General features: G+C 73.6%; 37 protein-coding genes and 1 pseudogene. 10 read left to right on the plus strand and 28 right to left on the minus strand.

Annotated elements, in window-relative coordinates; genetic code table 11:
• Positions 1-131 precede the first annotated feature (131 nt).
• The 5 genes from ffh to ACIBAI_RS20785 all read right to left on the minus strand — a co-directional run bounded on the left by ffh (position 132) and on the right by ACIBAI_RS20785 (position 7,890).
• Positions 132-1,682: a signal recognition particle protein gene (gene ffh / locus ACIBAI_RS20765; protein ID WP_344604257.1), complete on the minus strand. Its 1,551-nt coding sequence runs from the start codon at positions 1,680-1,682 to the stop codon at positions 132-134.
• 203 nt (positions 1,683-1,885) lie between these two features.
• Complete coding sequence (locus tag ACIBAI_RS20770; protein WP_399036227.1) at positions 1,886-4,381, minus strand: [protein-PII] uridylyltransferase; 2,496 nt, start codon at positions 4,379-4,381, stop codon at positions 1,886-1,888.
• 23 nt (positions 4,382-4,404) lie between these two features.
• The gene (locus tag ACIBAI_RS20775; RefSeq protein WP_289940149.1) at positions 4,405-4,743 is read right to left on the minus strand and encodes a P-II family nitrogen regulator; all 339 of its coding nucleotides are present in this window, start codon (positions 4,741-4,743) and stop codon (positions 4,405-4,407) included.
• A complete protein-coding gene (locus ACIBAI_RS20780) occupies positions 4,740-6,080 on the minus strand; it encodes an ammonium transporter (RefSeq protein WP_399036229.1) in 1,341 nt (446 codons plus the stop codon). Before ACIBAI_RS20780 ends, ACIBAI_RS20775 begins: the two co-directional genes overlap by 4 nt.
• A gap of 325 nt (positions 6,081-6,405) precedes the next feature.
• Entirely contained in the window at positions 6,406-7,890 is a 1,485-nt protein-coding gene (locus tag ACIBAI_RS20785; RefSeq protein ID WP_399036231.1) for a hypothetical protein, read from the minus strand.
• A 443-nt stretch (positions 7,891-8,333) separates the two neighbouring features.
• Between ACIBAI_RS20785 and ACIBAI_RS20790 the strand changes: the two genes are divergently transcribed.
• Positions 8,334-8,999: a bifunctional DNA primase/polymerase gene (locus ACIBAI_RS20790; RefSeq protein WP_399036233.1), complete on the plus strand. Its 666-nt coding sequence runs from the start codon at positions 8,334-8,336 to the stop codon at positions 8,997-8,999.
• Between the two features lie 146 nt (positions 9,000-9,145).
• Here the strand turns inward: ACIBAI_RS20790 and ftsY are convergent, their stop codons facing one another.
• The 5 genes from ftsY to ACIBAI_RS20815 form a co-directional block, all read right to left on the minus strand.
• The gene (ftsY, locus tag ACIBAI_RS20795) at positions 9,146-10,351 is read right to left on the minus strand and encodes a signal recognition particle-docking protein FtsY (RefSeq protein WP_399036235.1); all 1,206 of its coding nucleotides are present in this window, start codon (positions 10,349-10,351) and stop codon (positions 9,146-9,148) included.
• A 272-nt stretch (positions 10,352-10,623) separates the two neighbouring features.
• On the minus strand, positions 10,624-12,042 hold the full coding sequence (locus ACIBAI_RS20800; RefSeq protein ID WP_399036237.1) for a sugar porter family MFS transporter: 1,419 nt from the start codon (positions 12,040-12,042) through the stop codon (positions 10,624-10,626).
• Between the two features lie 225 nt (positions 12,043-12,267).
• Positions 12,268-15,822, minus strand: a complete 3,555-nt coding sequence (gene smc / locus ACIBAI_RS20805; RefSeq protein WP_399036239.1) for a chromosome segregation protein SMC — start codon at positions 15,820-15,822, stop codon at positions 12,268-12,270.
• A 210-nt stretch (positions 15,823-16,032) separates the two neighbouring features.
• Positions 16,033-16,236, minus strand: a complete 204-nt coding sequence (locus tag ACIBAI_RS20810) for a hypothetical protein (RefSeq protein ID WP_344604242.1) — start codon at positions 16,234-16,236, stop codon at positions 16,033-16,035.
• Between the two features lie 377 nt (positions 16,237-16,613).
• Positions 16,614-16,895, minus strand: coding sequence for an acylphosphatase (locus tag ACIBAI_RS20815; RefSeq protein WP_344604240.1), 282 nt, complete (start codon positions 16,893-16,895; stop codon positions 16,614-16,616).
• A gap of 177 nt (positions 16,896-17,072) precedes the next feature.
• On the opposite strand from ACIBAI_RS20815, the gene ACIBAI_RS20820 reads away from it, so the two are divergent.
• Positions 17,073-18,230 carry a CAP domain-containing protein gene (locus ACIBAI_RS20820; RefSeq protein WP_399036242.1) on the plus strand — a complete coding sequence of 386 codons (1,158 nt, stop codon included), beginning with the start codon at positions 17,073-17,075 and terminating at the stop codon, positions 18,228-18,230.
• A 286-nt stretch (positions 18,231-18,516) separates the two neighbouring features.
• On the opposite strand, the gene ACIBAI_RS20825 is transcribed toward ACIBAI_RS20820, so the two are convergent.
• Positions 18,517-19,110: a flavodoxin family protein gene (locus ACIBAI_RS20825; protein ID WP_344604236.1), complete on the minus strand. Its 594-nt coding sequence runs from the start codon at positions 19,108-19,110 to the stop codon at positions 18,517-18,519.
• Positions 19,111-19,290: 180 nt separating this feature from the next.
• Here ACIBAI_RS20825 and ACIBAI_RS20830 point away from each other — a divergent pair, with 180 nt between their 5' ends.
• Positions 19,291-19,692 carry a winged helix-turn-helix transcriptional regulator gene (locus tag ACIBAI_RS20830; protein WP_399036244.1) on the plus strand — a complete coding sequence of 134 codons (402 nt, stop codon included), beginning with the start codon at positions 19,291-19,293 and terminating at the stop codon, positions 19,690-19,692.
• Here the strand turns inward: ACIBAI_RS20830 and mutM are convergent.
• The 8 genes from mutM to recG all read right to left on the minus strand — a co-directional run bounded on the left by mutM (position 19,665) and on the right by recG (position 27,181).
• The gene (gene mutM / locus ACIBAI_RS20835) at positions 19,665-20,525 is read right to left on the minus strand and encodes a bifunctional DNA-formamidopyrimidine glycosylase/DNA-(apurinic or apyrimidinic site) lyase (RefSeq protein ID WP_399036246.1); all 861 of its coding nucleotides are present in this window, start codon (positions 20,523-20,525) and stop codon (positions 19,665-19,667) included. The two genes, ACIBAI_RS20830 and mutM, sit on opposite strands and share 28 nt — an antisense overlap.
• A 181-nt stretch (positions 20,526-20,706) precedes the next feature.
• Positions 20,707-21,570: a ribonuclease III gene (gene rnc, locus ACIBAI_RS20840; protein WP_344604230.1), complete on the minus strand. Its 864-nt coding sequence runs from the start codon at positions 21,568-21,570 to the stop codon at positions 20,707-20,709.
• A 7-nt stretch (positions 21,571-21,577) separates the two neighbouring features.
• Positions 21,578-21,751 (minus strand): 50S ribosomal protein L32, encoded by a 174-nt coding sequence (gene rpmF / locus ACIBAI_RS20845; protein WP_007493396.1) that lies wholly within the window; start codon positions 21,749-21,751, stop codon positions 21,578-21,580.
• A 2-nt stretch (positions 21,752-21,753) separates the two neighbouring features.
• Positions 21,754-22,398: a YceD family protein gene (locus ACIBAI_RS20850; RefSeq protein WP_344604228.1), complete on the minus strand. Its 645-nt coding sequence runs from the start codon at positions 22,396-22,398 to the stop codon at positions 21,754-21,756.
• 133 nt (positions 22,399-22,531) lie between these two features.
• Positions 22,532-23,626 (minus strand): cell division initiation protein, encoded by a 1,095-nt coding sequence (locus tag ACIBAI_RS20855; protein ID WP_399036249.1) that lies wholly within the window; start codon positions 23,624-23,626, stop codon positions 22,532-22,534.
• A gap of 121 nt (positions 23,627-23,747) precedes the next feature.
• The gene (gene coaD, locus ACIBAI_RS20860) at positions 23,748-24,227 is read right to left on the minus strand and encodes a pantetheine-phosphate adenylyltransferase (RefSeq protein WP_399036291.1); all 480 of its coding nucleotides are present in this window, start codon (positions 24,225-24,227) and stop codon (positions 23,748-23,750) included.
• 26 nt (positions 24,228-24,253) lie between these two features.
• Complete coding sequence (gene rsmD / locus ACIBAI_RS20865; protein WP_399036251.1) at positions 24,254-24,841, minus strand: 16S rRNA (guanine(966)-N(2))-methyltransferase RsmD; 588 nt, start codon at positions 24,839-24,841, stop codon at positions 24,254-24,256.
• A gap of 135 nt (positions 24,842-24,976) precedes the next feature.
• The gene (recG, locus tag ACIBAI_RS20870; protein WP_399036253.1) at positions 24,977-27,181 is read right to left on the minus strand and encodes an ATP-dependent DNA helicase RecG; all 2,205 of its coding nucleotides are present in this window, start codon (positions 27,179-27,181) and stop codon (positions 24,977-24,979) included.
• A 195-nt stretch (positions 27,182-27,376) separates the two neighbouring features.
• Here recG and ACIBAI_RS20875 point away from each other — a divergent pair, with 195 nt between their 5' ends.
• Both ACIBAI_RS20875 and ACIBAI_RS20880 read left to right on the plus strand, forming a co-directional pair.
• Positions 27,377-29,212: an HSP90 family protein gene (locus ACIBAI_RS20875; protein WP_399036293.1), complete on the plus strand. Its 1,836-nt coding sequence runs from the start codon at positions 27,377-27,379 to the stop codon at positions 29,210-29,212.
• The gene (locus tag ACIBAI_RS20880; protein ID WP_399036255.1) at positions 29,212-32,139 is read left to right on the plus strand and encodes a tetratricopeptide repeat protein; all 2,928 of its coding nucleotides are present in this window, start codon (positions 29,212-29,214) and stop codon (positions 32,137-32,139) included. The genes ACIBAI_RS20875 and ACIBAI_RS20880 overlap by 1 nt, the downstream gene beginning before the upstream one ends.
• A 41-nt stretch (positions 32,140-32,180) precedes the next feature.
• Here ACIBAI_RS20880 and ACIBAI_RS20885 read toward each other — a convergent pair whose 3' ends face one another.
• Positions 32,181-34,016: a DAK2 domain-containing protein gene (locus ACIBAI_RS20885; RefSeq protein ID WP_399036256.1), complete on the minus strand. Its 1,836-nt coding sequence runs from the start codon at positions 34,014-34,016 to the stop codon at positions 32,181-32,183.
• Positions 34,017-34,283: 267 nt separating this feature from the next.
• Between ACIBAI_RS20885 and rpmB the strand changes: the two genes are divergently transcribed.
• Positions 34,284-34,469, plus strand: coding sequence for a 50S ribosomal protein L28 (gene rpmB, locus ACIBAI_RS20890; RefSeq protein ID WP_003993230.1), 186 nt, complete (start codon positions 34,284-34,286; stop codon positions 34,467-34,469).
• Positions 34,470-34,669: 200 nt separating this feature from the next.
• On the opposite strand, the gene thiD is transcribed toward rpmB, so the two are convergent.
• Positions 34,670-35,470 (minus strand): bifunctional hydroxymethylpyrimidine kinase/phosphomethylpyrimidine kinase, encoded by an 801-nt coding sequence (gene thiD / locus ACIBAI_RS20895; RefSeq protein WP_399036258.1) that lies wholly within the window; start codon positions 35,468-35,470, stop codon positions 34,670-34,672.
• Positions 35,467-36,432: a thiamine-phosphate kinase gene (locus tag ACIBAI_RS20900; protein WP_344609268.1), complete on the minus strand. Its 966-nt coding sequence runs from the start codon at positions 36,430-36,432 to the stop codon at positions 35,467-35,469. The genes thiD and ACIBAI_RS20900 overlap by 4 nt, the downstream gene beginning before the upstream one ends.
• A 212-nt stretch (positions 36,433-36,644) precedes the next feature.
• On the opposite strand from ACIBAI_RS20900, the gene ACIBAI_RS20905 reads away from it, so the two are divergent.
• Entirely contained in the window at positions 36,645-36,878 is a 234-nt protein-coding gene (locus tag ACIBAI_RS20905; protein ID WP_399036260.1) for an Lrp/AsnC family transcriptional regulator, read from the plus strand.
• A gap of 20 nt (positions 36,879-36,898) precedes the next feature.
• Positions 36,899-37,390 carry a DUF3515 domain-containing protein gene (locus tag ACIBAI_RS20910; protein WP_399036262.1) on the plus strand — a complete coding sequence of 164 codons (492 nt, stop codon included), beginning with the start codon at positions 36,899-36,901 and terminating at the stop codon, positions 37,388-37,390.
• A 27-nt stretch (positions 37,391-37,417) separates the two neighbouring features.
• Here ACIBAI_RS20910 and ACIBAI_RS20915 read toward each other — a convergent pair whose 3' ends face one another.
• From ACIBAI_RS20915 to ACIBAI_RS20925, 3 genes are read right to left on the minus strand one after another with little or no spacing between them, the layout of a single operon-like run.
• Positions 37,418-38,575, minus strand: a complete 1,158-nt coding sequence (locus ACIBAI_RS20915; RefSeq protein ID WP_399036264.1) for a D-alanine--D-alanine ligase family protein — start codon at positions 38,573-38,575, stop codon at positions 37,418-37,420.
• Between the two features lie 59 nt (positions 38,576-38,634).
• Positions 38,635-39,645, minus strand: a complete 1,011-nt coding sequence (locus ACIBAI_RS20920) for an NAD(P)H-dependent glycerol-3-phosphate dehydrogenase (RefSeq protein ID WP_399036265.1) — start codon at positions 39,643-39,645, stop codon at positions 38,635-38,637.
• On the minus strand, positions 39,642-40,418 hold the full coding sequence (locus ACIBAI_RS20925; RefSeq protein WP_399036267.1) for a lysophospholipid acyltransferase family protein: 777 nt from the start codon (positions 40,416-40,418) through the stop codon (positions 39,642-39,644). The genes ACIBAI_RS20920 and ACIBAI_RS20925 overlap by 4 nt, the downstream gene beginning before the upstream one ends.
• A gap of 154 nt (positions 40,419-40,572) precedes the next feature.
• Between ACIBAI_RS20925 and cofC the strand changes: the two genes are divergently transcribed.
• Together cofC and ACIBAI_RS20935 are read left to right on the plus strand one after the other, a co-directional pair.
• Positions 40,573-41,211: a 2-phospho-L-lactate guanylyltransferase gene (cofC, locus tag ACIBAI_RS20930; RefSeq protein WP_399036269.1), complete on the plus strand. Its 639-nt coding sequence runs from the start codon at positions 40,573-40,575 to the stop codon at positions 41,209-41,211.
• A 9-nt stretch (positions 41,212-41,220) separates the two neighbouring features.
• On the plus strand, positions 41,221-41,424 hold the full coding sequence (locus ACIBAI_RS20935) for a hypothetical protein (protein WP_399036271.1): 204 nt from the start codon (positions 41,221-41,223) through the stop codon (positions 41,422-41,424).
• A gap of 105 nt (positions 41,425-41,529) precedes the next feature.
• Here ACIBAI_RS20935 and ACIBAI_RS20940 read toward each other — a convergent pair whose 3' ends face one another.
• The 3 genes and pseudogenes from ACIBAI_RS20940 to ACIBAI_RS20950 form a co-directional block, all read right to left on the minus strand.
• Positions 41,530-42,168: an HU family DNA-binding protein gene (locus tag ACIBAI_RS20940; protein WP_399036272.1), complete on the minus strand. Its 639-nt coding sequence runs from the start codon at positions 42,166-42,168 to the stop codon at positions 41,530-41,532.
• A 136-nt stretch (positions 42,169-42,304) separates the two neighbouring features.
• Positions 42,305-42,535, minus strand: coding sequence for a hypothetical protein (locus ACIBAI_RS20945; RefSeq protein WP_399036275.1), 231 nt, complete (start codon positions 42,533-42,535; stop codon positions 42,305-42,307).
• Between the two features lie 285 nt (positions 42,536-42,820).
• Positions 42,821-43,132: pseudogene (locus ACIBAI_RS20950) on the minus strand (3-isopropylmalate dehydratase small subunit); the annotation flags it as partial.

Genomic DNA, 43,132 nt, shown 5'->3' on the forward strand with positions numbered 1-43,132 from the left:
TGTTGCCGGGGGGGGGGGGGCTCCGGCCGGGGGGGGGGGCGGGGGGGGGCGGGGGGGCCCCCCGCCCGGGGGGCCCCCCCGCCGCCCGGCGGGCCCGCCCCCGGTGACGTGAGCGTACGGGCGGGCCGCCGTCAGCCCATGAACTTCTTGAACTCGTCGGGCAGTTCGAAGTCCTTGCCGCCCTGCTGCGGCAGCCCGAAGGCGTTGCCGCCCTGGGCCGCGGCGGCGCGCCGGGCGGCGGCCTCCTGCTCCTGCTGCTTGCGCTTCATCGGGTTGCCGGAGCGCTGCTTGCCCTTGGCCTTCTTCTGCTGCTTCTTCGCCCGGCCGGGGCCGCCGCCCATGCCCGGCATCCCGGGCATCCCCGGCATGCCGCCGCCCTGGGCCATGCGGGACATCATCTTGCGGGCCTCGAAGAACCGCTCGACCAGGTTCTTCACCGCGCTGACCTCGACGCCGGAACCACGCGCGATACGGGCGCGGCGCGAGCCGTTGATGATCGTCGGGTCCTGGCGCTCGGCCGGGGTCATCGACTTGATGATGGCGGCCGTACGGTCGACGTCCCGCTCGTCGATGTTGTTGATCTGCTCCTTGATCTGGCCCATGCCCGGCAGCATGCCGAGCAGCTTGGAGATGGAGCCCATCTTGCGGACCTGCTCCATCTGGGCCAGGAAGTCGTCGAGGGTGAACTCCTGGCCCTTCTTGGACGCCAGCTTGGAGGCCATCTTCTGGGCCTCTTCCTGGCTGAACGTCTTCTCCGCCTGCTCGATCAGGGTGAGCAGGTCACCCATGTCGAGGATGCGGGAGGCCATCCGGTCCGGGTGGAAGGCGTCGAAGTCGTCGAGCTTCTCACCGTTCGACGCGAACATGATCGGCTTGCCGGTGATCTGGCGGATCGACAGGGCCGCACCGCCGCGGGCGTCGCCGTCGAGCTTGGAGAGCACCACGCCGTCGAAGCCGACGCCGTCGCGGAAGGCCTCGGCCGTGTTGACGGCGTCCTGGCCGATCATCGCGTCGACGACGAACAGGATCTCGTCCGGGGAGACCGCGTCCCGGATGTCCGCGGCCTGCTGCATCATCTCCTGGTCGATGCCGAGGCGGCCGGCGGTGTCCACGATCACGATGTCGTGGACCTTGGACCTGGCGAAGTCGATGGAGTCCCTGGCGACCTTGACCGGGTCGCCGACGCCGTTGCCCGGCTCGGGCGCGTACACCGCGACCCCGGCCCGCTCGGCGACCACGCCGAGCTGGTTCACGGCGTTCGGCCGCTGCAGGTCGCAGGCGACCAGCAGCGGCGAGTGGCCCTGCTCCTTGAGCCACTTGCCGAGCTTGCCCGCGAGCGTGGTCTTGCCGGCGCCCTGCAGGCCCGCCAGCATGATCACGGTCGGCGGCTGCTTGGCGAAGCGCAGCCGGCGGGTCTCGCCGCCGAGGATGGTGACCAGTTCCTCGTTGACGATCTTGAGGACCTGCTGGGCCGGGTTCAGCGCCCGCGAGACCTCGGCGCCGAGGGCACGCTCCTTGACGTTCTTGATGAAGCTCCGGACGACCGGCAGCGCCACGTCCGCCTCGAGCAGCGCGATGCGGATCTCGCGCGCCGTGGCGTCGATGTCCGCTTCGCTCAGGCGCCCCTTGCCGCGCAGATTCCTGAAGGTCGCTGAAAGGCGATCGGAGAGAGTGTCGAACACGGCGGCGTCGGTCCTCGGAGTCGGGGGCAGTTCTGAGCGTCTTCCAGGGTATCCGGCCCGGCAGGCGAATGGTCCCCGCCCGCCGCATGCGGCGGGCGGGGAACCGGCCCGCCGCCGGCCGGGACCGGCGGCCCGTGCCGCGCGGCGGCTCGACCCCGCGCGGGGACCGCGTCGGGCGAACACGGCCCGGGGCGGGCCGCCGGTCATCCCCGCAGCGCCCCTTCCAGCCTCCGCGCCACCGCGTCCGCCTCCTCGCCCGGCAGGGGCGTGCCCGTGGGATCCGTCACGTAGAAGGCGTCGACGGCGTTGGCGCCCAGCGTGGACACGTGCGCGCTGCGCACCCGGACCCGCGCGTCCTCCAGCGCCCGCCCGATGCGGAACAGCAGCCCCGGCGCGTCCTGCGCGCGCACCTCGATCACCGTGGCCAGGCGGGACGCGGCCGGGTGGACGGTCACCCGCGGCGGGGGCGCGACCACGCCCCGGCGCCGGGGGTAGGCGGCGTCCCGCTCGGCGAGCCGGCCGGCGACGTCCAGGGAGCCGTCCAGGGCGCGGACCAGGTCGGCGCGGAGCCGGGCGGCCTGCGGCAGGGAGCCGTACTCGGCGGCGACCCGCCAGTCCAGCAGCAGCACGGAGCCCTCGACGCCGGCCGGGAGGTCCATCGCGCGCAGCTCGGCCGCGCGGACCGTCAGGCGGTGCACGGCCAGCACGCCGGCCACCGCGGGCAGCACGCCCGGCTGGTCCGGTACGGCGATCAGCAGCTCCACGCCGAGCGGTTCGAAGTCCCCGGCCGACTCCTCGGCCGGCGGTCCGGTCTGCGCGCGCAGGGCCAGCACGGGCCCGCCGGTGGCGACCGCCTCGAGGGCGAGCCGCTCCTGCTCGGCGGTGGGCGCGGCGGGCTCGGGCTCCTCGGGGGCGTCCCCGGCGAGGACCGCCGAGACCCGTCTCACCAGGTCGGCGACGAGGGAGCCGCGCCAGGACGACCAGGCGGCCGGCCCGGTCGCGAGGGCGTCGGCCTCGGTGAGGGCGTGCAGCAGCTCCAGGGTGCCCTGCGTGCCGACCGCCTCGGCGACGGACCGCACGGTGGCCGGGTCGTCCAGGTCGCGCCGGGTGGCGGTCTCGACGAGCAGCAGGTGGTGCCGTACGAGGGTGGCGAGGACGGCGACGTCGGCGCGGTCGAAGCCGATGCGGGCGGCGACGTCCTTGGCGATGATCTCGCCGGCCACGGAGTGGTCGCCGGGCCAGCCCTTGCCGATGTCGTGCAGCAGCGCGGCGACCAGCAGCAGGTCGGGGCGGCCGACCCGGCGGGTGAAGGCGGAGGCGCGGACGGCGGTCTCGACGAGGTGCCGGTCGACGGTCCACAGGTGCACGGCGTTGCGCTGCGGGCGGCAGCGCACCCGCTCCCAGTCGGGCAGCAGCCGGGTGATCAGGCCCTCGGCCTCCAGCGCCTCCCAGACCTCGACGGTGGGGCGGCCGGAGCCCAGCAGGGTCACCAGCTGCTCGCGGGCCTCGGCGGGCCAGGGCGTGGGCAGGGGACGCACGGCGGCCGCCATGCGCCGGACGGCGTGCAGGGAGAGCGGAAGTCCGGCCTGCGCGGCGGCGGCCGCGGCGCGCAGCGGAAGCACGGGATCACGCTCGGGGCGCGCGGCGCGGGCGAGTACCACCTCGCCGTCCTGCTCCACGACCCCTTCCGCCAGCGGGGACCTCTCGGCGGGCTGCTTCCCGCCCGGCGTCCTCCTGTCGCCCGCCACCGCCCTTCTGAGGAAGTCGCCGCGCTCCCCCGCCAGTGCGCGCAGCCGCGGCCGTACGGCGCGCGACCGTAGCACACGCCCCACTTCACGCCAGGTGACATCGCCGGCGTACGAGATGACCCGCGCGGCCTCGTACACCTGCCGCAGCAGCGTGTCGGCGTCGAGCAGCCCGAGCCCGGCCGCCACCTGGTCCTGGTCCTGCAGCGCGAGCCGGTCGGTGGCGCGCCCGGTCGCCAGGTGCAGCGCGTCGCGGACGTCGAGCAGCCGGCGCCGGGCGTCGGCGAGGCCCTCGCGCGGGGCGTCGGCGAGCCAGGAGGCGGCGACGGCGCGCAGGGCGGTGGCGTCCCGCAGCCCGCCGCGCGCCTCCTTCAGGTCCGGCTCCAGGAGGTACTGCAGCTCACCCTGGCGCTCGGCGCGTTCGGCGCACAGTTGCTGGAGTTCGGGGAGGCGCCTGGGGGCCTGGTTGCGCCAGTCGGCGAGGACTGCCGTGCGCAGCCCGGTGGTGAGGCCGAGATCGCCGGCGAGGTGCCGGGCGTCCAGCAGGCCGAGCTGGACCTTGAGGTCCTCGCCGGCCGTCCCGCGCGCCTCGGCCGGGGTGCGCACGGAGTGGTCGAGGGCCAGGCCCAGGTCCCAGACCGGGTACCAGAGGCGGTCGGCGAGTTCGGCGACCGCCTTGGCGTCGCTGCCGTCGTGCAGCAGGAGCAGGTCCAGGTCGCTGCGCGGGGACAGCTCGCCGCGGCCGTAGCCGCCGACGGCGACCAGCGAGACGCCTGCGAGTCCCCCGGCCGCCCCGGTGAACAGGCCGGCCAGCCACTCGTCGGTCAGGTCCGCGAGGGCCGCACGGCGTGACGGCCCGGACCGCGCCCCCTCGGTGAGGAGGCGCAGCCGGGCCGCCGCGTAGCCGCCGGGTCCCGGGTCCTCCGCTTCTTCCCGCACGTCCGTACGCGTCACCCGGCGACTCCCGTCTTCCCTTGTCAGAGCGCGTCCGGGCCGCGTTCGCCGGTCCGGACCCGCACGGCCGTCTCGACCGGCAGGGACCAGACCTTGCCGTCGCCGATCTTGCCGGTGCGGGCCGCCTTGACGATGACGTCGATCAGCTGCTCGGCGTCGTCGTCCTCGACCAGCACCTCGATGCGGATCTTGGGAACGAGGTCGACGGTGTACTCGGCGCCCCGGTAGACCTCGGTGTGGCCCCGCTGCCGGCCGTAGCCGCTGGCCTCGGTGACCGTGAGGCCGTGCACTCCGAAGGCCTGCAGGGCCTCCTTGATCTCGTCGAGCCGGTGCGGCTTCACGACGGCGGTGATGAGCTTCATGCGTCCACCTTCCTGCTCTCGGCGCCGGCCACGGCGGCCGGGGCGGCGGTGGTCCTGGCGGCACCGCCGCCGGCGCCGCTGAAGTCGTATGCGGTCTCGGCGTGCTCGGCCTGGTCGATACCGGTGATCTCGTCGTCCTCGGAGACCCGCATGCCGATGGTCCGGTCGAGGAGGAGGGCGAGGACCGCGGAGACGACCAGGGAGTAGGCGAGGACGCCGAAGACGCCGGCGCACTGCTTCCAGAACTGGTCCAGGCCGCCGCCGTAGAACAGGCCCGCGACGTCGGACTGGCCCTCGCCGGTGGCGAAGAAGCCGATGAGCAGGGAACCGAGGATGCCGCCGACGAGGTGGACGCCGACCACGTCGAGGGAGTCGTCGTAGCCGAACTTGTACTTCAGGCCGACGGCCATGGCGCACAGCACGCCGGCGATGACACCGACGGCGATCGCGCCGAGCGGGGAGACCGCGCCGCCGGCCGGGGTGATGGCGACCAGGCCCGCGACCGCGCCGGAGGCGGCTCCCAGCGTGGTGAACGCGCCGTGGCGGATCTTCTCGTAGGCGAGCCAGCCCAGCACGGCGGCGGCGGTGGCGACCTGGGTGTTGACGAACATCAGCGCGCCGACGCCGTCGTCGTTGCCGAGCCAGGAGCCGGCGTTGAAGCCGAACCAGCCGAACCACAGCAGACCGGCGCCGAGCATCACCAGCGGCAGGCTGTGCGGGCGCATCGGGTCCTTCTTGAAGCCGACGCGCTTGCCGATCACCAGGATGACGCCGAGGGCGGCGGCGCCGGCGTTGATGTGGACGGCCGTGCCGCCGGCGAAGTCGATCACGCCGAGCTCGAAGGCCCAGCCGCCGGCGCCCCACACCCAGTGCGCGACCGGGAAGTAGACGACCGTGGCCCACAGGGCGACGAACAGCGCCCAGGCGGTGAACTTGACGCGGTCCGCGAGGGCGCCGCTGATCAGGGCCGGCGTGAGGACGGCGAACATCAGCTGGAAGACCAGGAACACGAAGACCGGGATGGTGTAGCCGTCCCACAGCTCGGTCAGGCCGATGTCGCGCAGGCCCACCCAGTCGGAGTTCCAGCCGATGACGCTGCCGGAGTCCGTGCCGAAGGCGAGGGAGAAGCCGTACAGCACCCACAGGACGGTGACGATGCCCAGGCTGATGAAGCTCATCATCAGCATGTTCAGGGTGCTCTTGACGCGGACCATGCCTCCGTAGAAGAAGGCCAGCCCCGGGGTCATGAGCATCACCAGGGCGGAACAGATGAGCATGAAGCCCGTGTTGGCGGCAGAGAGTTCCGTCTCTGCGGCAAGCGTGATGGCTGGTGCCATCGGCGTCTCCTCGTCGTTGGTACGGCCCCGTGCGGGCGAAGCCTGAGCGGATGGAGGGGTGGGCCGGTTATGCGCCACGAGATTGGCGCAGCGCGGTTTCGGCGGAAGCCCCTCGTTGTTTCGCCGCCGTGACGAAGGCGCTTTGCGTGTTACGGGTCGATGAACCGTGAGATGTCCGCCGACCGGATCGTTATCGTGGCGCAACCTTCACGGGTGGTGGCGCCCGAGGTGACGCGGACCGGCCGCGGCGGCCCTCCCACGGCCTGGCGCGGGAGGGCCGGGCCGGGCAGTGCGGGAGGGCCGGCCGCGGCCGGGGCTCACAAGGTCAGACCGCTTCCGCGGTGTCGGGCAGCTCGGTGGCCAGCCGCGCGCCCAGGTCCCTGATCTCGGCGAGGTCGCCGAAGTCGCGGACGGCGGTGTCGACCGTCTTACGGATACGAGTGGTGACGCGTTCGGAGCGGACCTTCTGCGCGACCTGCAGGGCGCGCGTGGCGAAGGCCGCGCCCTGCTCGGGCTCGCGCCGCAGCAGGTGCACGGTGGCCATGCCGATCAGGTTCAGCGCGTACGACCGCTGGTGCTCCCCGTCCTCGGCGAAGAGTTCCACCGCCCGGCTCATCAGCGGCTCGGCCAGGGAGGCGTACGTGGGGCTGCGGCCGGCGACGTAGGCGAGGTCGCGGAAGGAGTGGGAGTTCTCGGCGTACAGCTCGGCCTCGGAGAAGAAGCGGATCCAGTCGGGGTCCGGCTCGTCCCACTCCTGGGCCTCGGCGAAGGTGTCCTCGGCCATCCGCACGGCGCGCTTGCACCTGCCGGGCTGGCCCATGTTGGCGTAGGCGCGGGCCTCCATCGCATACAGCATCGCCTGGGTGCGCGGGCTCGCGCAGTCCCGGCTGCCGTACTGCGCGAGGTGGATCAGCTCCAGGGCGTCGTCGGGCCGGCCGAGGTGGATCATCTGCCGGCTCATGCTGGAGAGGATGTACGAGCCGAGCGGCCGGTCGCCCGCCTCCTTGGCGGCGTGCAGCGCGAGGACGAAGTACTTCTGCGCGGTGGGCTGCAGCCCGACGTCGTACGACATCCAGCCGGCCAGCTCGGCGAGTTCGGCGGCCACCTTGAACAGCGTCCGGGTGGTCGCCTCGGGCTGGGGCTCCTGCAGCAGATCGGTCACCTCGTGCAGCTGGCCTACGACCGCCTTGCGGCGCAGGCCGCCGCCGCACTGGGCGTCCCACCGCCGGAACATCACGGTGGTGGTCTCCAGCAGGTCCAGTTCCGGCTTGGACAGACGGCCGCGCGCGTGTGCGGCGGGCTCGGGTTCCTGGCGCGGGGCGGGGGACGTGGGGACGAGCCAGCGCTGCATGGGTTCGATGAGGGACGGGCCCGCGGACAGGGCCAGCGAGGTCCCGAGGAAGCCGCGCCGCGCCAGCATCAGGTCGCTGCGCGAGAACTCGCTGAGCAGGGCCACGGTCTGCGGGCCCGTCCAGGGCAGGTCGACGCCGGTCGCGGACGGGGACTGCCGTGCGGTGCGCAGTCCCAGGTCCTCGACGGAGACGACGACGCCGAAGCGCTCCGAGAACAACTCGGAGAGGATGCGGGGGATCGGCTCGCGCGGCATCTCGCCGTCCAGCCAGCGGCGCACCCGCGAGGTGTCGGTGGAGACGTGGTGGGCGCCCAGCCGGCGTGCCCTGCGGTTGACCTGCCGGGCGAGTTCGCCCTTGGACCAGCCGCTGCGCACGAACCACGAGGTGAGCAGCTCGTTGGGACGTTTGTCGGCGTGCGTCGCCGAAGCGTTCGTCCCGTCGTCGCCGTTGCCGCTCACTGGAACGCCCCCATCCCTGAGACCACGTGTCGTCGAGTGCGCCGAGCCCTGCCAGGATGCCGGTGCCCGCGGCCGCGTGTCCGGCGGTTCCCGCCCTTCGGGCGGAAAACCGACTTGCCTCCGGCATACTCGCGGGTGCATGTGTCTCCGGGCTCGTGCACACAAAGTAGTCCTACGATCACCCGTCCAGCCGCGCCTCATTCGTAAACGCCACCATTCGCCACCCCTTCGAATGAACTCAAGGCGACCTCCGCGCGATTCACTTGACACCGACATCCGGGAACGGGCGCAGCGGTGCATACAGGGGCGCGTGTCATCGAACGCGCCACCCGAGTGCCTCAAGGCGCTGCCTAGAACGCGCGGCACCGGGGATGCGGAATACAGACAGTCACGTCCTACGTCCACTGCGTAACCCTCGGTGCGCCGGACCCGTTGGAGGGGGTATGGGCTTCACGATCGGCAGCAGTCGGGTGATCCGTGACATCCGGTCCGGCTCGCGCCGCCGCGGCCGCTCGTCGGAGTGCACCGCCGTGGCCGAGTTCACCGGGCTGTGGGGGTGGGACGTCGTGCCGGGGGCACGGGCCGCCGCGGGCGCCTGCTCCTGCGGGCGCCCCGACTGCCGCGCGCCGGGCGCCCATCCGCTGGGCTTCGCGCCGGAGATCCCGGCCGGGGCGACGCTGGACGAGGTGGCCGAGGCCTGGGGCGAGGTTCCGGGCGCCTCGGTGATGCTGCCGGTCGGGCGGACCTTCGACGTGATCGAGGTGGCCGAGCCGGCCGGGCGCCGTGCCCTGCCCCGGCTGGAGCGCATGGGCCTGCCCCTCGGCCCGGTCACCGTGACCCCGGAGGGACGCGCCCACTTCTTCGTCGCCCCCGGCGCCGCCGCCGAGCTGCCGCGGCTGCTCTACCGCATGGGCTGGGACGACCCGTCCGCCCTCGACCTGCGCGGCCTCGGCCCGGGCGCGCACATCACGGTCCCGCCCTCCGACCGCGCCGGTCTCGGCCCGGTCCGCTGGCTCCGCCCGCCGGCCCTCGACTCGGCGACGCGTCCTCCGGCGGCCCGGCTGCTGCTGGGCACGCTGGCGTATCTGGCCCATCGGTCGCGGGCCTGACTTCCGGGCGTCCCCGCGGGAGGGCCCCAGGCTCCGGCGGGCCCCTGCGCGCGGAGCGCCGGCTCGGCCGTGCGAACGGAAGCGCCCGTCCCCGCCACGAGGCGGAAACGGGCGCTCCTTCCACGAATCCCGGGTGCGGCGGTCGCTCACTCCCCGATGAGGGCGTCGACGAACGCCTCCGGCTCGAACGGCGCCAGGTCGTCGGGTCCTTCACCGAGACCGACCAGCTTGACCGGCACGCCCAGCTCGCGCTGCACGGCGACCACGATGCCGCCCTTGGCCGTGCCGTCCAGCTTGGTGAGGACGATGCCGGTGATGTCGACCACCTCGGCGAAGACCCGGGCCTGCACCAGGCCGTTCTGGCCGGTGGTGGCGTCGAGCACGAGCAGCACCTCGTCCAGCGGGGCCTGCTTCTCCACCACCCGCTTGACCTTGCCGAGCTCGTCCATGAGCCCGGTCTTGGTGTGCAGCCGGCCCGCGGTGTCGATGAGGACGACGTCCGCGCCGATCTCCTTGCCCTCCTTGACCGCGTCGAAGGCGACGGAGGCGGGGTCGCCGCCCTCCGGTCCGCGCACGGTGTGGGCGCCGACCCGCTCGCCCCAGGTCTGCAGCTGGTCGGCGGCGGCGGCGCGGAAGGTGTCGGCGGCGCCGAGGACGACGCTGCGGCCGTCGGCGACCAGGACGCGGGCCAGCTTGCCGGTGGTGGTGGTCTTGCCGGTGCCGTTGACGCCGACGACCATCACGATGCCGGGCTTGCCGGTCTCCGGCTCGGTCCTGACCGTGCGGTCCATCTCGGGGCCGACCAGCTTGATCAGCTCCTCGCGCAGCAGACCGCGGAGCTCTGCGGGGGTGCGGGTGCCCAGCACCTTCACCCGCTCGCGGAGCCGCTCGACCAGCTCCTGGGTGGGCTGCACGCCGACGTCGGCGGTGAGCAGCGTGTCCTCGACCTCCTCCCAGGTGTCCTCGTCGAGGTGCTCGCGCGACAGCAGGACGAGCAGGCCCTTGCCGAGGGCGTTCTGCGAACGGGACAGGCGGGCGCGCAGGCGCACGAGGCGCCCCGCGGTGGGCTCCGGGATCTCGATCCCGGGGGCCTCGACGGCCGGCGGCTCCTCGACCACGACGGGAGCCGTGCCGCCGTCCGGGAGATCCACCTCTTCTATCGTGCGCCGCGGTTCCTCCTGCGGCGTCTCGGCCTCGTCGCCGACGCGCGGCTCGGCCGGAGGGGCGGTGATGTCGGGTGCGGCGGGGGGCGGCGGGGGCAGCTGCTTCCTGCGCAGACCGCCGACGACGAGCCCGCCGAGCGCGCCGAGCACGACCACGGCGATGACTACAGCAAGGATGACGATGTCCATAACCCGTCCAGTATCGGCCATGGACCCCCGCGACACCCCGGCGAACATCTGACGCGCCGTCATCCGGCTGCCGGGTCCGGGGGCGGCCGCGGGGCCCGCACCGGTCGTCCGTCCCGGCCGGGCGCCGGCACGGGCGCGGCGCCACGAAGGCGTACCGCCCCGGCTCACACGCGGGTGGGCCTGGGCGGTACGCCTTTCGGGTGCGAGGAGAGGGGCAGCGGGGACTTGGCCCTTCTCCTCGGGTCTCTCGGGGCCGAGCCTCCCGACGAGGCTCAGCCCATCTCCTCCAGGGCCTTGCCCTTGGTCTCCTTCACGAACTTCAGGACGAACGGGATGGAGAGCGCGGCGAAGACCGTGTAGATCACGTAGGTGACGGAGAGGTTCCAGTCGGCCAGCGACGGGAAGCTCGCGGTGATGGCCCAGTTGGCGATCCACTGGGCGGCGGCGGCCACGCCCAGGGCGGCGGCGCGGATCTTGTTCGGGAACATCTCGCCGAGCATGACCCAGACGACCACACCCCAGGACAGGGCGAAGAAGAGCACGAACACGTGGGCGGCGATCAGGGCGACCCAGCCCTGGGTGGCGGGCAGCTTGCCGTCGACCAGGTCGTAGGAGAACGCCCAGGCCTCCAGCGCCAGGCCGACGACCATGCCGATCGAGCCGATGACGGCGAGCGGCTTGCGGCCGACGCGGTCCACGAAGATCATCGCGATCACGGTGCCGACGATGTTGATGATCGACGTGGTGAAGGAGTAGAAGAACGAGTTCGTCGGGTCGACGCCGACCGACTGCCACAGCGTCGAGGAGTAGTAGAACGCGACGTTGATGCCGACGAACTGCTGGAAGACCGACAGGCCGATACCGATCCAGACGATCGGCTTGAAGAAGAAGCTGCCGCCGAGCAGGTCCTTGAAGCTGGACTTCTCCTCGCGCTGCATCGCCGACTCGATCTCGGTCACGCGGGCGTCCAGGTCGACGTCCTTGCCCTCGACCTCGGCGAGGATCTCACGGGCGCGCTCGTGCTTGCCCACGGAGATCAGGAAGCGGGGGGACTCGGGGATCGCGAAGGAGAGCAGGCCGTACAGGATCGCCGGGACGACCATGACGCCGAGCATCAGCTGCCAGGCCTCCAGGCCCATCAGCTCACCGCGCTGGTCGCCGTCGGCGGCGTTCAGCAGACCCCAGTTGACCAGCTGCGACACGGCGATGCCGACGACGATCGCGGCCTGCTGGAAGGAGCCCAGGCGGCCTCGGTAGGCGGGCGGCGCGACCTCGGCGATGTAGGCCGGGCCGATCACGGAGGCCATGCCGATGGCGAAGCCGCCGACGACACGCCAGAAGGCGAGGTCGTACAGCGAGAACGGCAGCGCGGAGCCGACGGCGCTGATCGTGAAGAGGGCCGCGGCGATCTGCATGCACCGGATGCGTCCGATGCGGTCGGCTATGCGGCCGGCGGTCGCGGCACCGATGGCGCAGCCGATCAGGGCGATGGCGATGACCTGCGCCAGCGCCGCCGAGCCGATGTCGTAGCGGTCCCGGACGGCCTCGACGGCGCCGTTGATCACGGAGCTGTCGTAGCCGAAGAGGAAGCCGCCCATCGCGGCCGCCGCCGCGATGAAGATGACGTGCCCGAGATGATCGGGTTGAGCCGTCCTGGCTCCTGTCTGAGGTGCCTGCGCAGTGCTGGTCACGTGTACTCCTCGGGCCACCGGCAACGCTGCCGGGGTGGGGGTGAGCCCTTCGAGGTGCCGCTTGAAGGTACCTGAAGGTAAAAGCAACGTTGCAGAGACTATGCCTTCAAGTTTCGAAGTCAATAGGCCAAGTCATGTGAGTTTTCAGCCACGACTCTCCGGGCCTGGGTTAAAGAGTTGAAGGTTCTTAGGAGCGCAGGTGAAGGCCTGTGTAGACGACACGCATCAGCGGAGGCGCTGGGAGATGACCTTCGACACACCGTCGCCCTGCATGGACACGCCGTAGAGCGCGTCGGCGATCTCCATCGTCCGCTTCTGATGCGTGATCACGATCAGCTGGGAGGTCTCCCGCAGCTCCTGCATGATCCGGATCAGCCGTTGCAGGTTGGTGTCGTCCAGCGCCGCCTCGACCTCGTCCATGACGTAGAACGGGCTGGGCCGCGCCTTGAAGATCGACACCAGCAGCGCCACGGCGGTCAGCGACCGCTCACCGCCGGAGAGCAGGGAGAGGCGCTTGACCTTCTTGCCCGGCGGGCGCGCCTCGACGTCGACGCCCGTGGTGAGCATGTGGTCCGGGTCGGTCAGCACCAGCCGTCCCTCGCCGCCCGGGAAGAGCCGGCCGAACACGCCCTCGAACTCGCGGGCGGTGTCGCGGAACGCCTCGGTGAAGACCTGCTCGACGCGTTCGTCGACCTCCCTGACGACCTGGAGCAGGTCGGCACGGGTCTTCTTCAGGTCCTCCAGCTGCTCGCTGAGGAACTGGTGGCGCTCCTCCAGCGCGGCGAACTCCTCCAGGGCGAGCGGGTTGACCTTGCCGAGCTGCTGGTACGCACGCTCGGCCGCCTTCAGCCGCTTCTCCTGCTCGGCCCGGACGAAGGGCCGGGGCCGGTTGCGCGGGTGCTCCGGATCCTCCGGGAGCTCCTCGCCCTCGGCGGGGGGCGCGGGCGGCACGAGCCGGTGCGGGCCGTACTCCTCGACCAGCCCCGCCGGTTCGACACCCAGCTCCTCCAGCGCCTTCGTCTCCAGCTGCTCGATGCGCAGCCGCTTCTCGGCGCCGAGTACCTCGCCGCGGTGCACCGAATCCGTCAGCTTGTCGAGCTCGGCCTTGAGGTCGCGCCCTTCGGCACGGGCCCGGGCGAGCTCCTGCTCGCGCTGCGCCTTGGCGGCCTCGGCCGCGGCGCGTCCGGCGTCCGCGCGGGCGAGGGAGACCTCGACGTGCGCGAGCAGCCGGCGGGCACCGGAGGCGACGGCCTCGGCGACGGCCGCCTCGTGCCGCAGCCGGGCCCGCCGCCGCTCGGCACGCGCGCGGGCCTCACGTTCCGCGCGGGCGGCCCGGTCGAGCGAGTCGGCCCGCCCGGCGAGGCCCTTGACCCGCTCCTCGTGCGTACGGACCTGGAGGCGGGCCTCCATCTCGGTCTGGCGGGCGTTGGCGCCGTCGGCGGCGAGCCGGTCCCGTACCGACGTGTCGGGCTCCTCCTCGACCGGCATCTCCTCGGCGACGGCGAGCCGTTCGGTGAGCTCCTCGGCCTCCTGGAGGGCCTGGTCGAGGGCCTCCTGCGCCCGGGCCGCCGCGGCGGCGGAGCGCTCGGCCTCCTCGGCGGCCCCCCGCGCCCGGCCGGCGAGCCGCCCGAGCTGCTGGGCGACGGCCGACTTCTCCCGGTCGGCGGCCCGCCGCCGCTCCCCCAGCTCCTCGACGAGCGCGGCGCACTCCGTGCGCCGCTCGGCCGCGGCGGCCTGCGCCCCGGCCAGCTCCTCGCACCGCACCGCCAGCTCCGCCAGCTCGGCGGCGGCCTCGTCCACCGCGGCCTGGACCTCCAGCAGGCTCGGCGCCCCGGCGGAACCGCCCTGCGCGAAGTGCGCGCCCAGCACGTCGCCCCCGGCGGTGACGGCGGTCAGCCCGGACCGCGCGCGCACCAGGTCCTCGGCGTCCTCCAGGGTGTCCACGACGACGATCCCGCGCAGCAGCCGTCGTACGGCGGGCATGAGCTCGGCGGGGCCGCGCACCAGGTCGGCGGCGTACGGCGGCCCGTCGGCGGGTGCCTCGCGCGGTGCGTCGCCGGGGGCGCCGGCGAGCAGGAGGGCGGCGCGGCCCGCGTCCTGCTCGCGCAGCAGCCGGATGGCGTCGGCGGCCGCGGACGGGCCGGTCACCACGAGGGCGTCGGCGGCGGCGCCGAAGGCCGCGGCGAGGGGGACCTCGTATCCGGGCGCCACGGTGAGCAGTTCGGTGGCCGGGCCGAGCAGACCGGACAGGCGGTCCCGCGCGGCGAGCAGCGCGCCGGTGCCGTCCTTGCGGCGCAGGCCCATGGCCAGGGCGTCGTGGCGGGCCTGGGTGGCGGCGCGTCCGCGTTCGGCCGCGGTGGCCGCCTCGCGGGCGGCGGTGAGGGCGGCCTCGGCCTCGGCGAGCCGCCGTCCGGCCGCCTCGTGCCGCTCGGCCAGTTCCGTGTCGCCGGCGTCGAGGCCGTCGACCTCGGCCTTCAGCGCCTCGTACTCCTCCTGGGCGCGGACGGCGCGTTCCCGGGCCTCGTCACGGGCGGCGGCCAGCCGGTCGATCTCGGCCTGGGCGGCGGCGGCGCGCGAACGGGCCGCGCCGACCTGCCCCTTCAGCCGGGCCAGGCCCTCGCGGCGGTCGGCGATGGCGCGGGCGGCGTCCCTCAGACGCCGCTCCTCCTGGGCGAGCTCGCGTTCCAGTTCGGCGCGGTGGGCGACCGTGTCCTCCAGGGCGCGCCGGGCCGCCTCCAGGGCCGCTTCGAGTTCGGCCTCCTGCTCGCGGACGCGGGCGGCCTCGCGCTCCAGGTCCTCCGGGTCGCGGCCGCGCCGCTCCTCGACGGGCGCGGAGGTGGCGCTCCGCACGCGCGCGTCGGCCAGCGAGATCGTGCCGCGCACCCGCTCGGCGAGCTGGGAGAGCTCGTACCAGGTCTGCTGGGCGCGCTGCAGGCGCGGGGTGAGCCTGCGGACCTCGTCCTCCAGCAGGGCCTCGCGCCGCAGCGCCTGCTCCAGATGCTGCTCGGCGGCTTCCTTGCGGGCCTTGAGCGCGGCCTCGTCGGCGATCTCGGCCCGGAGGGCCTCGCGCAGCCGCACCAGGTCGTCGGCCAGCAGCCGCAGGCGGGCGTCGCGCAGGTCGGCCTGGATGACGGCGGCCCTGCGGGCGACGGCGGCCTGCCGGCCGAGCGGCTTGAGCCGGCGGCGCAGTTCGTCGGTGAGGTCCTGCACGCGCGCGAGGTTGGCCTGCATCGCGTCCAGCTTGCGCAGCGCCTTCTCCTTGCGCTTGCGGTGCTTGAGGACGCCGGCGGCCTCCTCGATGAAGGCGCGGCGGCCCATCGGGTCGGCGTGCAGCACGGAGTCGAGCTGCCCCTGGCCGACGACGACGTGCATCTCGCGGCCGATGCCGGAGTCGGACAGCAGCTCCTGGATGTCGAGGAGCCGGCAGGTGTCGCCGTTGATCTGGTACTCGCTGCCGCCGTTGCGGAACATGATCCGCGTGATGGTGACCTCGGAGTACTCGATGGGCAGCGCGCCGTCGGAGTTGTCGATGGTCAAGGACACCTCGGCGCGGCCCAGCGGCGGGCGGCCGGTGGTGCCGGCGAAGATGACGTCCTCCATCTTGCCGCCGCGCAGCGACTTGGCGCCCTGCTCGCCCATGACCCAGCTGAGCGCGTCCACGACGTTGGACTTGCCCGAGCCGTTCGGGCCGACGACACACGTGATCCCCGGCTCGAACCGGAGGGTGGTCGCCGAGGCGAACGACTTGAACCCGCGCAGGGTCAGGGCCTTGAGGTGCACGCCGTCGGACTCTACTCCGCGGGTTCGTCCCACTCCACGAACCCGCGGTTTCGCCGTTGAACAGGCAGGGCACACCAAACGTTAAAGAGCGTGAAAGGATGCGCGGAGCAAGAAAGAAGGGACGCCGAGGCGTCCCTTGCAACTCTGACACATGAGCGGTCGTACGGACGGCCCGACCACTGCTTGTGCTTTTGTGGAGCGGTGCAGTGATCAGGTGAGCGCAGGCTCCGCCTGGTGTGCGTCAGCGCTCTCCATGATCCTGTCGTGAGAAGCGGCAGCCGCCAGCGCGTCGTTCTCCGCCTGGATCCGTACGAGCTCGGATTCCAGGTCCTGGACGCGCTGCTGGAGCCGTCGCATCTCGGCGAGGAGTCGAGGGTCGGAGCCGCCGACGTAACCGAGAAGCGCCTTTGCCATGATGGATGGTCCTCCACAATGAGTGACCGACCGATGCGGTGTGGGTCGTGAGGGATTCGCACCCGGAGCGCTTGGCACTGTGGAGTTGTGCTGCCGTTCATTCATGCCAAACAGTCAAGGTGCGCGGGCTTTCAGCGTCTCACCAAAAAGTTTGACGGTCAACACGATCACGCCCCGTACGGGTGGGCAGCCCGGGGGCGCGCGGCCGGGAACGGCGGCGCTGCGACTCCTGCGGGGCCCTCAGGGCGTGGCGATCATCTTTGCGTGTGGAGCCTGCCACGGCAAGGGGTTCTTCGCAATCACCAGGACGTTTTCGCTCCGGGCGGCCGCCGGGGGAAGGCGCGGCGGCTCTCGGCGGGCCGCCCGGGGGCCCGCGGTCAGCGGACGGCGAAGCCGTCGTAGCCGCCGCGGGGTGTGTCCCAGATCTCGGTGACCCCGTCCACGCGGCCGGGCGTGTCGTCGCCGCGGAGCCACTCCAGAAGCCCTTCGCAGCGCTCCCTCGGCCCCTCCGCCACCACCTGGACCCGCCCGTCGGCCAGATTGAGGGCAAAACCACTCAGGCCGCCGATCTCCAGGGCCCTGGCCCGGGTGAACCAGCGGAAACCCACACCCTGGACATGTCCGCGCACCCAGGCGACCAGCCGTGCATCCTCGCTCATGGAGGCAACCTAACGGGCCGAAGTCCCTGCGGGCACTTCCTTCACCGGTGCCATGCGGTACCGTCCCCACCCGATGAATCCCACACGGAACCCACACGTTCGAGCGAGTTCCGTGACCCTGATCGATCACCGAGGACGAGTCGACCGCGAGAGCGCCAGCACGAGGAAGGCCAGGACATGGGACGCCACCGACGCTCCGCCGCCGGCCGCGCCACAGGGTTCATACGGACGCCCGGCTCCGCCCCGGGGAACCACGACCCGCTGGACTCGTACCCGGGTGACCGCCCCGCCGGGGGCGTCGCCCCCCACCTGAACCCCGAGGCGTACACCGGAACCCGCCCGGGGGACGGGACCCGCCTCTTCGCCGCGGACGGGGACCGCGGCCGTCCCCCGGCCGGCGGGACCGCCGCCTCCCCGAACCGCGCCTTACCGGGAGCCGCCGTCGGGGACGACGGCTTCGCCCCCGACGGCGGCTCCCGGCGCGCCGGCGCGCACCGGCGGCGGAAGAAGGCCGCGGCGCCGGTGCGCACCGGACTGCTCGGCGTTTCCGCGGCGGTCGCCCTCGGCACGGTCGCGGTGTCCACCGGCTTGGTGCCCGGTCTCGACAGCTACGAGCTCGGCGGCGGCAGCGGCGCCGCCGACGGCGTGCAGGCGCAGGACTCGCCGACCGGCCCGCCGACCGAGCGGGGCGGCGCCTCCGGCGGTGCCGGCGGCACCGAGGACGCCGGTGGCGCCGGCGGGCGCGGCGGCACCTCCGCCGGCCGGGGCCCCGGCAGCTCCGCCTCCCCCTCGGCGTCTCCCACGGCCCCGTCGGCCACTCCGGCCGAGACGCCCTCGCAGAAGCCGAAGACGCCCTCCACGCCCTCCGGCGAGCAGCCGGCGACGACGCCGGCGCCGCCCGCGCGCAAGGTCACCGAGGCGCCGGAGCAGTCCGGCGCTCCCGCGGCGGCGTCCGCGGAATCCGCCGCCGAGGCCCAGGTGCTCAGGCTCGTCAACGAGGAGCGGGCCAAGGCGGGGTGCAGCCCGGTCACCGCGAGCGGCGCGCTGGCGGAGCTGGCCGGGGACTTCAGCGACGCCATGGCCGAGCAGGGCTTCTTCGACCACACCGACCCCAGCGGCGCGACGCCGTGGGACCGGGCCGAGCGGGCCGGCATCAGCAACCTGGGCGGGGAGAACATAGCCCGGGGCCAGACCGACGCGGCGGCGGTGATGGAGGCGTGGATGAACAGCGCCGGGCACCGCGCGAACATACTGAACTGCGATTTCAGGACGCTGGGCGTCGGCGTGCACTTCGGTGCGGGCGGCCCTTGGTGGACGCAGGACTTCGGCTACTAGGCCCGGTCGCCGTCTTCCCGTCGCCCACCCGCGGGGCGGGCCCCGCGGCGTCGGGTGCGTGCTTCCGGCGGGCCGGCCGGGAGCTCTCGCCCCGGTCGGGCGTACTCGGGCTTTCGGCCGGTGCGGGGAGCGGGCGCCCGTGCGGCGGTGGAGGAGCGTGCCGGGGGCGCGGCGGGGCGAGCGTCGCCCGCCGGGGCGGCCGGGGAACACCGGCGCCGGTCCCGGGCGGCTCCCCCGCCCCGGTGGGGAGCCGCCCGTCCGGCGTCGGCCGCCCGCGCGCGTGCGCTTACGCGGCGGTCGCGGCCCGCCCGTTCGCGAACACCCGCGCCGTCCGGGCCACCCGGCGCCCCAGGTGCTCGGCCGTCGCGATGTCGGCCTTGTGGACGGCCTCCGGTCCCTCGTCGACGTTGGTCTGGGCGGCGGCGCCCGCGAAGACGCCGAGGCGGTTGAGGTCGGTCTCGGCGGCCGTGCTGCTGTTCCAGCCGGGCAGCAGGCCGAGGTTGACCCAGTGCATGCCGAGCTGTGCCGCGAGGATCTGGAAGAACTGCAGGGTGTGCAGCTTGTCGCCGCTCTTGGAGCCGGAGTTGGTGAATCCGGCGGCCAGCTTGTCCTTCCATGCCTGGGTGGCCCAGCGCGCCGACGTCGCCTCGGCGAAGGCGTGGAAGGCCCCGGATGCGGTGCCCATGTAGGTCGGGGAACCGAACACGATGGCGTCCGAGCCGTCGAGCGTGGCCCACTGCTCCTCGGTGATCTCGTCGACCTTGATCAGGTGGACCTCGGCGCCCGCCTCCGCGGCACCGGAGCGGACGGCCTCGGCGAGGACGGCGGTGTGGCCGTAGCCGGAGTGGTAGGCGATGGAGACGACGACAGGGGTGGTCACGGTTCTGCACTCCTTGGGGAAGCACGGGAAAGCAGGGAAAGCGCCGGACAGCACGGAAGGAGACGGGGAGCGCGCCGGGACGGTGCGGCACGCCGACTCAACGGCACTGAAAAAAGGAAAGCACTAACTTCTGGTTAGTGCAACCTGTTGGTTAGCGCTGCGCTCGCGTAGGCTTGAGGCATGGACGTCACCCAGGAGCGCGCGCAGGAGCGGAACCTCCCGTACAACGTGTTCGCCAAGGCGTGCCCCTCGCGCGGCACGCTGGAGCACGTCACGGGCCGCTGGGGCGCGCTGACGCTCGGCGCCCTGTACGAGGGCTCGCTCCGCTTCAACGAACTGCGCCGCCGCGTCGACGGCGTGAGCGAGAAGATGCTGTCCCAGACGCTGCACGCGCTGGAGCGCGACGGCCTGGTGCACCGCGAGGCCCAGCCGACCAACCCGCCCCGCGTGGACTACGAGCTGACGCCGCTGGGCCGGGGGGTGGCCGAGCGGCTGCTGGCGCTCATCCGGTTCGTGGAGGACAGCATGGACGACGTCCTGTCCGCCCGGGAGCGTTACGACGCCGCGCGCGGCGCCCGCTGACACTTCGGGCAGAAGTGGCTGGACCGGTTCATCCAGGGCCGCCGGCGCATCGGCGTGGCACACCGGCGGCAGGGCCGCCCCTCGCGGCCGTACGCGTCGAGGGAGCGGTCGAAGTAGCCGGACTCGCCGTTGACGTTGACGTACAGGCTGTCGAAGCTGGTGCCGCCCACGGCGAGGGCCGCGTTCATCACGTCCCGGACGTGGCCGAGGAGTTCGAGGGTGCGGGGGCGCGTGAAGGTGGCCGTGGGACGCTCGTAGTGCAGACGGGCCCGCCACAGGGCCTCGTCCGCGTAGATGTTGCCGACGCCGCTGATCAGTGACTGGTCGAGCAGGGCGCGTTTGATCGTGGTCCGCTTGCGGCGCAGTGCCAGGTGGAACGCCTCGTCGTCGAAGAGCGGGTCGAGGGGGTCGCGGGCGATGTGCGCGATGACGTCGGGCAGACCGTCGGGGGTGGTGTCGTGCAGGGACAGGCCGCCGAAGGTGCGCTGGTCGACGAAGCGGAGCTCGGTGCCGAGGTCGTCCGCGAAGCGGATCCGGATGCGCAGGTGCTTCTCGTCGGGCGCCGTCTGCGGCTGGACCAGGAGCTGGCCGCTCATGCCGAGGTGGGCCAGGACCGACTGGCCGGTGTCCGCCAGGGGCAGCCACAGGTACTTGCCGCGACGGCTGGGGACACCGACGCGATGGCCCTTGAGGCGGTGCGCGAAGTCGTCGGCGCCGGCGACGTGCCGGCGCACCGCGCGCGGGTGCAGCACCTCGGCGTCGGCGACGGTGCGGTGGGCGATCCACCGTTCCAGGCCGCGCCGGACGACTTCGACCTCGGGCAACTCGGGCATGGGGGCTCTCCCGTCCGCACCTGTATGGCCCGAACCTACCTGTCAGGGCCGTCGTATGGCTTTCCCGCCCGCGTGGGCCGGGCCGGCCGGCTTCCCCCGGGCCGTGCGTGCCGGCAGAGGCCGTCCGAAGGGCCGAGCGCCCGTCTCGGGGCGGGGACGGGCGCTCGGTGCGTTGCTCGCGTCAGGCGGAGGGCGACGGCGCGTCGGCGTTGCCCTCGGCGACGGCTCGCGCCGCCCCGGCCTCGGCCTTCTCGACCACCTCGGTGGCCTCCGCGGCCGCCTTGGCCCGCTCGTCCGCCGCGGCGCGGATGGACCGCCAGGCGGACTCGGCGGCCTGCTGCTCCGCCTCCTTCTTGCTGCGGCCGGTGCCGGTGCCGTACGAGACGCCTCCGACGCGGGCGGCAGCAGTGAAGGTCTTCTCGTGGTCGGGACCGGTCTCCGTGACCAGGTACTCGGGCACGCCGAGCCCCTCGGTCGCGGTGAGTTCCTGGAGGGACGTCTTCCAGTCCAGGCCGGCACCCAGGTTCGAGGACTTCTCGATCAGCGGGTCGAACAGGCGGTGCACCAGTTCCGCCGCCGAGTCCAGGCCCTGGTCGAGATAGACCGCGCCGATCACCGCTTCCAGGGTGTCGGCGAGGATGGACGCCTTGTCCCGTCCGCCCGTGCCCTCTTCACCGCGGCCGAGCCGGATGAAGGAGCCCAGGTCGAGGCTGCGCCCCACCTCCGCCAGCGCGCGCGAGTTCACCACCGCGGCCCGCAGCTTGGCCAGCTGGCCCTCGGGCAGGTCGGGATGGATGCGGTACAGCGTGTCCGTGACCACCAGGCCGAGCACGGAGTCCCCGAGGAACTCCAGCCGCTCGTTGGTGGGCAGACCGCCGTTCTCGTACGCGTACGAACGGTGGGTCAGTGCTCGTACCAGAAGGGCGGACTCGACCTTGTAGCCGAGCCGCCCTTCCAGAAGGGTGTGGGACGAGGCCTGGTTGTCCGCCGGTCCCCCGCTCACGCGGGGAGATTGCTTCTTGGGCGTGGACACAGTGCCTCTCACCAGCCGCTCAGACCTCGAGGACCTGGCGCTTGTTGTAGGTGCCGCACGACGGGCACGCGATGTGCTGCAGCTTCGGCTCGTGGCAGCGCTCGCACGCAACCAGGGTGGGGACCGCAGCCTTCCACTGCGACCGGCGGTGGCGCGTGTTGCTGCGCGACATCTTCCGCTTCGGAACAGCCACGGCTACTTCTCCTGCTTCTCGTCGACGCCCGGTTCGGCGCCGCTCGTCTCGTCCTTGTCGCCGGCCTTCATGGTGTCGGCGAGTCCCTGCAAAGCCGCCCAACGGATGTCGACGGCATCGTGGTGGTGGTCCGGGTCGTCCGCCAGCCGCGCCCCGCACTCGGGGCACAGGCCGGGGCAGTCTTCCCGGCACACCGGCTGCATCGGCAGTGCGAGCACCACCGCATCGCGCAGCACGGGTTCGAGGTCGATCAGACCGTCCTCGACAAAGAGCCTGTCCTCGTCGTCCTCGGCGTCGTCGCCGGGTTCCGCAACGGGGCGGCCCCGGTCGTCGGCGTCAGGGTACGAGAACATCTCCTGGAAGTCCGCTTCGACATCGAGCTGAAGCGGCTCCAGACACCTTACGCACTCCCCCTCGGCCGTGGCACGGGCGGTGCCTGTGACGAGCACCCCTTCCATGACCGACTCGAGCCGGAGATCGAGTTCCACCGGAGCGCCCTGCGGCACTCCGACGACCCCCTGGAGACCGAAGTCCGCGGGAGCCTCGACCGTGCGGGTCAGGCGCTGCAGCGCACCGGGCCGCCGGCCCAGCTCGTGCGTGTCGAACACGAGGGGGTTGCGGTGGTCGAGGCGGGCGTTCAGAGCCATTCCTGCTTTCGTTCTTCGAGCTCAGAGGGACGCCGCCGTTCGGTGTTCCCGGGCAGCGTTGATCGCGGACGTACGCGCGACCGAACAGCCAGGATACTGGACCTTTCGCCGACGGCCCAATCCGGTGGCCGGTCTACTGGCCGCGGCCCTGTTCGTAGGCCCTCAGCTGCTCGGCGCTGATCATGCTGGTGTCGAAGAGGCTGGTCTCGTCCAGGGCGTGCGCCTGCGGCTGGGCGTATCCCTGGTGGCCCTGGGTGCCCTGGGGCTCCTGCTGGGCCTGCTGCGGGTCGTAGGCCCCCTGCTGGGGGTCGTAGCCCTGGAAGGGGGCGCCGGCCGCCGGGGCGTAGCCGGAGGAGTACGGGTCCGCCTGCTGGTAGCCGTACGCGTCCTGCCCGCCGTACGCGGGCTGCTGGTAGCCGCCGTACGGGTCCTGCTGCGGGTCCTGCTGCGAATAGCCGTAGGCCGGGGCGGGTTCCTGGGCGGGCCGGGCGGGCTGCGGGGCCGGGGTCTGCGCGAGGGCCGCCAGGTCCGCCAGGTAGTCCGCGTCGCTGGAGTGCTGGACGGTGGTGGTGTCGTCGGCGAGGGCGCCCAGGTCGTCGGTGGCGATCCGGCCGTGCAGCTTCTCCCGGCCGCGGCCGACCGCCTCCAGGGTCTTGGCGAGGACCGCCTCGAAGGCGCCGAGCTTGGCGTCGACGTACGCGTCGGCGGTGCGGCGCAGGGTCTCCGGGTCGTGGCTGCGCTCGGGGGCGTCCTCGTCCTCGTAGCCCTGCTCGTCGAGGCCCGGGCCGGTGCCGAGCAGCTTCTCGCGGCCGCGGCCGACGGAGCCCAGGGTCTTGGTGAGGACGACCTCGAAGTTGGCGAGCTTGGAGTCGACGTACTCGTCGGCCTCGGCGCGGATCTCCTCGGCCTCCTGGCGGGCCTCGGCGAGGATCCGGTCGGCCTCGGCCTGGGAGCGGCGGGCGACCTCGGTGCCGGAGATCAGGGAGCCGCGCTCGGCGTGCGCGCTCTGGATGATCCGCTCGGCCTCCTGGCGGGCCTGGGCGACGAGCTGCTCGCGGTCGCCGATCAGCTCCTGGGCCCGGGCGAGGGAGTCGGGCAGCGCGGCCCGCAGCTCCTCGAGCATCGAGAGCAGCTCGGCGCGGTTGACCACGCACGAGGCCGACATCGGCATCGACCGGGCACCGGAAACCACCGCGACGATCTCGTCGAGCTTCTTCTGCACGTCCACCGTGTGCTCGCCACTCTCTACAGCTGTGTTGGAGACGGACGGGACGACTGTACGGCCCCGGGGCGGCCGGGGGACACCGGGTGACGGTCCGCCGGCCTCCGGGCGGCCTCGACGGGCGGGGTCAGTCGTGCCCGAGCTTCTTGGCGAGGGCGTCCAGGACCGCCTCCGGCACCAGGTGGGAGACGTCGCCGCCCCAGGTCGCGACCTCCTTGACCAGGGAGGACGACAGGAAGCTGTAGGTGGGGTTGGTGGGCATGAAGAGGGTCTCCACGCCCGAGAGGCCGTTGTTCATCTGGGCCATCTGCAGCTCGTAGTCGAAGTCGCTGACCGCCCGCAGTCCCTTGACGATGGCGGGGATCCCGCGCTGCTTGCAGAAGTCGACGAGGAGGCCGTGGAAGGACTCGACCCGGACGTTGTCGTACTCGGCGGTGACCTGGCGGATCAGGTCGATCCGCTCCTCGATCCCGAACAGGCCCTTCTTCGACTGGTTGATCATCACCGCGACGTAGACCTCGTCGTACAGCCTGGAGGCGCGGGCGATGATGTCGAGGTGTCCGTTGGTGATCGGGTCGAACGACCCGGGACAGACGGCGCGGCGCACTTGTGATCCCTCGCTCTCCGGTCCGGTCATCGTGCGTCTTCGCACGTAGAGGCGGCGCGACCGTACCAAAACGTTCCCTCGCCGTAGCGACGGGCCCGGATCCCCTCGAAACCCTCCGGCCACCGGAACTCGCCCCCTCTGGTGCTGCGCTCCACGGTGACGAGGGCCTCCTGCGCGAGCCACCCCTGAGAGCGGAGTGTGAGCAGGATCTCCCGGAGATCGCCGTCCGAGACGGCGTAGGGCGGGTCGAGGAAGACGATGTCGTACGGCCGGTCGGGGGGCGCCGCGCGGACGATCTGTTCCGCTCGGCCCGCCCGGACCTCGGCGCCGGGCAGGCCGAGCGCCCCGACGTTCTCGCGGACGGTGCGGGCGGCCCGGGCGTCGGCCTCGACGAGCAGGACGTGGCCCGCGCCCCGGGACAGCGCCTCCAGGCCGACGGCGCCGGAACCGGCGTACAGGTCCAGGACCCGCTCGCCGTCCAGGGGGCCGCCCAGCAGGGACTGCCAGGTGGAGAACAGGCCCTCGCGGGCGCGGTCGGAGGTGGGGCGTGTGCCGTTCCCCGGCGGAACGGCCAGACGGCGTCCACCGGCCCGGCCGGCGATCACGCGGGTCATCTGTGGGTCCTTGTCGGTGTGCTGTCGGTGTGCTGCCGTGTGCTCGCGCGGCGTGCTCGCGCGACGTGCCCGCCGGGCGGCGGCCCGGGCGGCAGGCCGCCGCGACGGCTTCGCGCGGTGGCCGTCCCCAGTCTGTCAGCCCTTCTCCAGGTACTGCTCCCGCTCCTCGTCCAGCAGGGCGTCCAGCGCCGTGCGCAGGGCGGGCAGACGGGTCAGCTCCGGGTCGGCGGCGACGACCGCGGCGGCCGCCTCGCGGGCCTCGGCGATGATCTCCTCGTCCTCGATGACGGCGAGCACCCGCAGGGAGGAGCGGGTGCCGGACTGGGCCTGGCCGAGGACGTCGCCCTCGCGGCGCTCCTCGAGGTCGATGCGGGAGAGCTCGAAGCCGTCGAGGGTGGCGGCGACCGCGTTCAGGCGCCGGCGGGCGGCGCTCGCCTCCGGCGCCTCGGTGACCAGCAGGCACAGGCCGGGGGCCGAGCCGCGGCCGACCCGGCCGCGCAGCTGGTGCAGCTGGGAGACGCCGAAGCGGTCGGCGTCCATGATCACCATGACGGTGGCGTTGGGGACGTTGACGCCGACCTCGATGACGGTCGTGGCGACCAGGACGTCGGCGTCGCCGGCGGCGAAGCGGCGCATGACGGCGTCCTTGTCGTCGGGCTGCATCCGGCCGTGCAGGACCTCGACCCGAAGGCCCTGGAGGGGTCCCTTCGCGAGCTGGTCGGCGACGTCGAGGACGGCGAGCGGCGGGCGCTTGTCGGCCTCGCCCTCCGGCGCCTTCCTCGCGGTCTTCGGATCGTCCTCCTCGTCGCCGATGCGGGGGCAGACGACGTACGCCTGGTGGCCGTCGGCCACCTCCTCGCGCACCCGCTCCCAGGCGCGGGCCAGGAAGTGCGGTTTGTCGGCGGCCGGCACGACATGGCTGGCGATCGGCGAGCGCCCGGCCGGCAGCTGGTCCAGGACGGAGGTCTCCAGGTCGCCGAAGACGGTCATGGCGACCGTGCGCGGGATGGGGGTGGCGGTCATGACGAGCAGGTGCGGCGGTTGCCTGCCCTTGCCGCGCAGGGCGTCGCGCTGTTCGACGCCGAAGCGGTGCTGCTCGTCCACCACGACCAGGCCCAGGTCGTGGAACTGCACCTTGTCCTCGATCAGCGCGTGCGTGCCGATGACGATGCCGGCCTCGCCGGTGGCCAGGTCCAGCAGCGCCTGGCGGCGGGCCGCGGCGCCCATGGACCCGGTGAGCAGCACCACCTTGGTGGCGTGCTCGGCGCCGCCGAGCATCCCGCCCTCGGCCAGCTCGCCCATCATCTCCACGACCGACCGGTGGTGCTGCTGGGCGAGCACCTCGGTGGGCGCGAGCATCGCGGCCTGCCCGCCGGCGTCGACGACGGCGAGCATGGCGCGCAGGGCCACCAGGGTCTTGCCGGACCCCACCTCCCCCTGGAGCAGCCGGTGCATCGGGTGGTCGGTCGCGAGGTCGCCGAAGATCTCCTCGGAGACCTTCCGCTGGCCCTCGGTGAGGGTGAAGGGCAGGCGGGCGTCGAAGGCGGCGAGCAGGCCGTCCGGGCGGGGGACGCGCGGGACCGCCGGGAGCTGGGCGTCGGCGTGGCGGCGGCGGGCGAGGGCGACCTGGAGGACGAAGGCCTCGTCCCACTTCAGGCGGGCGCGGGCGTCGGCGATGTCCGCCTTGGTGTGCGGGCGGTGGATCTTCAGCAGGGCCTCGGGCAGGGGGACCAGGCCGCGGCCCTCCCGCAGGGCGGGCGGCAGCGGGTCGACGGCCTCCCGGGCGCTCGGCAGCACCGTCTGGATCGCCTTGCCGATCTTCCAGGACTCCAGCTTGGCCGTCGCCGGGTAGATGGGGATCAGGGCGCCGGCCCAGGACTCGACGGTCTCCTCCCCGTCGCCGCGCAGCAGTTCGTAGGCGGGGTGGGCGAGTTGGAGGCGGCGGTTGAAGACGGAGACCTTGCCCGCGAACAGCGCGCGGGTGCCCGGCAGGAGTTCCTTGTGGGGCTTGTGCACGCCGTTGCCGAAGAAGACGAGCTGGAGGCGGCCGCTGCCGTCCGTGATGGTGACCTCCAGGCGCTGGCCCTTGCCGCGCGGCGCCTTGGCGGAGGCGAAGGTGTGCAGGCGGGCCTCGGCTACCTGGGCGACCACCGTGACGTGCTCGTCCATGGGGAGGTCGGCGAGGTGGGTGAGCTGGCCGCGCTCCTCGTACCGGCGCGGGTAGTGGTGGAGGAGGTCGCCGACGGTGTGCAGGCCGAGGTGCTCGGCCATCACCTTCGCGGTGGCGGGGCCGAGCACCGACTTCAGTGGTTGTTGCAGCGGTTCTTCCAGTGCGGGCACGGACCCATTGCACACCACGCCACTGACAGCGCTGCGGACGCCCGGGCGCCCGCGTCGTATACGTCCACGGAAACCCCTGGTCAGGCGGCTGGTTCCGGCCGTAGGATGACGCGCTCCGGCCATCCCCGCGGTCACCGCCTCACCGGGACCGCCCGACCCCGCGCCGTCGCCCGTCCCCCCACCGGCGCCGTGACGATGGACTCCCAGACCTCACAGCCGTCCCAGGCAAGCCAGCATCCCCCGTCGCCGCACACGTTCCAGGTCGACCTGCGCGGCCTGGTGGACCTGCTCTCCCATCACCTCTACTCCAGTCCCCGGGTGTACCTGCGCGAGCTGCTGCAGAACGCCGTGGACGCCGTCACCGCCCGCCGTGCCGAACAGCCCGGTGCCCCGGCCCGCGTGCGGCTGTACGCGGACGGCGGCGGCCTGCGCGTGGAGGACACCGGGATCGGGCTCACCGAGGCGGACGTGCACAGCCTGCTCGCGACCATCGGGCGCAGCTCCAAGCGCTCCGAGGGGCTGCAGGAGGCACGCTCCGACTTCCTCGGCCAGTTCGGCATCGGCCTGCTGGCCTGTTTCGTGGTCGCCGAGCGGATCCGGGTCGTCAGCCGCAGCGCCCGTACGCCCGACGCGCCGCCCGTGGAGTGGACGGCCCGGGACGACGGCTCCTACGTGGTGCGGACCCTGCCGCCCGACGCCCGGCCCGAACCCGGCACCACCGTGCACCTGGTGGCGCGGGCCGGGGCCGCGCAGTGGCTGGCGGGCGAGCGCGTGCGGGAGCTGGCGCGGGACTTCGGCTCGCTGCTGCCGTACGACGTGCGGGTGGGCGACGAGGCGGTCACCGACCTGCCGGCGCCGTGGGACCGCTCCTACCCCTCCCCCGCCGCCCGGCGGGTGGCCCTCGCCCGCCACTGCCACGACCTGTTCGGCTTCGCCCCGCTGGACTCGATCGACCTGGACGTCCCGCTGGCCGGGGTGCGCGGGGTGGCGTACGTCCTGCCGTCGGCGGTCAGCCCGGCCCGGCGCGCGGGCCACCGGGTGCACCTGAAGGGCATGCTGCTGACCGAGCGGGCCGAACAGCTGCTGCCGGACTGGGCGTTCTTCGTGCGCTGCGTGATCGACACCGACAGCCTCAGGCCCACGGCCTCCCGCGAGTCGCTGTACGAGGACGAGACGCTGGCCGCCGTGCGGGAGGCGCTCGGCGAGCGGATCCGCGCCTGGCTGACGGGCCTGGCGGCCGGCGACCCGGAACGGCTGGCCGCCTTCCTGTCGGTGCACCACCTGGGCGTGAAGTCCCTCGCCCGGCACGACCGGGAGATGCTGCGCACGATGCTGCCGTGGCTGCCGTTCGAGACCACCGACGGGCGGCTGTCGCTGGAGGAGTTCGCGCAGCGGCACCCGGTGGTGCACTTCACCCGGACCGTCGAGGAGTACCGGCAGGTCGCGCCCATCGCGTCCGCGCAGGGCATCGGCGTGGTCAACGGCGGCTACACGTACGACGGCGAACTGGTCGAGGCGCTGCCCTCGGTGCGGCCGGGCACCGTGGTCGCCGAGCTGGACGCGGAGACCGTGACCGCGCACCTGGACCCCGTCGACCCGGCCGAGGAGCTGGCCCTGGCGGGCTTCCTGGCCGCCGCGCGGGACAGGCTCGACCCGCTGGGCTGCGACGTGGTGCTGCGCGCCTTCCACCCGCTCTCGGTGCCCGCGCTGCACCTGGACGACCGCCAGGCCCGCCACGAGCAGGCCCGCGCCGAGGCCGAGGAGCAGGCCGACGACCTGTGGGCGGGCATCCTCGGCTCGCTGCGCGGCGGCGCCCCCCGCGCGCGTCTGGTGCTCAACCACCTCAACCCCCTGGTGCGGCGGATCGGCTCGCTCGGCGACCCGGAGCTGATCGGCACCGCCACCGAGTCCCTGTACGGGCAGGCCCTGCTGATGGCGCAGCGCCCGCTCAGGCCCGCGGACTCGGCCCTGCTGAACCGGGCGTTCATCGGCCTGCTGGAGTGGGCCACGCACCGGGAGGACGGTCACTGATGGACGGGATCACCGACATCGAGTCCCTGCGCCGGGCGATGGCGGAGAACTCCGGGCAGCCGGAGGGGCCGGCCCGCAACGCGCGCGCGGAGCAGCTGCTCGCCGAGGCGGAGCGGCTGGGCGTCCCGCTCGCCGTGATCGAGGCGCTCGGACACCAGCTGAAGGTCTACAACTACAGCTCCGAGAAGGACAAGATGTTCGTCCCCTTCGCGCGGCTGCTGCGCATGTGGGACGAGCGCCCCGAGGACTTCGACGCGTACGAGGCCCACTCCCTGCACTGGGTCTTCAAGTGGATGTCGGCCGGGATGCTCGACCAGCCGCACATCCCGCTCGCCTCGGTCGAGAAGTGGCTCGGCGAGATGGAGCGCCGCTACCGGCTCGCCGGGTACTCCGAGCGGGCGGTGCGCGGCGCCGAGTTCAGCGTGGCCGCGCACGTCGGGGACGTGGCGCGGGCCGAGCGGGCGTACGCCGCGTGGCTGGCCGCCGACCGGGACGACATGGCCGACTGCCACGCGTGCGAGCTGCACGGGCAGGGCTGGTGGCAGGCGGAGCGGGGCCGGGACGAGGAGGCGCTGCGGCTGTGGCGGCCGGTGCTGGAGGGCGAGTTCACCTGCGCCCACGAGCCGCACACCGTCCTCGCGTCCTCCCTGCTGCCGCTGCTGCGCCTGGGCCGCCTCCAGGAGGCGCGCACCCACCACCTGCGGGGCTTCCGGCTGGTCCGCGCCATGGAGAGCATGCGCGGCGCGTACGCGGACCACGTGGAGTTCTGCGCGCTGACCGGGAACGAGGCGCGCGGCCTGGAGCTGCTGGCCCAGCGGCCGGCGTACTTCACCGACGACGGGCATCCGCGCAGCAGGATGGACTTCATGGCCGTGACGGCCCTGCTCATGGACCGCCTGACCGGGCTCGGGCTGGGCGACCGGCGGGTGCCCGGCCCGGCCGGCCGGGCGTGGACCGCGCGCGAACTCGCCGCGCACGCGCGCACGGAGGCGCTGGCGCTCGCGGAGCGCTTCGACCGGCGCAACGGCACCCCGCACGTGGGCCGGCGGGTGCGCGCGCGGATGGACCGGGCGCCGCTGGCGGAACGGCTGCCGCTGGGGGTGCGGGCGGCGCGGGTGCGGACTCCGGCGGCCCCCTCGCCGGCTCCGGCGCGGCCGGAGGAGCCCGGCCCGCCCGACCTGCCCGCCCTGCTCGCCGAGGCGCGGCGGCTGTCGGACACCCTGCAGCCGCACGCCATGGAGGCGTGGGCGGCGGTGGCCGGGGCCGCGCGGGACGCCGAGCTGGACGCGCGCGCCCGGGCGGAGATCGCCGACCACGAGTCGATGCGCCTCGGCCCGGACGGCGCCGAGCTGCTGGAACGCGCGGCCGAGCTGTACGCGGAGGCGGGCGACCCGGGCGAATCCCTGGCGGCACGCGCGCGTGCCGCCTACGTCCGCGCGCTCGCCGGGGACGTCGACGGGGCGCTGGCCGCGGTCGCCGAGCCGTACGACCGGGTCCTCGCGCTGTACGCCGAGGGCGGCACGGGCCTGCGGCAGACGGCGACCGTGGCGCTGAGCCGGGCGCGGATCCTGATGCGGCGGGTGCACGGGGCCGAGGGCCCCGTCGAGCCGTCGGCCGCCGAAGCGGCCGAGGCGGCCGTGCGGGAGGTACTGGCGCTCGTCGAGGGGCGCACCGGTGAGCACGTACGGCTCGCCGCGCGGCGGGCCGAGGGGCTGGCGATGCTCGCGGAGCTGGCGTCCCGCCGCGGGGACGTGCGGGCGGGCGCGGAGCTGTTCGCGCGGGCCGCCGAGGCGTTCACCGGCGCGGGGCTGCCCTGGTTCGCGGTCGAGTACGAGGCCCGGCTCGCCCAGCTGGCCCACCACCTCGGCGACGTCGCGGAGACGGAGCGGGCCCTGCGGGCGGCCCTGGAACACGGCGGACCGCACCTGGAGGCGACCGGGCGGGCCCAGCTGCACCTGCAGCTCGCCGAGGTGCTCGGCGGCCGGGACCTCGCCGAGGAGGCCGCCGAGCACGCCCTTCAGGCCGCGCACTGGGCCGACGAGGCCGGTGAGGGCCCGACGCTCGGCGCCTGGGCGCGGCACCTGCTGGGCGGGTTCCTGCTGCGGCAGGGGCGGTGGGCCGAGGCCGCCGAGGTGCTGGAGTCGGCGCTGCCCGACCTGGCGGCCGAGACGCACGGCGACGGCGCGGTCGTCCAGGCGCGGTGGTGGCTCGGGGACTGCCTGAGCGAGCTCGGGGAGCACCGGGCGGCCGCCGAGCACCGGCTGCGGGCGGCGGAGACCGCCCGGCACTGGCCCGAGCAGCGCGACCACGCGACCCTCGCCCATCTCGCCGCCGAGTCCCTGGAGCAGGCGGGACTGCCCGCCGAGGCGGAGCGGGCGTACGCGCGCGCGGGCGCCCTGTGGCGCGACCTCGGCGACGTCCACGGCCTCGTCCGCTCCCTGCGCGCCCGCGCGTGGCTCGCGCTGCGCGCGGAGGAGGACCCGCGGGCGGCGCAGGCGCTGATGGCGGAGGCGGTGCGCGTGTGCGAGGCGGCGCTGGACGCGGCGGACGACGCGGAGGCCCGCCGGCAGCTCGTCGCCGAGCTCGGCCACACCCACCGGCAGTACGGCGACCTGCTCGCCCGGTCCGTCTCCGACGACGCCGGGGACGAGGCGATCCGGGCCGTCTTCGAGGCCGCCCTCGACCGGACGGAGCGGGCGATCGAGGTCTTCGCCTCGCTGGGCGGCGCCGCCCTGCACAGCCGCACCGGCGCCGAGCTCTCCGCCGGCTGGCTGGAGACCGACCTGAGCCGCCCCGCGCGGGCGGCGGCACGCGCGCGTGCGGTGCTGGCGGCGTACGAGGACGCGGACGGCGGGGCCGAGGCGGTACGGGCCCGGCGGGCGGAGGCGGAGCAGCTGCTCCGGCTGGCGCGGGAGCGGACGGGCTGACGGGCTGACGGGCCGGCCGACGCCCCGGGCGGGCCCCGGCGCTACTCGACCCCGATGAGCAGCAGGGCCCCCTGCCGGCCGCCCCGGTACACCACCGTGTCCACGGCGAGGTAGGACTCGCGGACGCGGGTTTCGAGGCGGTCGGCGACGGACTCGGGCGCCTCGTCGCCGAGGACCAGGGTGACCATCTCGCCGCCCGCCCGGAGCATGCGGTCGAGGACGGTCTCGGCGGTGGCGGTGACGTCCGGGCCGATCACGGCCACGTCGCCGTCGATGAGGCCGAGGACGTCGCCGGCCTGGCAGATGCCGGCGGTGGTCCACGCCTGGCGTTCGGCGACGGTGACCTCGGCGTACCGGGTCGCGCCGGCCGCCGAGGTCATCGCCACGACGTCCTCGTCGAAGCGCCGCCCGGGTTCGTGCACGGCGAGCGCCGCGATGCCCTGGACCGCGGAGCGGGTCGGGATGAGGGCGACGCGGATGCCCTCCGCGCGGGCCTGCTCGGCCGCCGCGGCCGCGGTGTGGCGCAGGTCGGCGTCGTTGGGCAGCAGCACCACCTCGCGCGCGTGGGCCCGCCGCAGGGCCGCCAGGAGCTCCCCGCTGGCGGGCGGCTCCCCGGGGCGGGCGAGCACGGTGGTCGCGCCGGCCTCGGCGTACAGTCCGGCCAGGCCCTCGCCGGGCACGACGGCGACGACGGCGCGCCGGGCCCGTTCCCGGGCCGGCCGCTCGCCGCCGGTGGTGTGCGCGTCCCCGGCGCCGAAGTGCGTGATCCGGATGCGGTGCGGCCGTCCGGCCTCGACGCCCGCCTCCACGGCGGCGCCCGCGTCGTCCACGTGCACGTGGACGTTCCACAGCCCGTCCCCGCCGACCACGACGAGCGAGTCCCCGAGGGCGTCGAGCCGTTCCCGCAGCCGCGCCACGGCCGCGTCCTCGGCCTCCAGGAGGTAGATCACCTCGAAGGCGGGGCCGCTCGCGTGCGCCGCGCACGCGTCGGGGGCGGCCGCGTCGCCGTGCCCCGTGCGCGCGTGGGGCACGGCGGGCGCCGGCGTCCCGGAGCCGCCGGGACCGGACTGCTCCCCGGGCGCGTGCCCGCCGGGGGCCGCCGCCGTCCCGGTACCGCCCTGCCGGGCCCGCCCCGCGCGCGCGGCCGCCTCCAGGCCGGCCCGTCCCGCGCGCGCGTGCCCTCCCGGACCGGCCGCCTCCCGCGGGATCTCCCCCGTCAGCGTCTGCACCAGTGCCGCGAGCACCGTGACGAGGCCCTGGCCGCCGGCGTCGACCACCCCGGCCCGCTCCAGGGCGGCCAGCTGTCCCGGGGTCGCGGCCAGGGCCGCGCGGGCCCCCTCGTAGGCCGCCCGGGCGACCGAGCCGCAGTCGCCCCCCGCGCCGTCGGCCGCGTCGGCGGCGGCCGAGGCCACCGTGAGGACCGTGCCCTCGACGGGGTGGGCGACGGCCCGGCGGGCGGAGTCGGCCGCGCGCCGCAGGGCGAGCCGCAGCCCCTGCCCGTCGGTGTGCGCGCTCCGTCCCGGGTCCGCGAGCACCTGGGCCATCCCGCGCAGCAGCTGCGCCAGGATCGTCCCGGAGTTGCCCCGCGCCCCGATCAGCGCCCCGTGCGCCATCGCCCGCACCGCCTCGGCCAGCGACGGCCCGGCGGCCGCCGGCGCGCGGCCGGAGCCCGCCTCGTGGCCCGCGAACACCGCCTCGACGGCCGCGACGGCCGACTCCACCGTCAGGTACAGGTTCGTCCCGGTGTCCCCGTCCGCCACGGGATAGACGTTGATCGCGTCGATCTCCGCCCGCGTCCGCCCCAGCGCCTGAAGCGCCAGACCGCACCAGGTGCGCACCGCGAGAGCGTCGAGGAATCTCTGCGGCACCTGCGCCACCTGCGCCTCCCTGAGCTGCTGGACGTGGCTCGCAGCGTAGACCCCGGGCCGGTGCCGGCCGGAACAGGGCCGGGGACGGGGTCGTGGGCTGCCATGGTAATTTCGTTGCACGGGCGCAGCCGTTGTATGCTGCTCCGGTTGCCCGATCCTGATCGGGCTTGTCCCCTGGCAGCGCCATTCAGATCTCGACCGCTCGAAGAGCCTAAGATCTCGATCCCGGCATGCCGGGATTAACCGTAAGTGCATCTGAAGTCTTTGGAGTGACCCGTGGCTGCCAACTGCGACGTCTGCGGCAAGGGGCCGGGCTTCGGCAACAACATCTCGCACTCGCACCGCCGTACGTCCCGCCGCTGGAACCCGAACATCCAGCGTGTGCGTACCGTGGTCGGCGGGACGCCGAAGCGCGTGAACGCCTGCACCTCGTGCATCAAGGCCGGCAAGGTCTCGCGCTGACGCTCAGCTAGCGCGCGGCCACTGCCTGGTTCGCCGCACGGAGCCGGTCCACCTCTGGTGGGCCGGCTTCTTGCCGTGCCCGCGGCCCTGCCGAGCCGCGCGCACCGGCCGCTCGGCTCCCGCCCGGCGGCCGGCCTCACCGGGAGGCCGGCCGCCGGCGCCGGGCTCGTGAAGCCGCTTCCGCGCGGCCGGCGCCCGGCTCAGCGAGCGCGCCGTTCGAGCGCCCACCCGTGGTCCACGGGCCCGATCCCCGCGCCGAGGGCGAACCCGGCCGCGATCGCCCCGGTGACGTACGCCTTGGCCGCCGCCACCGCCTCCGGCACCGGCAGCCCCTTCGCCAGCCCGCACGCGACGGCGGAGGCGAGGGTGCAGCCGGTGCCGTGCGTGTGCCGGTTGTCGTGGCGCGGCGCCCGCAGCCAGTGCTCCTCGGAGCCGTCGGTCAGCAGGTCGACCGCCTCTCCGGGCAGGTGACCGCCCTTGATCAGCGCCCAGCGCGGCCCGTACGCCAGCACGGCCGCCGCCGCGTCCCGCAGCTGCTCCTCCGACTCGACGCGGACGCCGGTCAGTTGCGCCACCTCGTCGAGGTTCGGCGTCACGACGGTCGCCACCGGCAGCAGCTTCGTGCGGACGGAGTCCAGCGCGGACGCGGCGAGCAGCGGATCGCCGTGCTTGGACACCCCGACCGGGTCGACGACCACCGGGGCGTCCGTGCCGCCGGCCAACTCGGCCACCGCCTCGACGAGTCCCGCCGAGGCGAGCATCCCGGTCTTGACCGCCTGGACCCCGATGTCGTCGACGACGCTGCGGTACTGGGCCCGCACCGACTCCACGGGCAGCTCCCAGGCGCCCTGCACGCCGAGCGAGTTCTGCGCGGTCACCGCGGTGATCACGCTCATGCCGTGCACGCCGAGCGCGAGCATGGTCTTCAGGTCGGCCTGGACGCCGGCGCCCCCGCCGGAGTCGGAGCCCGCGACCGTCAGCACCCGGGGCGGCGCGCTCATGACTCGATGTCCCCGAAGTGGTCCCAGCCGCCCTGGCTGGTCCACGGCGCCCCGTCGACCGTCACCTGGGGCAGCGCCGAGGGGTTGAGGACCTCGCCGATGACCTTCCAGCGGGCGGGCAGCTTCACGTCCGGCGGGAAGGTCGCCACGATCGCGTGGTCCTCTCCCCCGGTCAGCACCCACTGCATGGGGTCGACGCCGACGGCCTGCCCGATGTCGTTCATCTGGGACGGTATGTCGATCGCCCCGGAGCGGATGTCGATGCGCACCTTGCTGGCCTCCGCGATGTGCCCGAGGTCCGCGATCAGCCCGTCGCTGACGTCGCACATCGCGGTCGCGCCGAGCGCCGCGGCGGCCGGTCCCGCGTGGTACGGCGGCTCGGGGCGGCGATGCGCCTCGACGAAGGCGCGCGGCGAGCGGAAGCCGCGGCACAGGACCGCGTACCCGGCCGCGGACCAGCCGAGCCAGCCGGTCACCGCGACGAGGTCGCCGGGCTGGGCGCCGGCCCGGGTCACGGGCTCCTGGTTGCGCAGGTCGCCGAGCGCGGTGATCGACACGGTGATGGTGTCGCCGCGCACGACGTCCCCGCCGACCACGGCGGCGCCCGCGACCTGGCACTCGTCGCGCAGGCCGTCCATCAGCTCGGTCGGCCAGGTCACCGGCAGTTCGGCGGGGACGACCAGGCCGAGCAGCAGCGCGGTCGGCACGGCGCCCATGGCGGCGATGTCCGCGAGGTTCTGCGCGGCGGCCTTGCGGCCCACGTCGTAGGCGGTGGACCAGTCGCGGCGGAAGTGCCGCCCCTCCACGAGGATGTCGGTGCTGGCCACGACCCGGCGGTCGGGCGCGGCCACCACCGCGGCGTCGTCGCCGGGGCCGACCCGGACCGCCGGGGTGGTGGTGAGACGGGAGGTGAGCTCCCTGATGAGCCCGAACTCCCCGAGCTCACCAACAGTGCCCTTCATTGCCCTTTCTCCCCTTCTGTCCCTGTCCATGCCCGGTCGCGGGCCCTCTCCGACCTCGCTACGGTCGAAGTGACCGCCGTCTTGTGTCGTGCTCGTACCCGCACCCCGGCGCGCACGGTCCGTTCACCCCGGGTCTCCCCGCGGTGAGCGGCGACGCGATACCGTGGCGTTCCTTTTCCCCACATGATCCTCGTGGCCGCCCTGGAGGTTCCGTGGTACAGGCGTACATCCTGATCCAGACGGAGGTCGGCAAGGCGTCGACCGTCGCCGAGACGATCGGCGGGATTCCCGGAGTCGTCCAGGCCGAGGACGTGACGGGACCGTACGACGTGATCGTGCGGGCCCAGGCCGACACCGTCGACGACCTGGGCCGCATGGTGGTCGCCAAGATCCAGCAGGTGGACGGCATCACCCGCACCCTGACCTGCCCGGTCGTCCATCTGTAGCCCCCGTCTACCCTGGGCCGGTGAACCTTCTCCGTCACCGGCGCCGCTTCGTCCTCGGCGCGTCCGCGCTCGCTCTCCCGATCGCCGTCGCGGGCTGCTCCTCAGCAGACGACCGCGCGTCGGCGGCGGTTCCCAGCCCGGACGCCGAGGTCGCGAAGGTGTGCCGGAACCTGGACAAGGTACTGCCGGCGAAGGTGGACGGAGAAAGCCGCGGCGATCCCGAGCCCGCGTCCGCGCTGACCGCGGGCTGGGGCAGCCCGGCGATCATACTTCGGTGCGGTGTGCCGCGGCCCGCCGCGATGAACGACTCCGGGGCCGACGGGGTCGAGGTGAACGGAGTGGGCTGGCTGCTGGAGAAGCTCGACGGCGGGGCGTTCCGGTTCACCACGACGCTGCGGACGGCGTACGTCGAGGTGACCGTCCCCGAGGAGCGCACCGCCGGCGGCATGGCTCCGCTGGTCGACCTGGCGCCGGCCGTCAAGGAGGCGATCCCCGAGGGGATCGCCTCCTGAGGCGCGGGGTTCCCCGGGGAGCGCGTCTCAGCGCAGACCCGTCGGCCTGCGCAGCGCCGCCCGCACCAGCCGGTCGATCAGCTCCGGGTAGCTCACCCCGCTCGCCTGCCACATCTGCGGGTACATCGAGATCGGCGTGAAGCCGGGCATCGTGTTGATCTCGTTGATCACGAACTCCCCGTCCTCGGTGAGGAAGAAGTCCGCCCGCACCAGCCCTTCGCACGACGCCGCCTCGAACGCCTCCACGGCGAGCCGCCGCACCTCGGCGGTCTGCTCGTCGGTCAGCGGGGCCGGCACGACGCCGGGGGTGGAGTCGATGTACTTGGCCTCGAAGTCGTAGTACGCGTGCGCCTCCGGCGGCGGGATCTCGGCCGGCACGGAGGCCCGGGGGCCGTCCTCGAACTCCAGCACCCCGCACTCGATCTCGCGGCCCCGCAGCGCCGCCTCCACCAGGATCTTCGGGTCGTGCCGCCGTGCCTCCTCGATCGCCTCGTCGAGGCCGGAGAGGTCGTCGACCTTGGTGATGCCGATCGACGAGCCCGCGCGCGCGGGCTTCACGAACAGCGGCCAGCCGTGCTCGCCGGCGAAGTCGACGATCTTCCTGCGGGCGGCCCGCTCGTCGCGCTGCCACTCGCGCGGCCGGATCACCACGTACGGGCCCACCTTGAGCCCGAAGGAGGTGAACACCCGCTTCATGTACTCCTTGTCCTGGCCGACGGCCGAGGCGAGCACTCCCGAGCCGACGTAGGGGACGCCGGAGAGTTCCAGGAGGCCCTGGAGGGTGCCGTCCTCGCCGTACGGGCCGTGCAGCACCGGGAAGACCACGTCGACCTCGCCGAGCGCCTTGGGCACCGAGCCGGGCTCGCTGTAGACGACCTCGCGGTTGCCGGGGTCGACGGGGAGCACCACGCCGCCCTCGGCCGACTCGGCCAGCTCCTCGACGCTGGGCGTGCGGCGCTCGGTGATCGCCATGCGCTCCGGTTCGTCGGCGGTGAGCGCCCAACGGCCGTCCCGGGTGATGCCGATCGGCAGGACGTCGTACTTCGTCCGGTCGATGGCCCTCAGGACCGCGCCTGCGGTGACCACGGAGATTCCGTGTTCGGAGCTGCGCCCGCCGAACACGACGGCCACACGCGGCTTGCGGGGCGGCTGCTCGGGGCTCTGGGGGAGGTTCTCGGTGCTCATATCGCGATGAGAGTACCCGTTGGTAGGGCCCGGAGGCAGCGTCCGCCCCGCGCCTTCGCTCAGCGTCGCTCGGGCTTCGCGCTGCGCGACATCAGTTCCTTCAGGGCCACCACTGGCGGCTTGCCCTCGTGCACGATGTCGACGACCGTCTCCGTGATCGGCATGTCGACGCCGTGCCGGCGGGCCAGATCCAGCACCGACTCGCAGGATTTGACGCCCTCCGCGGTCTGCCGGGTGACCGCGATGGTCTCCTCCAGGGTCATGCCCTTGCCGAGGTTGGTGCCGAAGGTGTGGTTGCGGGACAGCGGCGAGGAGCAGGTAGCCACCAGGTCGCCCAGGCCCGCGAGTCCGGAGAACGTCAGCGGGTCGGCGCCGAGCGCCACACCGAGCCGGGTGGTCTCGGCGAGGCCGCGGGTGATGAGCGAGCCCTTGGCGTTGTCGCCGAGGCCCATGCCGTCCGCGATGCCGACGGCCAGGCCGATCACGTTCTTGACCGCTCCCCCGAGTTCGCAGCCCACCACGTCGGTGTTGGTGTAGGGGCGGAAGTACGGGGTGTGGCAGGCGGCCTGGAGCCGCCGGGCGACGGCCTCGTCGGTGCAGGCGACCACGGCGGCGGCCGGCATCCGGGCGGCGATCTCGCGGGCCAGGTTGGGCCCGGTGACCACGGCGATGCGCTCGGCGCCGATCCCGGCGACGTCCTGGACGACCTCGCTCATCCGCATGGCGGAGCCGAGTTCGATGCCCTTCATCAGGGACACCACCACGGTGCCGGGCGCGAGCAGCGGCGCCCAGTCGGCGAGGTTGCCGCGCAGGGTCTGGGACGGGACGGCGAGGACGGCGAAGTCGGCGTCCCGCGCGGCCTCGGCGGGGTCGGCGGTGGCCCGCAGGTTCCGCGGGAGTTCGACGCCGGGCAGGTAGTCGGGGTTGGCGCGGGTGGAGTTGACGGCGTCGACGAGCTCGGCGCGGCGCGCCCACAGCACGACCTCGCAGCCCGCGTCGGCGAGGACCATCCCGAAGGCGGTCCCCCACGATCCGGTGCCGAAGACGGCGGCCTTGACCGGCTTGCTCACGTGCCCTGCCCCTCTTCCTGCACCTGCCTGCCCCGGGTCTGCGCCTGGGTCCGGCGGCGCTGCTCGATCCGCTCCCGGCGCGGGTCGTAGGGCGTGGCGGGCGCCTTCTCGCCGCGGATCTCCTCCAGCTGGCGGGTGATGGCGGCCATGATGACCTCGGTCGCCTCCTTCAGCAGCTCCGCGGTCATCTCCCGGCCGTAGAAGCGGGAGAGGTCCACGGGCGGCCCGGCGAGCACGTGGTGGGTCTTGCGCGGGAGGAGGCGGGGTTTCCTGGCGTACGGCGGCAGCAGTTCGTTGCAGCCCCACTGCGCGACCGGGATGACCGGGCACCTGGTCTGCAGGGCGACGCGCGCGGCGCCGGTCTTGCCGGTCATGGGCCAGCCGTCCGGGTCGCGGGTGAGGGTGCCCTCGGGGTAGAAGGCGACGCACTCGCCGCGCTCCACGGCGTCGATCGCGGCGCGGAAGGCGCTGAGCGCGTCCGTGCTCTCGCGGTAGACGGGGATCTGCCCGGTGCCGCGCATCGCGGCGCCGACGAATCCTTTCTTGAAAAGGCCGCTCTTCGCCAGGAATCGCGGAACACGCCCGGTGTTGTACTGGAAATGCGCGTACGCGAAGGGGTCGATATGCGAATTATGGTTCACGACCGTGATAAATCCGCCCTCCGCCGGAATGTTCTCCATTCCACGCCAGTCCCGCTTGAGCAGAACCACCAGCGGCGGTTTGCAGATCACCGCGGCGAAGCGGTACCAGAAGCCGATTCTGCGGCGGGGCACGCGGACACCTTTCTCTAGGGCGTGGAACGGGGCCGGGGGCCGCACAAGTGTCGCCCCGGGCCGCCGGTCTGTCGAGAACACCGTACGCCCCGGCACGACGGCCCCCCGATGGCCCGGGTGACAATGGCCGCGACAAGAGAGGGACGGAACGCTCGTGCAGTGGATCTTGGTCATCCCCCTGAAGCCCTTGGCGCGGGCCAAGAGCAGACTCGCGGACACGGCCGGCGACGGGCTGCGGCCGGGCCTCGCCCTCGCCTTCGCGCAGGACACCGTGGCCGCCGCGCTGGCCTGCCCGGCGGTGCGGGGTGTGGTCGTCGTCACGGACGACGCCGTGGCCGGACGCGAGCTGGCCGCACTGGGCGCCCGGATCGTCCCGGACGAGCCCGGCGCCGGCCTGAACGCCGCGCTGGCGCACGCCGCGGCCCTCGTGCGGGCGGCCCGTCCGCGCAGCGCCGTGGCCGCCCTGAACGCCGACCTCCCGGCGCTGCGTCCGCCGGAACTGGCCCGGGTCCTGGACGCGGCGGCCGGATTTCCGCGCGCTTTCCTCCCCGACGCGGCCGCGGTCGGCACCACCTTGCTGGCCGCCGCACCGGGCCGGGAACTGCGCCCCGCCTTCGGCGCCGGCTCGCGCGCCCGCCACCGCGCCTCGGGAGCGGTCGAGCTCGCCCTGGACGCGGTGGACTCCGTGCGGCAGGACGTGGACACCGGCGAGGACCTGCGGACCGCGCTCGCCCTGGGGGTGGGCCCCCGCACGGCAGCCGCGGCGGCGCGGCTGCTGATCCCGGGGCAGTAGGCTGCCGCCATGCAGGCGACCGCGTACACGTACGACCCCGAGAGCCGCAGCGGGCAGGTGCTCCTGGACGACGGCACGCCCGTGCCCTTCGACGCGGCGGCGTTCGACGCGGGCGGGCTGAGGCTGCTGCGCCCGGGGCAGCGGGTGCGCATCGAGACCGAGGGCGAGGGCGCGGCCCGCCGGATCACGCTGGTGACGCTGCAGACGTTCTGACCCCGGGGCCCCGCGCGTCCGGGCCCCGCACACGCCGCGGGCCGGACTCCGTGCGGGAGTCCGGCCCGGCGTGTGAGTGTCCCTGTGCCCTGCGCGGCCTGCTGCTTACTTGGTGCGGGGGGCGGTGGTCTTCTTGGCCGCGGTCTTGCGCGCGGTCGACTTCTTGGCGGGCGCCTTCTTGGCCGTGACCTTCTTGGCGGGCGCCTTCTTGGCGGTGGTCTTCGCCGCCGTGGTCTTGGCGGCCGTCGCGGTCTTCTTGGCCGCCGCCTTCTTCGCCGTGGGGGCGGCCTTCTTGGCGGTGGTCTTCGCCGCCGTGGTCTTGGCGGCCGTCGCGGTCTTCTTGGCCGCCGCGCCCGTGGTCTTCTTCGCGGCGGCCTTCTTCCCGGCGGCCTTCGAAATGGTGGGCGGCGGGCCGGACAGGCTGCCCTTGGGCGCCTTCTTGACCGCGATGTCGTTCTTCGGCAGCTTCTTCGAGCCGCTCACCAGATCCTTGAAGCCCTGACCTGCGCGGAAACGCGGAACGGAGGTCTTCTTGACCCGAACCCGCTCGCCCGTCTGCGGGTTGCGGGCGTACCGGGCCGGACGGTCCACCTTCTCGAACGAGCCGAAACCGGTGACCGAGACCCGGTCACCCGCGACCACCGCTCGGACGATGGCGTCCAGTACCGCGTCGACGGCATCGGCGGCCTGCTGGCGGCCGCCCATCTTGTCGGCAATCGCTTCTACGAGCTGCGCCTTGTTCACGTCTTCCCCTTCGGAGACATCGCCCGAACGAAACTGTTCAAGCTTTTTCGCACGTTAGGCAGATATATACCGCAAATCAAACACGAAACGGGCTTATCACCCTTGTGCCGCAGCCGACTCGACTGCCCCGGCCCGTTCAGCGTTCCTCGCCGGGGAGCCGACCCTCGTCGAGATCCGTGGCGAACCGCTCCAGACGCCTTGCCGCATCGGCGAGATCGTGCTTGGCCGCGGCCGTGATGACCAGCAGCTTCCGGGTCAGCGCCATCCGTACGCCCTCCGGGACTTGCAGTGCGCGCACCCTTGCGTGCGCTTCCTTGAGTTGGACCGCGACCGCCTTGTAGAGCTGGAGTTGGCCGTCGTGTTCCATGCACAGATTGTGCCATCTGGGGCGAGTTGTCGCCTGCGCAGGGGGCAACTGCCGCCTCGGACAGCCTTCCGGGCATCTGGGGAAGCTGCGGGTACAGCCCTCACGTACCCCGGCAACCACCGCCGTAACGAGGGAAGTTGAGCGGGAGCGCAGGGCCGCTCGCAGTGGTCCGGGCGCAGAGACGGCCGTACCCCCGATCGGGCTGATCGGGGGTACGGCGGGTATCCGGGGTGGCCGAAAGTCGACCTTGCCCGGAGGCAGGTTCAGACCAGAGGGCGTCCTGGCTCAGACCTGGAGCGTCCGCGGCTTGAACGACGGGCGCTTCTCCTCGTAGGCGGCGATGTCGGCCTCGTTCCGCAGCGTGATCGAGATGTCGTCCAGGCCGTTCAGCAGCCTCCAGCGGGAGTTCTCGTCCAGCTCGAAGGAGGCGGTGACGCCCCCGGCGCGCACCTCGCGCCCGACCAGGTCGACGGTGATCTCGGCCTGCGGGTCGCGTTCGGTGAGCTCCCACAGCGCGTCCACGACCCGCTGGTCGAGGACCACGGTGAGCAGGCCGTTCTTGAGGCTGTTGCCGCGGAAGATGTCGGCGAAGCGGGA

The sequence above is a fragment of the Streptomyces sp. NPDC051041 genome (assembly GCF_044456065.1).
In the GTDB taxonomy this organism is placed as follows: Bacteria; Actinomycetota; Actinomycetes; order Streptomycetales; family Streptomycetaceae; genus Streptomyces; species Streptomyces glaucus.

What these genes read in the sequence shown, in the direction of transcription:
- ftsY (WP_399036235.1), bottom strand. Translation starts at nt 10,351, where the DNA reads ATGGACATCGTCATCCTTGCTGTAGTCATCGCCGTGGTCGTGCTCGGC.
- ACIBAI_RS20915 (WP_399036264.1), bottom strand. Translation starts at nt 38,575, where the DNA reads ATGAGCACCGAGAACCTCCCCCAGAGCCCCGAGCAGCCGCCCCGCAAG.
- mutM (WP_399036246.1), bottom strand. Translation starts at nt 20,525, where the DNA reads ATGCCCGAGTTGCCCGAGGTCGAAGTCGTCCGGCGCGGCCTGGAACGG.
- thiD (WP_399036258.1), bottom strand. Translation starts at nt 35,470, where the DNA reads ATGAGCGCGCCGCCCCGGGTGCTGACGGTCGCGGGCTCCGACTCCGGC.
- ACIBAI_RS20935 (WP_399036271.1), top strand. Translation starts at nt 41,221, where the DNA reads ATGCAGGCGACCGCGTACACGTACGACCCCGAGAGCCGCAGCGGGCAG.
- ACIBAI_RS20945 (WP_399036275.1), bottom strand. Translation starts at nt 42,535, where the DNA reads ATGGAACACGACGGCCAACTCCAGCTCTACAAGGCGGTCGCGGTCCAA.
- ACIBAI_RS20810 (WP_344604242.1), bottom strand. Translation starts at nt 16,236, where the DNA reads ATGGCAAAGGCGCTTCTCGGTTACGTCGGCGGCTCCGACCCTCGACTC.
- ACIBAI_RS20820 (WP_399036242.1), top strand. Translation starts at nt 17,073, where the DNA reads ATGGGACGCCACCGACGCTCCGCCGCCGGCCGCGCCACAGGGTTCATA.
- rsmD (WP_399036251.1), bottom strand. Translation starts at nt 24,841, where the DNA reads ATGACCCGCGTGATCGCCGGCCGGGCCGGTGGACGCCGTCTGGCCGTT.
- ACIBAI_RS20790 (WP_399036233.1), top strand. Translation starts at nt 8,334, where the DNA reads ATGGGCTTCACGATCGGCAGCAGTCGGGTGATCCGTGACATCCGGTCC.
- ACIBAI_RS20900 (WP_344609268.1), bottom strand. Translation starts at nt 36,432, where the DNA reads ATGAAGGGCACTGTTGGTGAGCTCGGGGAGTTCGGGCTCATCAGGGAG.
- ACIBAI_RS20775 (WP_289940149.1), bottom strand. Translation starts at nt 4,743, where the DNA reads ATGAAGCTCATCACCGCCGTCGTGAAGCCGCACCGGCTCGACGAGATC.
- ACIBAI_RS20780 (WP_399036229.1), bottom strand. Translation starts at nt 6,080, where the DNA reads ATGGCACCAGCCATCACGCTTGCCGCAGAGACGGAACTCTCTGCCGCC.
- ACIBAI_RS20830 (WP_399036244.1), top strand. Translation starts at nt 19,291, where the DNA reads ATGGACGTCACCCAGGAGCGCGCGCAGGAGCGGAACCTCCCGTACAAC.
- ACIBAI_RS20875 (WP_399036293.1), top strand. Translation starts at nt 27,377, where the DNA reads ATGGACTCCCAGACCTCACAGCCGTCCCAGGCAAGCCAGCATCCCCCG.
- ACIBAI_RS20850 (WP_344604228.1), bottom strand. Translation starts at nt 22,398, where the DNA reads ATGGCTCTGAACGCCCGCCTCGACCACCGCAACCCCCTCGTGTTCGAC.
- ACIBAI_RS20815 (WP_344604240.1), bottom strand. Translation starts at nt 16,895, where the DNA reads ATGAGCGAGGATGCACGGCTGGTCGCCTGGGTGCGCGGACATGTCCAG.
- ACIBAI_RS20880 (WP_399036255.1), top strand. Translation starts at nt 29,212, where the DNA reads ATGGACGGGATCACCGACATCGAGTCCCTGCGCCGGGCGATGGCGGAG.